Here is a 57,671-nt window from a genome sequence, read left to right on the forward strand (position 1 = left end):
TGACTCGTTAATTAAGCTTTAATTTCAAACTTTTATGTAAGAAAACTTAATTGCTTTCAGATTAATTTCAACAGGAAAGTTGATATTAACCTTTAGTAAAGTCAGTATTTTTAAAAGATAATTATTAAGGGTGAAAAACCCCGGAGATTTAATACCCGAGGTTTCAATTTATTTAATTTTTAGGAAAAGCAAAAAATACTAAAGTGTATTTACGTTGTTAAGATCTTCAAACGCTTTTTCTAAACGCGCATTAAAAGCCTCTTCTCCCTTACGGAACCAAACTCTTGGATCGTAATATTTTTTATTAGGGCTGTCTTCGCCGCTAGGATTTCCTATCTGTCCTTGAAGATAATCTGCATTTGCATCAAAATATTTGCGCACACCTTCAGTAAATGCCCATTGTAAATCTGTATCAATATTCATTTTGATTACACCGTAGCTAATACCCTCGCGTATTTCTTCTACTGTAGAACCACTACCTCCGTGAAAAACGAAGTCTATAGAATTAGGTCGTAAATTGTATTTTTCTGAAACAAACTCCTGAGAATTTTTTAGAATTTTTGGAGTAAGTTTTACGTTACCCGGCTTATAAACACCGTGTACATTACCAAAGGCAGCAGCAATTGTAAATTGATCACTTACTTTGCTTAATTCTTCATAAGCGTAAGCAACTTCTTCTGGTTGTGTGTATAATTTTGAGTCGTCAACATCTGTATTGTCAACACCATCTTCTTCACCACCTGTGATACCTAATTCTATCTCTAGAGTCATATCCATTTTACTCATACGCTCAAGATACTGCTTACAAATCTCTATATTTTCTTCTAGAGACTCTTCACTAAGATCTATCATATGAGAGCTGAAAAGCGAATGCCCGTGCTCTTTGTAGTATTCTTCAGAAGCATCAAGAAGACCATCTATCCAGGGCAATAATTTTTTTGCACAATGGTCTGTATGTAATATTACTGTTGCGCCATAACGCTTAGCCATCTCATGTACATGCTTAGCACCGGCAATAGCACCGCCTACTGCAGCTTGTTGATTTTCGTTAGAATATCCTTTTCCTGCATTAAACTGAGCTCCACCATTTGAAAATTGTAAGATAACAGGTGCATTTAATTTTGCAGCAGTTTCTAAAACACCGTTAATAGTGCTAGAACCTATAACATTAACTGCAGGTAATGCATAACCGTTTTCTTTAGCATGTTTGAAAATTGCTTGAACTTCTCTTCCGGTTGCAACTCCCGGTTTGATACTATGACTCATAAGTTTTTATTTACTTAGTTAGAAACGTAAAATTAATAAATATTTGGGGTTTACCCTTTATAAATACTAGAAAGGATAGTTAATACCCACGTTATAAACTGCATTAGTTAGATTGGTATTTTTAAACCAGCGCTCTCCCACAGGCAATGCCGGGTCATAGGTTTTTAGACCAATGTCAAATCTCAACACAAAGAAGCTAAAATCGTATCGAAATCCAAATCCTGTTCCTACCGCGATATCTTCTAAGCTTTTTAGGCCTGTAAAGGTCGATTGGGGGTCAGTAACATTATCTAAAGCATTCCATATGTTGCCTACATCGGTAAAAATAGCGCCTTTTAAATCTCCTAAAAGGGTAAAGCGCTGTTCTAAATTGAATGAAAGCTTCATGTTTGCTTCATTAAAATCATTAGGACTGTCTGTGCTACCGGGTCCTAATCTATAAGCTTGCCAGGCCCTGTTATCGTTAGATCCCCCGCCAAAAAAGCTGCGTATAAAGGGAATGCTTTTAGAATTTCCGTAGGGAATTGCAATACCGCCAAAGGCTCTAAATGCAAGAATATTATCATTTCCAAAATCCCAATGCTTTATGAAGTCTATTTCGGTTTTTACGTATTGCGAAAAGCGTACACCCAGAACCCTGTATGCATTATCTTCATTTTTTTCTAAACCTATAATATTGCCTATAGCACTTAATGTATTACCTGCAATCTCAAGTTTTGTTCTAAAGCTGGTAAACTCATCATCAAATAAGTTTTCTCTGGTGTTTTTGTAATATGTGAAGCTGGTGGCGAGTATGAGGTTGTCTTCGGTTAGACGTTGACGGCGCTCTTCAATATTAAAAATATTAGAAAACTCAGGGTCTGTTACTGCAATCTCATTTGATTGCACGGCGTTGATAAAGCCAAGTGCACCATCTGGAATGGTGAGATTATTTGTATTCTGATCGAGTAGGGGACTGTTAGCGTCAAGATAGACCTGTGCAATCTCATTCAATTGTGTGTACGAATTCTCATAAACTTTAAAATAATTTGCTACGTTCAAATTACGTACATATTGAATATCAAATAGATCAAAGCGGTAATTGAGATTATTTGAGGGCGACCATTTAAAATTTACCCCACCGGTTATATTCTGTTTGTCTAGACCTATATTTTGTTGAACACCTATACCTGTTGTGAAACTGGTAGAAGGAGACATTTCTGGAGTGATAAATCTTTGTGTTTTTAGAGGAAAAAATATGCGGGGTATGGTTAAGCTTAAATCTGTGCCTATTTCAGTAATGTCAAAAAAGCCGGTGCTGTTTTCTGTAGGGGCTTTTGAAGCACCTATGCTACCACGACCCGAAATTTGTAAGGTTTCCATACCTCCTAAAACATTACGTATTTGAAGCGAACCACCTCCTGCAATACCAAATTTCTGGATGTTTGAAGTAGAAACGTCAAAATCTACTCTAAGATTAAACTTAGGAAGCGGTATTAAATAAAAATTTGCAATTAAATCTGTGCCTTTGGGATCTTCAGGATCTTCTGTATATCTTAAATCGGGATATCTAAAAGTATTTAATTGGCTTAAACGTATTAGTGATTTATTACGGGAGTCATCACTATAAATATCTCCTGGTTTTATAAACAGCGCATCGGTTAGGTACTTAGGTTTATACCTAATTTTATCATATGCGTAGAGGTGATAATCATTTAGTGACGCACTATCTTTTAATGTATTGTTACGTATAGAATAACCGTAATCTGTAGTAACATTGACCTTACTGATTTTATGAACATTAAGCGGCACTTCATAAACAGAATCTCGTGCACGTATTTCTCTATTTTTAATATAGAGTTCTAGATTTACTTTATTGCCTGTTTTAACAGAGTCTCCTATAAAACTGATATAATCTCTGTCAAAATAAAATAACCCATTATTACGCATCAGCTCGGTGAGGCGTGCGGTTTCAGAATTGATATCGAGTAATTCATATTGAACTCCTTCTTTAATGAATGAGTTGTTTCTATATTTTTTATAAATAGAATCTGCAGCAGCAGATTTTATAAATGTGGTTACAGAATCTATGATGTAGGGTTTGCCTGTAGCTACGGTGTATTCAACTTTTCCGCGTTTATCAAGACTATCTTTTATAATTTTATAATCTGTGATCGCATTAAACCAGCCTTTGCTATTGTAATATTCTTTGAGACGTGCTGCAGAGCGTTTTGATAGATTTTCAGAAATTATGGTGGGAGCTTCACCAGTATTCTTGAGTGTTTGATTAAAATTACTTCTAAACTCAATGTATTTATCTAATTGTTTGCGAGATAATACTCCTGTCCAGAATTTACGAGCACTCTCATCTTCAATAAAACGTGCTTGCATTATCGAATCTATGTTAGGCCGTGCCCAATTATAGATATATAGACGTAATGGGGAGTTGAGCAATGGCAACCTTGCATTAGGCTGTTGATAGGGTATATTATTTATATTATAAGCGTCATTTACCTCTCCATTTACACGTATCGTGTTTTCGGTGAGAAGTAATTGCCCGTTTGCCACTCGTTTTACCGCGTTGCAAGAAGCAAGGGTAAGCAAGAGTAATATAATAAATCCTATTTTTGCCGGTAGTTGTTGCAAGTGAGCTGTTCTCAAAATAACTTCAAAAATACATAATAAGCGTGGTTAGCAAAAGCCAAATAAAATTAATAACGAGCCTTAATCAAAAAAAGTACCGCCAGCAGCATGGGTTGTTTGTTGTAGAAGGTATTAAGGGAATTGAAGAGTTTTTAAACTCTCATTTTAAACTGCATAGTCTTTTTACTACGGAAGGCTTTTTTGATGGGCAAGCAAATAAAGAGCTCATTTCAGAAAATGAACTTAAAAAAATAAGCTTTCTCAAAACGCCTCAAAAAGCACTTGCAATTTTTGAAATTCCGCAGGCTATCAAAACCGAAATAAAAGGATTACAACTTGTTGTTGATGACTTACGAGATCCCGGTAATTTAGGTACACTCATTAGGTTGTGTGACTGGTTTAATATTGAAAATCTGGTGTGCTCTAATCAAACTGTAGATTGCTACAATCCTAAGGTAGTGCAGGCAACTATGGGATCTATAACCCGTGTAAATGTGGTGTATACAAACTTAGCGGAATATCTAAAGGCAGTAAATCTTCCCGTCTATGGAGCTTTTATGAATGGCGTTTCTGTTTATGAGGCAGACTTGCCTGAAGAAGCTATTTTGATTTTGGGTAATGAAGCAAATGGTATATCTACAGAAATAGCAGACTGCGTTACCCAGAAAATAAGCATTCCACAATTTGGCACATCTACAACTGAAAGTCTTAATGTAGCAATTGCAGGAGCTATTCTAGTAAGTGAGTTTAAGCGTCGCTAAGTTTATTTTATAGCACAAATGCGTAGACGCTTATAGTCTGCATAAAAGTGACCATCTCTGTACAGTTTATCGCGCACTCTATCTTGTACCGTTCTACGTATATCAGTTACTTCATTTTCAGTAATATCTGCAAAATACTTTCCTGCAAACATTGTTAACCAGTCAATTATTCCGGTTTCAGGATCATTTAATTGTGTAGGTCTATCGTATAAATGGGCAAAAGTTACTTTAAAGCCGTTTTTTTCAAGAAAGTAAGAGTAGGTCCCCAGTTTTGGGAAATACCAGTTGACAGTTTTAGATTGTTTAACATAGCCGTTTTCTTCTAAAACATCTTGAAGTGTATCTATAATTATAGCTACGTTACCTTTACCACCCATTTCTAGCAGTAATCTTCCGCCGGGTTTTAGATTGCTATACATAGCAGATATTGCAGCTTCGGGATTTAAAATCCAGTGTAAAGTAGCATTGCTAAAAATAGCATCATATTGTACGGTGTCAATAAAGCTTTCACCTCTAGCTTGAATAAATTTAATAGCTTTAAATTGTTCTTGAGCAGCTTCAATCATTGCCGCAGAAGCATCTATACCTACGAGTTCTGCACCACTTTGCGCAATTTCTGCTGTAAGTTCGCCAGTGCCGCATCCAAAATCTAATATGCGTTCTCCTGCTTTAGGATTAAGCATACTTATTAAATCTTTGCCGTAATCAAATACAAAGCCGTGTTTTTTTCTGTATAAATTAGCCTCCCACATTATTGAAAAGTAAAGTTTAAAAATAGTCCTCTAGACTGCATCACTTCAATATTTGAAGTGTATAAACTATTAGGATTTTCATCTCTAACTAGCTCATCGCTTAATGCAAATACACCGCGTATACTGGGTGAAAATTTAAAGTACGGCAAATATAAATCGATACCAAAGCCTACTTCATAATAAAACGTATTGTTTTTCATTCTAAATTGGCCTGCACTGTTGTCGTCAGGATTAGTCTCATTGCTTGATAAATTATAGGAATAGGATAAACCACCCACGACAAAAGGCTTAAAGTTATTTAACCTTTTTGTAGAAAATTTTACAAGTAAGGGTATATGAATATAGGTAGAGTTGAGTTCACGCAAGCGATCATTCTCTTCTCCGGGAATATCAAGGTATAATAAATTACGCGCATTATAAGCCAGTCCCGGCTCGAGGCGTAAGTCTATATATTCATTTATGCGCTTGTTTGCCAGTAGTCCTACGTTAAAGCCATAGCTCTGCTCTACAAAAATATCTGGGCGATCTTCTTTATAATCAAAGTTAAAATCATATCGATTTATACCAAAGTAATATCCGAAGCTCCACGGTTTTTTGTCAAAATTCTCATCATTAAGAATACGCTCACGTGTTAAAAACTGAGCTTGAAGATTTGGCGCAAGCCAAATTAAAAGTAAAAGTGAAAATACTACTTTGCGCATAGTGCTACTTTGAAGCTGTATATATGGTTGCGACCCCAAACGTTTGTGGCAGATCGTTAACATTACTAAACCCAATTTTGCGTAGAATATTGTTGAGACGTTCTCCATAAGGGAAAACTGATGCGCTTTCACTCAAATATGCGTAAGCATCTTTATCTTTAGAGAATAGGCGACCTATAAGCGGTAATATTCGATTTGAATAAAATGTATATCCCTGCTTAAAAGGAGTTTTTGTGGGGACAGAAGTTTCTAAAATAACAAAAAGGCCTCCAGGTTTTAAAACTCTATATATTTCGGCTAAACCTTTGTCTAGCGTTTCAAAATTACGAATACCAAAGGCAACAGTTATAGCGTCAAAATGATTGTCTTCAAAAGGCAAATTTTCAGAATCTGCCTGAACCATTTCTATGGTTTGATCAAGATTACTTGCGGTTATTTTTTTCTTACCTACAGCAAGCATGCCTGCAGAAATATCTAGACCTATGATTTTTTTAGCACCGGTTTCTGCAAGATTAATTGCCAGATCTCCTGTACCTGTAGCAACGTCAAGTATGTTTTGAGGGTTAGTGGCAGCAATCATAGCGACCACTTTTTTGCGCCATTTAATATCTATACCAAAAGAGATTACGCGGTTGAGGCCGTCGTATTCATTAGAGATCGTGTCAAACATTTTCTCTACCTGTACCCGTTTTGATTGGTCAGAATTTTTGTAAGGATTTATGTTACCGCTCATAACTGTTTTTATTGGCAAATATAGTATTTGTTATTTGATGCAGGGGTTCTCTTTTAGATGGCAGTTATTTTAAATATATCTCTATTAAAACACGTACCTTTGCAAGGTTTTACCTTAAAATAAAATATGAAGATTGTTATTGCTGGTGCCGGGGAAGTTGGTTTTCATTTAGCTAAACTTCTCTCTTTTGAATCACAGGACATCACACTTATAGATATAGATAAAGAAAGTATCGCCTATGCAGATACACATCTCGACATACGTACCATTCGCGGCGATACAACTTCTATTGCCACTTTAAAAGAGGCACGCATAGAGAATACAGATCTTATAATAGCGGTTACCGCTAGTGAAACTACAAATATTACCGTTTGCGTTTTAGCAAAACAAATGGGCGCAAAACGCACCATAGCTCGTATTTCTAATACAGAATTTATAGAAAATCAGGAAGTTGCAGGTTTTAAGAAGTTTGGCATTGATGAACTTATTTCTCCAGAGAGCCTTGCAGCTTCAGAAATTGAATTACTTCTTAATCAATCTGCATTTAACGATAGCTATGAGTTTGAGAATGGGGCACTTACTATGGTAGGAACCTCATTAAGCCGTACCGCATCATTTGTAGGTAAAAGCGTTAAAGAGGCCGCTCTTATTTTTCCTGAATTGCATTTTATGCCTATTGCAATTCAGCGCGAGGGTACTCAATATACTTTGATTCCCAGAGGTGATACGATTTTTAAAGAAGGTGATCAGGTTTATTTTATGACCGTAAAAGGTGGTGTTGATGAATTATACAAGCTCACCGGTAAAGTAAAACAGCGCATAAAAAATGTGATGATATTAGGAGGAAGTAAAATAGGCTATAAGACTGCCCGTGATTTATGTTCTCACAATTTTCACGTTAAATTAGTTGAGAAAGACAATGATAAAGCTTTTGATCTTGCAGAAAAACTTCCTAAAACACTCGTAATACACGGCGATGGAAGAAATGTAGAACTGCTGGAAGAAGAGAATATTTATGATATGGACGCTTTCATTGCCGTAACCGGAAATAGCGAAACCAATATCATGTCATGTTTGGTAGCAAAATCTAAAAGTGTAAAGAAAACAATCGCACTTGTTGAGAATATGGATTATTTTCAGCTTTCTCACAGTATAGGTATAGATACACTTATAAATAAGAAGCTGTTAGCAGCTAACAATATCTTTAGATACATACGTAAAGGAGATGTTGTAGCGATGACTAAGCTTAACAATATGAATGCCGAGTTACTTGAGTTTATTGCTAAACCTAACTCACAGGTAATAGGTAAACGTATTAGAGATCTTGATTTTCCCAGGTCTGCAACTATAGGTGGTATAGTGCGTGAAGGCCGTGGAATTATAGCCCTGGGGGATCACACCATTAATGTAGGTGATCGTATTGTAGTGTGTTGCTTGTTGCGCTCTATTAATAAAGTAGAACGTATGTTTATATAACGAGATGCCAAACAGACCCAGACTTAATTACAAAATTATATTTCATTTAATGGGAGTATTGCTGCTATTTAATGGTGGCTTTATGTTGATTTCTGCGATAATAGGATATTTCTATGACGATATTTCTATCGCCTTAGGAATTATATCAGCAGGATTGCTCACATTACTAACCGGTCTCGCTCTTATGTTTTTTACAAAAGATCACGAGAAAGTTTTACAAAAGCGAGAAGGGTATATTGTAGTTACATTTGGATGGATTTTTATGTCCTTAAGTGGTTGTTTACCCTATTTATTTACAGGCTCTATCCCATCATTTACAAATGCGTTTTTTGAGACGATGAGTGGATATACTACCACGGGTGCTTCTATATTAAATGATATTGAAGCAATACCTAACGGAATTCTTTTCTGGCGTAGTACCACACACTGGATAGGGGGTATGGGTATTATTGTTCTCGCAATTGCAATTTTACCTCTTTTAGGTATAGGCGGAATGCAACTTTTTGCAGCCGAAGCTCCCGGCCCCAATGCAGATAAGTTACATCCTAGAATAACCGATACAGCAAAGCGATAATGGTTGATTTACTTTGGTTATACGGTAGCAGAAACTATTCTGTTACAGATTGCAGGTATGTCTTTTTTAGATGCGATAAACCACGCGATGAGTACGTTATCAACAGGTGGTTTTAGTACAAAAAATGCAAGTGTCGCCTATTGGAACGATAACCCTGCAGTACAATATATTATAATCCTATTTATGTTTTTAGCAGGTACAAATTTTGTACTAAGCTACTTTGCATTTAAGGGTAAGTTGCGCAATGTTTGGAAAGATGAAGAGTTTAAATTATACACGGCTTTTACGGTAGGATTTACCATTCTCGTGGTATTAATTATTATCATACGTGCAGATGTTTCGATTTCTTCAATAGATCATCCTATGGTTTGGGGTAGATATGAGAGTGCGATACGACATGGTCTTTTTCAGGTAATTTCAGTAATTACAACAACTGGCTTTGTATCTGCAGATTTCACCATGTGGGCACCATTTGCAACAATGATTTTTTTCGGGTTGATGTTTTTAGGCGGTTCGGCAGGTTCGACTTCAGGAGGTATTAAAGTGGTTCGGCATTTAATGATTATACGCAATGGGATTCTTGAATTTAAGCGTACGCTACATCCTAATGCCATTTTACCGGTAAGACATAATGGTAAATCGGTTTCTAAAGAAATTGTTTTTAATATTCTGGGCTTTTTTATTCTTTATCTTCTTGCCTGGATAATTGGGGCTTGTGGTCTTGCATCTATGGGGCTTGATTTTGCGACATCACTTGGTGGTTCTGCATCATCGCTAGGTAACGTGGGGCCTGCCTTTGGCCTTTTAAGTCCCGTAAATAACTTTGATGCGCTTCCTGCAGTAGGGAAGTGGTGGTGTGCTTTTCTAATGATGATAGGCAGGTTAGAACTCTTTACAGTGCTCATTCTCTTTACGCCGTTCTTTTGGCGTAACCGCTAGTATCGGTTAACTTTGCAGTGTGTGAAAGATTTTAGTGAGCGTAGTTATTGTACGTTATATCTTCCATAGTTCGTGTAATAGAATTAAAAGGCGATTCTTTTTAATTCGACCAAAAAAAAATGATTTGAAAAATTACGATTTAATAATAGTAGGTGCCGGACCTATAGGTCTTGCCTGCGGTATTTCTGCTGCCAAAGCAGGATTAAACTATTGTATTTTAGAAAAAGGAGTTCTGGTTAATTCGCTGTATAATTTTCCTGAGAATATGACTTTTTTCTCCACTTCTAATCTACTTGAAATAGGAGATGTTCCCTTTGTGGCGCATAATGATAAACCTACGCGTAAAGAAGCATTAGAATATTACAGAAGAGTTTACGAGAGCTGGAAGCTCAATGTAATGCTATATACTCCTGTACAGTCAATGACTAAAAAAACAGAAGGGTATGTAATAGACACACCTAAAGAACAGTTTTTAACTAAAGCTGTGATAGTTTCTACCGGTTTTTATGATACGGCACGTAAATTAAATGTACCCGGAGAAGATTTGCCTAAGGTGAAGCATTTTTACGATAGTCCGCATCCTTATGTTAATCAAAAAGTGCTCGTAATTGGTGCTGCAAATTCTGCCTGTGATGTAGCATTAGAGACTTTTTACAAAGGGGCTGAGGTAACTATGGCGATACGCGGTAATGAGATTTATCCTAAAACTAAATACTGGATTAAACCAAATATTGAAAACCGAATAAAAGAAGGTTCTATTAAAGCCTACTTTGAAACTTCAGTAAAAGAAATAAAACCACATAGTGTCATTTTAGATACTCCCGATGGAGCAATAGAAATTGAAAATGATTTTGTTTTAGCGATGATAGGCTATACACCAGATTATAGTTTATTTGAAAAGCTAGGTCTTCCTATCGATGAGGAGAACGCTAAAAAACCTATTCATAACTCTGAAACTTTGGAAACTCCACTTAAAAATGTTTTTGTAGCGGGTGTAATTAATAGTGGTATGAAAACCAGCAAACTTTTTATTGAAAACACTAGGGTTCACGCAGATATGATAATAAATCACCTTAAAAAAGATTTGACCCAATTAGCGTAGAAAGTTAATAATGTCTTAAAGAATACGTTTTTAAAAACCGAATCTTGTCTTACCATCGTAAGTGTACTGTAACTAAAAAAACTTTACATATTATGAAAAAGATTAATTCAATTACTAAGATGATTATGGTAGCCTTTATGGCTGTAGGTGCTTTAGCAACTGCTCAAGACACAAAAATGGTAGGTGGCGCTGAGATGTATCCTACAAAAAATATCGTAGAAAATGCGGTTAATTCTAAAGACCATACGACTCTTGTGGCTGCTGTAACTGCTGCTGATTTAGTTGAAACATTACAAAGTGAAGGTCCTTTTACAGTATTAGCTCCTGTAAACGATGCTTTCAATAATTTACCAGAAGGTACTGTTGAAACCTTATTAAAACCAGAAAACAAAGCTGCTTTACAAGGTGTTTTAACGTATCACGTTATTGCTGGTAAGCATTCTGCAAAAGATATTATGAATGATATCGAGAAAGGAAACGGTATGGCAGAGTGGACCACAGTAAATGGTCAAACCTTAACAGGTATGGTTGTTGATGGAAAAGTAAAGATTAAAGATCAAGCTGGTAACGTTGCTACAGTAACTATCGCTGATGTAAATCAATCAAACGGTGTGATTCACGTAATTGACACTGTACTTCTTCCAAAAATGTAAGAATTTGCATATATGAAATAAAAAAGCGACCAGAAATGGTCGCTTTTTTTTATAGGTATTATTATGTTTTCAGATTAAGAAACAGCTTTTTTAATACGAGCCATGGCTTCAATAATTTGTTCCTGACTTGCAGCATAAGATATACGTATACAATTAGGATTACCAAAAGCTTCACCGGTCACAGTAGCAACATTTGCTGCTTCTAAAAGATATAAAGCAAACTCTGAAGCATTTTCAATCTTAGATCCATTTAATGTTTTTCCGAAGTATTCAGACACATTTGGAAAAACATAGAAGGCACCTTCTGGCTCATTACATTCAAAGCCCGGGATCTCGCTTAGTAAACCTAGAATAAGTTTTCTACGTTCTTTAAACTCATCTACCATATACTGTATCTTACTTACAGGAGCTTCAAGAGCTGTGATTACCGCGCGTTGAGCAATACAGTTTGCACCACTGGTAACTTGTCCTTGTATTTTATTACAAGCTCGTGCAATGTATGTAGGAGCGCCTATGTAGCCTATTCTCCACCCGGTCATTGCAAATGCTTTAGCAACACCATTTACAGTAACGGTACGGTCAAACATATCATCAAATTGCGCCATACTTGCATGACCGCCTACATAATTTATATGCTCATAAATTTCGTCACTTACAACAACTATTTGAGGGTATTTCTGAAGTACATCTGCAAGAGCGCGCAATTCTGCCTCACTATAAATAGAGCCACTAGGATTACAAGGAGAGCTGTACCAAAGCATTTTTGTTTTTGGGGTAATAGCAGCTTCCAGTTGTTCTGGAGTCATTTTAAAATCAGTATCCATAGAAGTTTGTACTTCAACAGGAACTCCTTCTGCCAGTTGTACAATATCTGCATAACTAACCCAGTATGGGCAAGGTAAAATAACTTCATCACCAGGATTTAAACAAACTTGAGCAATATTATAAAGCGATTGTTTAGCACCGGTAGAGACTACGATTTGAGAACGATCATAAGTAAGATTATTATCGCGCTTAAATTTTGTAATTACAGCATCTTTTAATTCAACATAACCATCAACAGGTGAATAACTGTTATAGTTATCATTTATAGCCTGTATCGCGGCATCTTTAATAAAATCTGGAGTATTAAAGTCTGGTTCCCCCAGGCTTAAACCTATAATATCTTTTCCTTCGGCTTTTAATTCGCGAGCTTTTGCAGCCATTGCAAGTGTAGCAGAAGTGGCCAGGTTATTAATACGATCAGATAATTGATTGGTAATTGTTTCCATTAAATAATTTAAGATTAGGCTGATTGAAGATTAGGTTGCGTACCCATCTCCTTTAAATATTTAAAATGAGCAATAACTGCTTTACGTGTTGTTTTATACTCGTTATACGGTAAATTAAACTCCTTTGCAGTTTCTCTAACTATTTTAGAAATCTTTGTGTAGTGTATATGGCTTATATGCGGAAAAATATGATGTTCAACCTGATGGTTAAGACCTCCCGTAAACCAGTTTACAATTCTATTTTTAGTTGAAAAATTAACTGTTGTAAATAACTGATGAATGGCCCACGTATTTTTCATAGTACCAGAATTGTCTGGAAGGGGCATATCTGCCTCTTCAATAACATGCGCTAGCTGAAATACCATACTTAAAATTACGCCTGCGGTATAATGCATAATAAAGAAGCCCATTAGAACTTTCCACCAGGCCAGATCTAAAATAATAAGCGGCAGAACAATCCAGATACTTACATAAATAATCTTAGTAATCACAAGTTTAGTCCATTCCACTTTAGGATTGGGAAATTCACCGTACGATAATTTACGTTTTAGATAACGTTTCATCTGTAGAAAATCTGTAGTAATCGCCCAGTTAAAGGTTAACAACCCATAAAGTAATATTGAATAATAATGCTGAAAACGGTGATGCTTATACCACGGAGCATGTTTTGAGAATCTTAAAATTCTTCCGGCTTCAAGATCTTCATCGTGACCGTGTATGTTTGTATAGGTATGGTGTAGTACGTTGTGTTGTACTTGCCAGTTGTAAACGTTACCGGCAAGTATATAGATACTTCCGCCCATTATTTTATTAACCCATTTTTTCTTTGAGAAAGAACCGTGATTCCCATCGTGCATTACATTCATACCTACTCCAGCCATACCCACACCCATCACTATGGTAAGTAACAGTTGTGACCATCCCGGAAGGTCTAGTGTAAGCAGTAAAAAATAGGGAGCCAGAAATAATGAAAACATAACCGCGGTCTTTATAAATAACTTCCAGTTACCGGTACGTTCTACATTATTTTCTTTAAAATAGGTGTTTACACGTTTATTCAGTGTTCTAAAAAAGTTAGCTGAATCTACTCGTGAAAATTTTATTGTTTTAGAATTTTTCATAATCTATCTGCATAAAGTAAAGCAACTTAAACAAGCTCTAAACATCGCAACATCAAAAATAAGATTTATATCTTTTTAAGGCCTGTTAATACCGTAATTTAACGCTGTAAAACCTAATTTTGTTGCGATAAAAGTTGATTATGATTCTTGTAGACAAATATTTTTCAGATCTCGATGAAAATCAGATCCTTCAGTTTAAAAAATTAAATGAATTGTATCAGGACTGGAACCTCAAAATCAACGTGGTTTCTCGTAAAGATATAGATGAAATTTATCTTAGGCATGTGTTGCATTCTTTGGGTATTGCTAAGGTTCAAAAATTTAATCCCGGAGCATCAATTTTAGATGTAGGAACGGGCGGTGGTTTTCCCGGAATTCCATTAGCAATTCTTTTCCCCGAAACACAATTTCATCTCGTTGATAGTATAGGTAAAAAAATAAAAGTAGTAGAAGAAGTTAGTGCCGGACTAGGACTTACTAATGTCAAAATTACTAATGATCGTGTTGAAAATATTGACGGGCAGTATGATTTTATCGTGAGTAGAGCCGTGGCGCAGATGGAAACCTTTGTACATTGGGTAAAAGGTAAGATTGCAAAAAAGAGTGAGCACCAATTAAAAAATGGAATTCTTTATCTTAAAGGTGGTGATCTTTCTGAAGAATTGAGTCTCTATACGACTGCAAAGATTTTTGACCTTAAAGATTATTTTGAAGAAGAATTCTTTGATACTAAAAAAGTGGTGCATTTACCACTTAAATTTAAAGGTTAACAAAAAAGCGACTTATTAAAAGTCGCTTTTTTGTTTTATGTGCGTAGCATACTATAGTATGTTGTATTGCAACGGTTACCAAATCTCTTAAGTAAATCCTGAGCTTTTTCGATCAATGTTGTTTTATGATCAGATTCGATTTCGAGTAAGGTATCTTCTAATTCTCTTAGTTTTTCCTCTATGGTATCAGGGTCTTTTACTAAGTATAATTTTTCTTTTTTACGCGTTATTTTTCGCTTACTTTTTTTCTTTGATACATCAATTACAGAGTAATTTACTTTCAAAACATACATTTTCTTATCTTCAGTCGTCATAGTCCTAATATTTTGTAATACAAAGGTAGAAAAAACTATTCAATTAACCTTAAATTTATGTTTACATAACATTAAGGTAACATTGAAAAAATGGAAAATAAAAAACTGCCATCGGTTAAATGGCAGTTTTTAGTAGTTTAGGATTCATTTATTCGCCTAAAAAAGGATATCTGTAATCAACTGGTGTTACAAATGTTTCTTTAATTAAACGTGGAGATGCCCATCTTAATAAATTTAAAGCACTACCTGCCTTATCATTTGTACCCGATGCTCGTGCACCACCAAAAGGTTGTTGACCTACAACCGCCCCTGTACATTTGTCATTAATATAGAAGTTACCGGCTGCATTTTGAAGTGCCTGAGTAGCTTCTGTAATTGCATAACGATCTGTCGCTAAAACAGCTCCGGTAAGTGCATATTCGCTAGTACTGTCTACAAGTTTTAAGGTTTCTGACCAGTCTTGATCTTCATAAACATATATGGTTACAACTGGACCAAAAAGTTCAGTTTCCATAGTTGTATACTTTGGATCTTTAGTCAATATAACAGTAGGTTCTACAAAATAACCTTTAGACTTATCGTAATTACCACCTGCAATTATCTCTGCATTAGCATCAGCTTTTGCCTGGTCTATATATTTAGCTAATTTATCAAAGGAAGCTTCGTGAATTACAGCTGTTATAAAATTGCTCATATCTTCAGGAGAGCCCATTTTAAAAGATTTGATATCATTTAAAAGTGAATCTTTTACTTCAGGCCAAATTGATTTTGCTACATATACACGACTAGCAGCACTACATTTTTGACCTTGAAATTCAAAAGCACCACGAGCAATTGCTGTTGATACTTGTTGAGGATTTGCAGTATGGTGCGCAAGAATAAAATCTTTACCACCTGTCTCACCTACAATACGTGGATACGTTTTATAGTTGTGAATATTTGTGCCTATTTTGGACCAAATGTCTTTAAATACGTGTGTAGAACCTGTAAAGTGAATTCCTGCAAAGTCAGGACTTGCCAGAACGGTATCTGTAATCATAACAGGATCTCCCATTACCATATTGATAACTCCAGCAGGTACACCGGCTTCTTCAAAAACTTCCATTATAACCTGGGCAGAATATACCTGACTATCACTTGGTTTCCACACAACAACATTACCCATTAATGCTGCAGATGCCGGTAAATTCCCCGCGATGGCCGTAAAATTAAAAGGAGTTATTGCATACACAAAACCTTCTAGCGGGCGGTATTCAACACGGTTCCAGGCAGCTGATGAAGATTCTGGTTGGTCTGCGTAAATCTCACTCATATATTGTACGTTAAAACGTAAGAAATCTATGAGTTCACAAGCAGCATCAATCTCTGCCTGAAAAATATTCTTTGATTGCGCAAGCATTGTTGCTGCATTAATTTTAGCTCTATATGGCCCCTGTATTAATTCAGCGGCTTTTAGAAAAATTGCTGCGCGGTGTTCCCAGGGCATTTGAGACCATTTTTTACGTGCTTCTAAAGCTGTTGCAATTGCTGCATCTATATGAGATTTTTCAGCAAGGTGATAATCACCTAATATATGTTTATGATCGTGGGGAGGAGACATAGGCTTAGTAGTGCCGGTCTCTATTTTATTTCCATTTATATAAATAGGAACAGTTACTTTGCTATTATAGAGTTTTTTATATGTTTTTAAAACTTCTTCACGCTCTGGTGAACCCGGTGCATACGATTTAACCGGCTCATTAATTGCTACTGGTACTTCAAAAAATCCTTTAGACATGCTTAAATATTTTATTCGTATTCAATTTTTTAGGCTTGAAAGATACAAAATATTAGAGGGAAGCACTAGGTATATGTATTAAGGAATTTGAGTAATTATACAGGTTGATTCTAATTTAAAAAGCCTGCTTTAATTAAGAATGTGAATTGCGTTGAGATTAAAAGAGGGTATCTCTACTTTAAATTGTTCTGAAGTAGTAAAATTAATCATTATATAATGACCGCGCATAGAGCCAAATGGTGATTTTAACAAACAGCCGGAAGAATAGGTGTGAGACTCTCGTGGGTTTAAAATGGGTTTTTTACCAATGACGCCTTCGCCAACAACGCGCTCAGGAGTATTGAGTGCATCAAATATAAACCACGATCTGCTTAAAAGTTGAACGGTATCTTTACTCGAATTTGCAATAGTTACATGATAGCCAAATGCATAAAAGGTTTCGTTATTTTTAATAAACGATCCTTCAAAATGGGTTTCTACAGAAACGCGTATGCCATTAGTGACTTGTTCTACCATAAGTATTAATAGGTTGCAGCGGTTACGATTAAAAACAATACCCCTGCAAATGTTGAAAGTATTAAAAATACAATATTTAAAAATAAAAACTTGGTAAGTGTCCTTAGATGACCCTCTCTGTAAAATCTTTTTAAAGCGATATAAAAATATACGGGGCCTACAAATACAAGAAATAATGAAGAGAATACTTCTTGTCCTAAGAAACTATCGGGCAATAGTGCCAATAAAAGGCCTAAAAAAACGAAGGTGAACACGTGAAAAATAAAAATTACATGTTCTATATAAGTACGTTCACGATGAATATAAAATAGTTTTCTTAAAAAGGCTAGTATGTTTAAAGTTACAGGTCCTAGATAGGGAGTGCTTATAAGGTTTTTGAGTAATTTATTAGAGGTGCCTTTGATGCGTAGTTTAGCTGATGCAAATGATTCTCTTTTAAAATAGATAATAACAAAAAATAAGGCAAAAACGGGTGTAAAGAAAAAAAGATATACAGGAATTTTTTTGGTTAGATAAGATATAAATGCAAGTGGCTCTTCAAGAATCTTATTGTAGGTAGTACTGCGGTCGTAAAGCCATATATTTATTCGGCTCTTTTCATACCTTAAACTGTCTAGTGCCTGTCTCGAATTTTTAATTTCTGTAGTGGAGGCAAAATTTTTAAATAATATTAATTTCTCTTTATTACGGCTGTAAAAACTTTTGTGGTTGATCTCGCTTTCTGGAGTGTATAAAAAATTTACAGTATCTGTTGAGTCTGCTTTAGCTTTAAGCTCATTATAATTCTCGCGGTAATATTCAATAGAATCTAAAGCGATTTTAAAATCGTCATTATTGAATTGAGATGTCATTTCTTTCAAATCAAAACCTTCTGTGGTAGTATTGCTACGTTCTGGGATTATAAAATCTAAAAAACCGCTAAGTAAAAAATAGATGATACTAATACTTAGATAAAAGCGAAATGGGTTTGCATATGTTAGGCGTTTGCCATTTACGTACCGTAATGTTATTTTCCCCGGTTTAAAAAGTAAATCCTGCAGGGTGTATCTAATCCGCGAATCGTAATTGATCATACTGGATATAAACTCACCAAAATAATTACTTAGCGATAATTTTTTAGTAGAGTTTATTTGACCGCAGTATGGGCAAAATTGATGCGTTATTTTAAGTGTACGCTCGCAATTTAAGCAGATGTTACCGCGATACTGAAGCTTATTTCTTGATGAAAGGGAGAATTTTAGTTTCACGTTCTAAATATATATTGATTTTCTCAATATTTAGTTACGCCTCACATTAGAAATTGAGGTAGATAATGCATTTCCTGCACCTACAAGTTCATCAAAACGTGCGCCGGGTGCTCTATAGTAAATAAGAACCTCATATTCATTTTCGGTTTGCCAGAAATCACCGCTTATAGGGTTGTTAGGGAGCTTTTTACCATTTTTAGCAACCACGTATTGATAGTTGTAGTAACCTTGTTTCAGCAGGAGCGGGAGTTCATAGCGTTGCGATTTTTCATTAAAAATCATCTTTGTGCTCTCCTCAAGTGTATAATTATTGAAGTTTCCATAGATATAGATAGCTTCATCTTTGGGACGTTTAGGGTGTTGCAGGCTAAAATGTACCCAGGCATATTCAGCATTTACTCTGGGGTCTGCCCCCTGTAAAGTACGTATAGCAAAATTACCGTTGAGGTCTGGATTGTAGGTGTACACAGTTTCTGCTCGAGTAATATTTCCGTAAAGGTAATTATGATATAAATCTAACAGCTCTACAAACTGAATTCGGTTTGTAGCAGCACGTATGTCTTTATTATCAAAATCAAAAAATTCATTACCGGCATAAAATGAAGTTTCAGAATCATAGCGGTATTGCAATTGATTGCCTAAACTATATTGAGGCTTAATGTTAGTAATACTGGTCTTAAGATTATTATTCTGTATGAGTAATGTCTTTATATTCTCTTCAGGATTAACAAAAATAGATTCACCAAGATCTACATTAATATTTACAACCTGTTTTTCTTCAATAAACTCAAGATCACGGGTACGTAAAATTTCAACACCCACAGAAACTAGGGGATTATATATCATAAATTTTCTTGAAAAAACAATCTCGTCTTCTTCATTGTAAACTTCCAGAAGATAGTTCCCAGATTTTAAAAGAGCTGTGGTATTGCTATTGGGTATTTGTAGCTCATAATGTGTATACAGTTGTAGGGTGCTTACCGAATTGGTATAATTAAAAATACGCACATCGTCTATACCTCTAAGGTATTCGGTCTTTACAAGTACTGAAGGTGTCCAGTCATAATTATAATGCGTAATTCTATAATAGTAATTAGCTTCGTCCCCTATAATGTCATCAAAACTTAAATTTAACGTTTGACCCAGGCGCAGGAGTGGAAGTTGACTTTGCGCAGTGTTTCCGTAAAATTGTACCGACTTAATAAAAGGAGGAGCTGCTATTTCCGATACACTTTGAGCAAATGCCAAGTTGTAAATGAGTAAAGCAACTACTAACGAAAACGTTTTCATACAGGGGTGGTCAAGATATTAGTCAAATGTAACAAAATAATTTTCTTATTTGTAAACAATCTCAATAAGGAGCGAATGTGCATATTGCAAGCCTTTACTGGTAAGACATTGTTAAATACAGGCAATTTATGAATATTTTTAACCCGTAGTTTGTGTTATGAGCATGTAAAATTTGTAAATTCGCACACCTCAATTCAAGCATAAAATGGGTTGAGTTTAACAAGAACTTTAACATATACTTCCTATGTCAAAAGACATTAAGATCAAAAAGGGTCTTGATATTAAGTTAGTGGGTGAGGCTGAGCGTGTTGTCTCAGATGCACCCCGGTCAAGAACCTATGTGATCAAGCCTTCAGATTTTCATCTTGTAACTCCTAAGATGCTTTTTAAAGAAGGAGCTACCCTACAAGCAGGAGAACCGCTTTTCTACGCAAAGAAAGACCCTAGTATCAAATTTGTTTCTCCGGTGAGTGGAACAATTATAGAAATTAAACGCGGCGCTAAGCGAGTTATTACAAGTATTGTGATAGAGGCCGATGGTAGGGATACCGTGCGCGAGTTACCTGTGCTAGATGTAAATACGGCGAGTGCGGCGGCTATTAAAGAACGAATTTTAGAATCTGGTCTTTGGCCCTTCATTAAGCAACGTCCTTATGATGTAATAGCAAGTACGCAAACAGAGCCTACTGCAATTTTTATTTCTGGTCACAATAGCGCTCCTTTAGCTCCTGATTATAATTTTATTTTAAAAGGTAAAGAAGCTGCATTACAGGCAGGAATTACTGCTTTAAGTAAATTAACTTCAGGTAAAATCCATTTGGGGGTTGCTAAAGTTTCTGATTCTGTTTTTTCTAAATTGAGTGAAGTGCAGATGCATACCGTATCTGGTCCGCACCCAAGTGGAAATGTAGGTACTCTTATTAATAAGGTGTCACCGGTAAATAAAGGAGAAACGGTATGGACGATTACTCCAGAAAACCTTGCTATTATGGGTGAGCTTTTCTTAACGGGTAAGTTTAATGCAGAACGTATCATTTCTGTATCTGGATCTTCTATAAAAGCACCTAAGTATTATAAAACAAAAATAGGAGCAGAGGTTTCAACTTTTGCTTATGCTGCAGGTATTGATGGTGATAATGTGCGTATGATTTCGGGTAACGTTCTTACCGGAGATCAAGTTAATGCAGATGGGCATTTAGGGTATTATCATACTGAGTTTGTAGCGATTCCTGAAGGAAATGATTATGAATTTTTTGGATGGAATAAACCTGTTTTTAATAAAATTTCTTCATCAAGAGCGCTAACCTTCTCTTGGTTATTTCCAAATAAAAAGTACGATTTAGATACAAATACAAATGGTGAGCACAGAGCTTTTGTGGTAACCGGAAACTATGAGGAAGTTTTTCCTCTGGATATATATCCGCTTCAATTACTTAAAGCCTGTATGGTTCAGGATTTAGATGCTATGGAAGCTTTAGGTATGTATGAAGTTGCTCCTGAGGATTTTGCGCTAACCGAGTTTGTATGTGTTTCAAAACAACCACACCAAGCAATCATTCGTAAAGGACTTGACTTAATGCACGAAGAAATAGGATAATAGCAATGGGATTAAAAGAAAAATTACACGGAATTAAAGAAGATTTCAAAGGCAAAAAAATGGCACCTGCATTTAATGCATTGCATACATTTTTATATACGCCAGATGAAACTACGCACAGTGGTGGTCACGTGAGAGCGGTTGATGACTTAAAGCGTACAATGAATACGGTTATTATAGCCCTTTTGCCGGTTCTGGTTTGGGGTATTTTTAATGCGGGTTATCAGCATTATGCGGCAGTTGATGCTGCTCAGGGAGTACTAAGAGAAGCAAGTTTGTTTGGTAACTTTTTTACCTGGGATAACTTTATTATGGGTGCCTGGACGGTTCTGCCACTTGTAATTGTTTCTTACGCGGTAGGTCTGGGTGTAGAATTTGTTTTTGCAGTTATTAAAGGGCACGAGGTAGAAGAAGGTTATCTAGTAACCGGAATGTTAGTGCCACTTATTGTACCTATAGATATTCCACTATGGATGCTTGCGATCGCAGTTATCTTTGGTGTTGTAATAGGTAAGGAAGTTTTTGGAGGAACAGGAATGAATATATTGAATCCTGCACTTACCATTAGAGCTTTCTTATTCTTTGCTTATCCTACCTGGATGAGTGGAGATCAGGTATGGGTTCACGGTGCTAAAGCAGCTGCTGGAGGTCCAGATGCTATATCAGGAGAAACTATTCTAGGTGCTTATGCACAGAATTCTTCAGTTATTTATGATTTCTCAGATAAGTTCTTTGGTTTTATACCGGGATCTGTAGGTGAGACTTCAACTTTTCTAATTATTATAGGAGGCCTTTTCCTTATGTTTTCTAAGATTGCAAGCTGGAGAATTATCCTAAGTGCTGTAGTAGGTGCTGCGGTTATGGGATTAATATTCAATGGTGTTGTTGATCAGGGATGGATTACTGAAGGAAGCAACTTCTACGGTTTAATGAGTACGCCGTTCTGGGAGCACCTAATAATAGGAGGTATTGCTTTTGGTATTGTATATATGGCTACAGATCCTGTATCGGGTTCACAGACAAATACCGGTAAATACTGGTATGGTTTCTTAATCGGGTTTTTCTCAATTATGATTCGTGTATTTAACCCGGCTTATCCTGAAGGAGTATTTTTAGCAATCTTGTTAATGAATGTTTTTGCTCCTACTATAGATCATTACGTAGTACAGGCAAACGTGAAAAAACGTATGAAACGTTTAAAACTTAAAACTGCTTAATAATGGCAAATACAGATAAAAATAGTTACACACTCATCTTCGCAGTAGTGATGGTGCTTGTAGTAGGTTCACTTCTTGCTTTTACGGCATCAAGCCTGAAGCCTGCAATTACTGAAAATGAGCGTTTTGAAAAACAACAGAATATTCTTTATGCAATGGGCATAAATGAGAATGTTGAAGGTTCGGTAAACTTTGTGCCTACTGCAAAGGTAGAAGCAGAGTTTAGTAAATATATTAAGGAGCAATTAGTTATTCAAAACGGTAAAATCTCAAAAGATTCTGCAGCCTATTTAATTGATCTTAAAGGTGAATTAGCTAAGGACAGTGAGGAGCGTAAGCTTCCCTTATTTGTAGGTGAGAAAGACGGTAAAGATTACTATATAATTCCATTATATGGTAAAGGTCTTTGGGATGCTATCTGGGGTTTTGTTGCTCTTGATGAAAATTATGTAGTTCAAGGTGTGTATTTTGATCACAAAGGTGAAACTCCAGGACTTGGTGCTAATATAAAAGAGCGCTATTTTATGGATGACTTTACCGGTGAAGAGATTATGGCTGGGACACAATTTGAAGGGATTACTGTCGCAAAAGGTAATAACGACCCGCTTAATGATCGTAAAGATGATGGTAAAGTAGATGCTCTTGCTGGTGCAACAATCACCGGAAACGGAGTTACTGCGATGATCAACAGCACAGTTAAATTATACATCCCTTATCTAAAAGACTTAAAAATATAATTATGGCATTATTATCTAAAAAAGATAGAGGATTACTTTTAGACCCTCTTGCAGATAACAACCCTATTACAATTCAGGTATTGGGTATATGTTCAGCATTAGCAATTACTGCACAATTGAAAGCTTCTATCGTAATGGGACTTTCAGTAATGTTTGTATTAGCAATGGGTAACGTTGTTATTTCTCTTATGCGAAATATCATTCCTTCAAAAATTAGAATTATTGTACAGCTTGTAGTTGTAGCTGCCTTAGTTATTATAGTTGATCAGGTTCTTAAAGCTTTTGCATATGAACTTAGTAAAACACTTTCTGTGTTTGTAGGTCTTATTATCACTAACTGTATCATTATGGGTCGTTTTGAAGCTTTCGCTTTAGGAAATAAACCCTGGAGATCTTTTCTTGATGGTATAGGTAACGCAGCAGGTTATGCTCTAATTCTTGTGATTGTAGGATTTTTTAGAGAGTTATTAGGTTCTGGTACTTTATTAGGATTTAAAGTTCTTGGAGATCCTATTGCTAAAACCGGTCTTTACGCTATAGGTTATGAGAATAATGGGTTTATGTTACTTTCTCCAATGGCGCTAATTGTTGTAGGGATAATCATCTGGATTCAGCGTTCTAGAAACAGTGCATTAATCGAAGAAAATTAAAGATTGTGATTTGAGATTCTATCTCAATTCTAACTTCTTATATAAAAAAAATGGAACACGTAGAGTTATTTTTTAAGTCGATTTTCATTGACAACATGGTATTTGCAACGTTCTTAGGAATGTGTTCTTATCTAGCTGTATCTAAAAAAGTTACTACAGCTGTAGGTCTTGGAGCTGCTGTAATTTTTGTACTTGCAGTTACTGTACCTATGAACTGGTTATTAGATCAGTATGTATTGCGTCCCGGAGCCTTAAAATGGTTAGGAGAAGAATATGCAGCGTACGATTTAAGTTTCCTTTCCTTTATCCTATTTATTGCAACCATTGCAACAATGGTTCAGTTGGTAGAAATAGTAGTTGAGAAATTCGCCCCTGCACTATATACCTCTTTAGGGATTTTCTTACCGCTTATTGCTGTAAACTGTGCAATTTTAGGAGGGTCATTATTTATGCAGTCTAGAGATATTCAAACTTTAGGTCTTGCCTTTAACTATGGTTTATCTTCCGGTATTGGTTGGTTCCTTGCAATTCTTGCAATTGCAGCTATACGTGAGAAAATACGTTACTCTAATGTACCTGCTCCCTTAAGAGGTTTAGGTATAACTTTTATAATTACTGGTCTTATGGCTATTGGTTTTATGAGTTTTGGAGGAATGCTTACCGGTGGAGATGAGAAAACAGAAACTACTGATGAAGTAGCAAAAGTTGAAGTTCAAAACACAGAAGCAGATGCTGAAGTACCTTTAGCTGAAGTTTCTCAAGAAATAAACAACAAATAATATGTTTTTAGCAGCAAGTACAGGAGGAGTAATAGCGGCAACGGTAGTAGCCTTTTTAGTTTTGACTATTGTGTTAGTAGGTTTGCTACTTTTTGCAAAAGAAAAATTATCTCCATCAGGACCCGTAACCATTACTATTAATGGTGAAAAGAAAGTTGAAGTAGATTCTGGTAGCTCACTGCTATCTACTTTAGGTGGTAAAAAAATATTCTTACCATCTGCATGTGGTGGTGGTGGTACATGCATTCAATGTGAATGCCACGTACTTGAAGGTGGTGGTGAAGCATTACCTACAGAAACCCCTCACTTTACACGTAAAGAATTAGCCTCTGGAGCACGTCTTGCGTGCCAGGTTAAAGTGAAGCAAGATATGAATATCACAATACCAGAAGAGGTTTTTGGTATTAAAAAATGGGAAGCGACTGTTGTACGTAATTACAACGTAGCATCATTTATTAAGGAGTTTGTAGTTGAAATCCCTGAGGATATGGACTATAAAGCTGGTGGATACATTCAGATTGAAATACCTGAAACTACAGTCAAGTTTTCCGATATGGACATCACTGCGCATCCAGAAGAGCATAGCGATCCTGATAAATTTAAAGAAGAGTGGGAGAAGTTTAAACTTTGGCCACTTGTAATGAAAAATACTGAAGTAGTAGAGCGTGCCTACTCAATGGCTTCATATCCTGCAGAAGGACGTGAAATTATGTTGAACGTGCGTATTGCAACACCACCTTTTGATCGTGCTAAAGGCGGTTGGATGGATGTTAATCCAGGTATTGCTTCTTCTTATATCTTTAGTAGAAAGAAAGGAGATAAGGTAACGATCTCTGGTCCTTATGGTGAGTTCTTTATCAACGAGTCTGAAGCAGAAATGCTTTATGTAGGTGGTGGAGCAGGTATGGCACCTATGCGTTCGCATTTGTATCACCTTTTCAAAACCTTAAAAACAGGTCGTAAAGTAACTTATTGGTACGGTGGTCGTTCTAAGCGTGAGCTTTTCTACCTGAAACATTTCCGTGATTTAGAGGCTGAGTTTGAAAACTTCAAGTTTTACCTGGTATTATCTGAACCTTTAGAAGAAGACAATTGGAATGTGAAGGCAGATATTGATAGCCCTGGAGATGGTTTTACCGGCTTTGTACATAATGCTGTTATAGAACAATACTTAAGTAAACACGAAGACCCTGAAGAAATCGAATTATATTTCTGCGGACCTCCACTGATGAACAAAGCAGTTCAGAAAATGGGTGAAGATTTTGGTATCCCTGATGAAAACATTCGTTTTGATGATTTTGGAGGATAATTTTCAATTTCTATTATAAAGTAAAGCCGTTACGAAAGTAGCGGCTTTTTTTATGCCTTATATTGGAAATCTACTTTAACGCTCAAAACATTCATTAATAGTTTGATTAAGTTTTTAGAATTACCGTTCCTGTATTCAAACAGTCGGTTAATCAATTGGGTCTGGTTTTTAGTTAGTTAGCGGTGCATCTTTGACCTGTATAATTAACAAAACAACTTATGAAAACTTCACTTAAACAATTGCTTTTCATTGCTATACTGGCAATAACTACTATCAGTCAGGCGCAGATTCACAATAACCAGTGGTTATTTAATGCGCGGGTTGGATATGATTTTCCAACTTATGAAAACAACACACCTTACATAGATTACAAAGGTGGTTTAGACCTGGGTCTTTCCGTAGACTATTATTGGAATTGGTTTGGTATAGGTGCAGATGCAGACTATATCTGGAATAAACCGGAGAGCACCTATCCTACAGATAATTTATTCAGTTTGGGAAACATAGCCTTAACAGATTTTTCTCTTTCAGAACAAAAAATAAACCGACTCTTTTATGGTATAGGACCCAGTTTTAGATATGTAAACCAAAATGGTCGCTTTAGCGCTGAGTTGAACTTGAGAGGAGGGCTCGCTAATATTAAGGGAGGACGCACAGAATTACGTGAGAATACCATAATTAATGATGTTCTAAACTTTCATTCCGGTTATGATGATAAAAATGTATTAAGCGCTAAAGGGCAAATTAGAGCGATTTACTTTGTCAATAGCTGGTTGGGTTTACATGCAGGAGCGTATTATTTGCGTCATTTTAATGTAGAAGAGCAATTAGATCCTATTTATAACAGAACAGCCGGGTATTATCCTGTAATAGAAAACCAAGGAACCAATACTGTTGATCAAAACGCACTAAACATTCGAGACGAATCCTGTGACTGCGATATTTATTCGGTTGGAGTTTTTGCGGGTATAACTGTAGCTTTCGGAAATAAAAAGGCAGCAGACGTATGTCCCGTATGTGGTGAAGATCACACACCGCATTGTTGCGCAACTTGTGGATGTACTGTTACTATAACTGCGAGAGATAAGTATACGCAGCAATTACTTACAAATACAGATGTGGTTCTTGAGGATGCTAACGGTACTATTACTCAGACTGGTACTACAAATTCCTATGGTGTTGTTGTTTTTCAGGAAGTAGCTACTTCAGATTATGTGGTTAAAGGAAAACTGTATGAAGTAAATCTCGAGGAAACTACAATTGCTAAAGCCGAATTTGATATGTGTAAAAAGGAAGGTAAAGGTATTCAGAAGGAAATTATCTATACAGATGAGAATTTTATTTTAAGAGGAAACGTTGTAGAGTGTAATAAAAATGAAGGGATTCCGGGAGTAGATATTAGCTTAAAAGATACTAAAAGCCCATCACAAAAAAATACACTTTCTGATACAGATGGCAACTTTATATTCTATTTAAAGCAAGCTTCTGTGTATTCGGTTCAAGGAGCTAAAGATGGTTACTTCTCAAATAAAGCAGAAGTTAATACTATAAACACAGATAGAAATACAGATCTATTTATAGATTTTGAAATGTGTGTTGATCCCTGCGGAAAAGCAATACGTCTTGACAATATTATTTTCAATTTAGATAAATGGGACATACTTCCTGCAGCTCGACCAGATCTTGATTATGTCGCTCAATTGATGCAAGATAATCCTACAATCAAGGTTGAAATGTCATCGCATACAGACTCCCGCGGAAGCAATGCTTATAACCAGGAGCTTTCTCAAAAACGCGCTCAATCTACAGTAGATTATTTACTGGCAAAAGGAATTTCTAGAGATCGTTTAATTGCTCGTGGAGCAGGAGAGACACAACTTCTCAATAGCTGCGCAGATGGCGTACAATGCACAGAAGCCGAGCATACCATAAACCGAAGAACAGAATTTAAAGTTATTTGCTTCTAATTAGCCCAATTAATAACCCAATTAATAACCTTAATCAAAGCCGTCTTTCGGCGGCTTTGATTTATTAAAAATATACGATTATGAAAACTATAAAAAACTTCGTTTCACTATTTGTTTTACTCATTATGATCAGTAGTGCATTAAACAGCTGCAAAGACGATGAGGAGTGTGCCTATATAATTTGTGAAGACAGCTTAGAACGTATTACAGATTTTGAGAATGATAGCTTAGGAAATACTCCAGATTGGCAGGGAATCGCCTCTAGAGGAATATCTATAGTATCAAAAAATGGTAGTAATGTACTACAGGCCTTAGATGGTAGTGGTGCTTCTTATGTATATACTGAAACCATATTTCCATCAAATTTAATCGCAGCGGGTTGTGAACTTCAATATGAGGTAGAATATTTTGGAGGCAGCAGTAACCCTGTAGGTACTACAAATTCATTAATTATTTATCAAGGAACCAGTATAAATACAGCTACAGTTTTAGCTTCATTTGTTTTAAACACGGCGTCCTTAGTGATTTCTAATGATCCACCTACACAAATAAATGTACCTATGGAGTTGGCAACGCTTACTGCATTACCTTCAAATAGTTTTGGACAATGGGTTTTATCTGGTGCAAATACTACCACTCCAGCGGCAGATGCAGTATTGTTTAATAATTTAATACAGAATACTTCAGGACTGGGTTTCTATTTAGATTCTGGCGGAAATCCTGCAGAACAGTGGTGGTACGATAATTTTACGTTTAAAAAATGCTGCTCTTTTGATACTAGTAAGTGATTGAAATTTAAAGGAGTTTATCACGAGGTTGCTATGATATATCTTATTAAAAGTGAGTATATTATGTGCTATTAACCAACTAATTCTAATTATTATGAAAATTATTAAAGCTTCCGCAGTTATTTTTTTTACCGCAGTATTATTTACCTCGTGTATAAGCATCAAAAACACAGAGGTAGCAAAGCCAGAGAATCTTATCACTAAAGAACGGGCAGATCAATTGCACGAGGCTTATCTCAACAATCAATATGCCTTTATAAATAAAGAATTGGGTTCTGATAACCGTGATAACGTAGGTGCACTAGTTACAAATGTTGAAGATTTACAACTCTTTTTAGAGTCTATCATTGCATTAAAAAAGCAAGACAGTGTCGCAGCTGTAGGTATGTTTGTATATTTTGGCGCAGAAGAGTCAGGTAATGGTGTTTCTAAAAGCACTGTCTTTTTTGAAGCAGCCTATTCGCCAAAGACTAAAACTTCAAGAAGAGCCTCTGGAGGTGGAGCATCTTTTACGCCAGTTAATTTTATTACACTACCTCAAGATGATTCATTTTTACCGGCAGGTGGCGATGGGGGGTACTACGATAAATTACACCCTGTGGGAACACGTAAAAAAGGATCAGGTAATTAATTATTCAAGGCTATGTTAATTCTAGAATTTAGTGCTAAATTATTAATGGGTATTGCGTTAGTAATTGCTATTTGGAGACATAGCGAATTGAAAAAAAGTACTCAAAATCATTTTATTTATTTTTTAAGTATAATGATTGTTATTGAGTTTGGAGCAGAACTGTGTATAACTCTTTATGGCAATAATGTATTAATCTATAATTTTTATGATCTCTTCACCGGTATCTTCTTTTGCTACTGGTTTTATAGAATACTTTATAAAAAAATATGGGTTTATATAATAGTTACTTTACTTACAATATGTTTAGTTACAAGTATTTTAGTAGAAAACTGGTTGCTTGATTACAATGTAATTTTCCTTTTTTCTGTTACGATAGCATTGCTGGTATTGGTGTTTAGATTTTATATAGAATTTCTGAATAATGATGATCTTATAGAGTTTAAGCAAAATCCTAAATTCTGGATTACCACAGGAATATTGATTTTCAATCTCGGGTATTTACCTATACAGGTCTACATTTCAAAAATAAATGGAAGTTTAGCGCCTAGTTTATACATTGTGATAGCATTCTTAAATATTCCACTTTACGGGTGTATTATAACAGCTTTATTATGCCCACAGAAGAATTAAATTATCAACTCATCGTCACGATGACGCTAGCTTCAGTAGTTGTAGTTGTGGCGGTGATTTTATTATTTACCGTATTTGTTTCTAAAAAGAATGAGTTAATTAAAGCAAAGCTAGAAGTCGAGTTTCAAAAAGAACGGGAACGACATAAACTTGAGTTACAAGCTTTACGATCGCAGATGAATCCGCATTTTGTGCACAATTCACTTAATGCTATTCAATATTATATACAGCGTAATGAAGTTGAGCTTTCTGAAGAATATTTAACTCGATTTTCAAAATTAATCCGTTCGTTTTTTGAGCTTTCGCGCCAGCAGACCGTTACTATTGTTGAAGAAATAAATCTTCTTAATAACTATCTCGCACTTGAGAAAATGCGTTTTGAAGATAAGCTAGAGTATAAAATAATTGTAGATAAAAATTTAGATACAGACACCTGCATACCGGCAATGTTACTACAACCTATTGTTGAAAATGCGGTTAATCACGGTATTTTTCATAAAAATGATAAAGGTCTGGTAAGTGTAATTTTTAAAATGCTTGAAGAACATAGTTTTGAAGTAATTATTGAAGATGACGGCATAGGTCTTACCAGGTCAAAAGAACTATTCAAAAAGAGTGGAAAAACCTTAGAAAACAGATCTTCTGCAGTATTAAAAGATCGCTTAAAATTGCTGGAATACAGTACGCAGTTTAAGGTTGATTACCGCATTAAAGAGCGTAAAGATTTAAGCGGTACGCGGGTACGTTTAATATTTAAAACACGATTTGAGTCATGAGCATCCGGGTATATTTAATAGACGATGAGCCTAAGGCACTTTCAATTTTGCAGAATAAACTCGAAAGATTTTGTCCGCAGTTAACCATTATAGGGAAAAGTCAAAAGCCTGAAGAGGCAATAACATTCATTAAATCTGAAAAGCCCGAGCTTATTTTCTTAGACATTGCAATGCCTACGATGACAGGTTTTGAATTATTGAGAGAGTTTGACGAGCCTAGTTTTGAAATCATATTTGTAACTGCGTTTGATCATTATGCAGTTGATGCTATAAAACATTGCGCTATAGGTTATATCGTAAAACCCGTTGCTAAAGAAGATCTAATACTCAGTGTACATCGTGCAATAGAGAGTATAGAGTATAAGCATGCATTATCTAAAAATAAACAGCTAATTGCAAATTTAGGGGTGCGTACTTTTCAGCAGAAAAAGATTGTAGTGCCTACACAAAACGGGTTGCAATTTTTAAAAATTGCAGATATTTTACGTTGCGAAGGTACAGATGGCTATACAAAAATATATTTGGCAGATCAGACATCTATTTTAAGTTCACACAGCATTGGTCATTTTGCAGATTTACTAGGAGATTCTGTTTTTTTTAAAACTCATAAATCGCATTTAATAAATCTAGACTATTTAAAATCTTATCTTAATGAAGGCTATGTTATTTTAGAAGGTAAACATCAAGTACCCGTGTCACGCAACAAACGCAGTGATTTTCTAAATTTTTTGCGCAATAATGCCCATTAAAATTGAAGAATAAAATTCATTCTTTTTTCACGTCTAATTTGAGAGATAGTATCTTTGTAAAATGGCAGATTTATTAGATAAACAAGAACTTCACAACCTTGCAATGAATATTGTTGGGAAGGATCTTGAAGAACAGGGTTTTGAGTTTTTAGGGGTGAATTCTCAGCTTAAACGTAATCCTCAATTTGTGGCTTTACGTGATAAAAAACTTCATTTTGTTATAGTAAAGGCTGTGAGTTTTCCTGACGATGCTAATGATTACGATCCATTTTTTATGAAGGAGATTAAAGAGCACGCAGATAAATTTAATGCAAAAACATTTTACGCTGGCGTAGGTTTAGGTAGTGCAAGTGATTATGGGAAACCTGTAGAAAAAGGAACTTCGTACACAGTAATTTATAACGGACTTCAAGAAATTAAATAATGAGATTATTTTTTATTGCTCTTTTACTCATTCAGTTTTTAAGCTGTAAGCAAGAACCCCAGTTAGTAACATTAACCGGTGAAGCTTTAGGAACAGGTTATAGTGTTCAGTTTTACAGTAGCGAACGTTTTGATGTGGTTAAGAAATTTGACTCTACCATTGCAGCTATTAACAAGTCTATGAGTACCTATCAGCCAGATTCTGATATTTCCAAAATTAATGCCGGCGATACTGCAATTGTTGTTGATACTATGTTTAAAGAAGTTTTAGCGCTATCGCGGAAGGTTTATAATGCAACTGGTGGCTATTACGATCCTACAGTAGGCATTTTAGTAAATGCATATGGTTTTGGTCCCGGAAAACCTTTAAACGTTTTAGATAGTGCTGCTTTAGATTCTTTGCGCAATTATGTAGGTCTTGATAAAATTAGTCTTTCTGCGAACGGAAGAATTCAAAAAGAAAACAGCGCAGTGTATCTTGACTTTAATAGTATTGCTAAGGGATATTGTATAGACCGTATAGGTAAGATGCTTGAGCAAAATGGTGTAAAAAATTACCTTGTTGAATTAGGAGGAGAATTACTTGCTTCGGGAATTAACTTAGATAAAAATCAACCGTGGCGCGTAGGTATTGAAAATATAGATGCGCCAATAAACGATAGGGGGTACACGGCTGCTGTAGAATTAGACAATAAAGGAATGGCAGGATCGGGTAATTACCGAAAATTTAGAGTAGATTCCTTAACTGGTCAGCGCTTTGTACATACCGTAAATCCTATAAACGGGCTTGCTGAAAAAAGCGATATTTTAAGCTCAACCGTCATTGCTTCAACCTGTGCAGAAGCAGATGCTTTTGCTACCGCTTTTATGGCTTTAGGTCTTGATAAATCTAAAAAAGTATTAGAAAAGCATCAGGATATAGAGGCTTATTTTATTTATGCAACTATAGATAGTAGCGCGGTTTATATGTCAAAAGGATTTAAGAATTTTCTAGTAAACTAGTTTTCCTATTTATAACAAACCGGCAAAATTTCGCCTACAGCCAGTCGGTATTTATCTACTTCTGTAGCCGGTATGGTAGCTGTATAATCAATTTCTGATACCTTAAAGCCTACAGATCTTAATTTATCAAAATAGTCACGGCCATACACGCGTACGTGGTCGTACTGTCCAAAAATTTCTGCGCGTTTTTTAGGATCTGTAATGCTGTTGTCTTCAAACGTTACGGCTCTCTTTAAATCCTGTGGAATTTGAAGTATTGCCATTCCACCGGGCTTTAATACACGGTAAAGTTCGTGCATCGCCTTGAGGTCGTCTGGGATGTGTTCTAAAACGTGATTGCAGAAAATAATATCGTACGTATCGTCTTCAAAAGGAAGATTACAAATATCAGCTTTCACATCAGCAAGAGGCGAATTTAAATCTGTAGTGGTATAGTCCAGATTTTCCATCTTTCTAAAACGCTTATAAAATGCCTGTTCAGGGGCAAAATGTAAAACTTTCGCTTTAGCGGTAAAAAAGTTAGTTTGTTTAGATAAATACAACCACAACAAGCGATGTCTTTCTAGAGATAGGGTAGAAGGCGAGAGCACATTTTCTCTTTGCTTACCATAACCATAGGGTAAAAATTTTCTAAACATTTTACCGTCTATGGGATCTTCATAGCGGTCTCCTTTAAGTCCTATCGCAAGAACAGGTCTTGCGATATAACTTAATCTAATGAGAATGGGCCGCGGAACCGCATTGAGTATGCGCTTAAAAATTTGTGCAATCATACTTTAAGATCACCCCAGTTTTCTCCTGTTTTAATTCGATGTAATTGCATTTCTGAAACTCCAAACTGCTTAGCCAGTACCTTAAGTCGCGTACGACGGTTAGGATCTAGTAATTTCTTTTTAAGTATTGTCGCTTCGGCAAAAGTCAATTTTGTATAATGTCGCTCTCCCGAAGTACGTCTTTTAATATCTAACGGACTCGTTTTCTGATGCGCATAGCGTTCTTTGTGCGTAGCCCATTTTAAATTTTCAATCCGGTTATCTTTCTTATCGTGATTAAGATGTAAAACTGCTTTCTCATCATCTGCAGCTTTTAAAAAAGCTTTAGCAAGGAGTTTGTGCAGGTAGTAATTTTTTCTCTTACCATTTGCCAGTTTTGCACTTACAGTTACGTAGCCATGAATATGGCCACCTTTGATTATAGTGCCTTCTGGCCCTTTATTGTAACTGCGTATTCTACCATAATTAGAAAGACCTATAGTATAATTTTCTTCCCAATTATCTTCACGGTACTTGATCCATGTTTCTAATTGCATTGTATGTAGGGGGTGTTGATGTTTTGCTAATTTGTAATAGCCTGCGCTCTAAAAGCATCTTCTTCATTGCTTGTAATGCCTAAGGCATCATAAATATACTTAAAAGTTGAAAGAAGTTCTGGTTTACCGTCAATTAAAGCCACATCATGCTCAAAATGAGCACTTGGCTCATTGTCACGTGTTGTAATCGTCCAACCGTCATTATGTTGTTTTATGCGGTGAGTACCTTTGTTAACCATAGGTTCTATGGCGACAACCATACCTTCAATAAATTTTTTACCACGACCTCTTTTTCCGTAGTTAGGCATCTCAGGATCTTCATGCATTTTAGCGCCAAGACCGTGACCTACAAGCTCTCGTACAATACCGTAGCCGTGATCTTCGCAGTATTTTTGAATGGCATAACCCACATCACCTACGCGGTTGCCAAATTTAAATTCTGCAATACCTCTGTATAAAGACTCTTTAGAAACTTCAAGAAGCTTTTTTGTGCTGGGGTCAACCTCGCCTACTTCAAAAGTATAGGCGTGATCACCATAAAATCCGTTTTTTAAAGCACCACAGTCTATTGATATAATATCACCTTCTTCTAAAGGTTTTGAATTAGGAATACCGTGAACGACCTGCTCATTTGGGCTCATACACAACGTGTTTGGAAAATCGTATAATCCCAAAAATCCTGGTATTGCCCCGTGGTCTCTAATACAGGTTTCAGCTATTTTATCTAAATACAAGGTGGTAACACCCGGTTTAACTTCAGATGCTAGTGCACCCAGAGTCTTAGAAACAATTAAAGCGCTTTCTCGCATTAATTCTATCTCTTCTCTGGTTTTTGCTATAATCATGTGTGTCTATTTTACCCTGCAAAGGTACAAAGAATACCTAATTTAGGGTATTACAAATTTTAGTATTAAAACAGAGGTTTATGTAGGCGATAAGTCTCTTAAATAGAATCAGGGTTGGTCGCAATCGTCTTAAAGAGGTTGGCTTTTGCTTTATAGAATTTATTTGTGATTTCTATTTGTTTCAACTGGGCATCTATAAGTTTTACTTCTCTAGAGTTTATGAGAAAAATAGAACTCTCACCTACCTGATATTTACGTTCTTCAGCATACAGCATGGTCTCATAATTACGTACGAGTTCTGCTGCCAATTTATTTTGTTCTTCCAGTACCTCTAGCTCTGTAGTAACTGCGCGTAATTTATTCTGAAGTTCTAATTTTGAATTAGTTAATTCAAACTGCGAGTTTTGAACCTTTAACTTAGCCAATTTTAAATCTCCTCGCTCTTTTCTTAAAAACAGTGGCATTTTAAAGCGTAAGCCCGCCTTATAATTTTGAGTATAAAATGTGCTGAGGTCATCACCTTCAGATGAGATGAAGTTGTAATTCACGTCAATAACCGGAAGCAAATTATTAGCTTTTAATTGCCGCTCGAGTTCTAAAGCTTCCACTTTAAAATTTAATGAGCGTAATTTAGGATGCTGTTCAAGCTGAAAATTTGCAAGATCAAATCCTGTGATATCTAAAATCTCATCTATAGAAAACCCCAATTCTTCCTGCGGAAAAATACCATCCTGAAGTTCTACAGGAATATTATTACCCAGCCATAAAAAGTTAGCCAGTTCAAGTTTCTTCTTGGTATACTCTAATTGAACTTCTCTTAGGTTAAGTGCTCTGCTTTGTACGCTTATAGTAGCTTCGGTAGTATCTATAAGTGGTTTGTCTCCTGCTAGAGCGCTGCTTTTTATTCCCCTAAAACGCAATTGTGAATTTTCTAAAAACCGGTCGAAGAGTTTTACCTTTTTATAAGCCTGTAACCATTCAAAATAAGCAACCGAAGCTTCATAGAGCACAACGTTAACTGCAATGTCAAGATCTGCTCGTGCCTGCTCACGATAAATTTTTGCTTGTTTAAGCGTGGTCATACGGTCATTAATCCACAATCCCTGTCCCAATGATGCAGAAATTCCTGCAGTATACAATCCGTTTTCAGGGACCGTATTTTGTGGATTGAGGTAGTAGCCCTCATTCTGTTCAAACTGTGCTTTTAGATCTATACCATACCAGGTGGGGATTTTAAAAGTTGCATTTAATAAATCATAGTATTCGGTTTCTTTAAACACTTTTTGATCAAAATCAACTTCAATTTTAGGATCAAAACCTCCTCTGGCTTTTAATAGCTTAGCATCCCCGGTTTCTCCAATTAAATTAGCTTGTTTAACTATAGGGTGGTTCTGCTTTACCAGACTTAAATATTCTTTAAATCCTAAATTTTCTAAACTATCTACCTGAGCACAAAGAGAAGAGCTCAAAGCAAAAAACAGTAGTAAAAAGAATGCCTTTATCATTTTTTTGTAGTTTCAGATTTTGTTGCAGGAGTATAGTAGTCAGGAGGGAAGCCGTTAAGTTTTCGCCAAAGTTCATACCAGATAGGAACATCTTCAAGTAAAGCCATTGTGTTTGCTCCAGAGCCTACACGTAAAGCTTCAGGCCAGGATTGTTCTTCAGGGTCTGGGGCCAGTAGTATTCTGTATTTTCCGTTAGGACTAATATAATTCTCAATGGCAACAACCTTAGCTCCAAAAGTTCCTAAAGAATTATTGGGCCAGCCGCTAAATACGATAGAAGGCCACCCATCAAATTGCACACGCACTTTTTCGTCTAAATGAATAAGAGGTAAGTCTATAGGCTTTACAAATGTTTCTACCGCTATGTCATAATCAGAAGGGGTTATCCCAACCAGTTGCTGCCCTTCTTTAAAAGTCTCACCTATACCACCTATAATAGCTTTATTAATATAACCAGACTGGGGAGCACGTATGTAGTACATATCATTACGTATCTCATAATTGGTACGGCTATTTTCTAACTTACTAACTTCAGCTTCAGAATCATATTGACTAGATTGTGCTGTAGCCCTGTCGCTTTGCGCTTTTGATATTTTATCAATATACGTTGCTTCTAATCTATTAAGCTCTATTTGTGCATTTAAAAGCTCATTGCGGGTTGCCAGTAATTTATTTTCCTGAGAGATTAGTTTAGCTTCAGTTTCCTGAAGTTTTAATCGCTTTTCTTCAACATCAGTTACTGCTTTTAAGCCTTCTTGTTGTAAACTAAGTGTACGCTCATACTGCCGCTGTGCAATGCTTAAATTTGTTTTTGCCGCTTCATAATCTATACTGTCACTTTTAATTTTTAAGCCGGCCTGTATACGTTTGTTTTCAGCTTGCTTAAGTTTTAAAATACGCTCATTATTTAATGCAGCGATTTGATTACTCAGTGCGGTTACTTTTTGAGTATAAGATTCAACAGAATTTGTTTTTGCACGCACCTGTAAATCTGTGCGTTCTACAAGATTAGGATCAAAATATTCATTTTTAATTTCAGAAATAAAGAGAATTGTATCTCCTTTTGCTACAAAATCTCCTTCGCGTACATACCATTTTTCAACTCTGCCCGGGATGGGAGATTGTATGGTTTGTGGGCGTTGTTCTGGTGTTAGTGTGGTGACAAACCCTGCCGAGGATATGGTTTGCGTCCACGGTAAAAACAAGATTATAACCAAAATAATCGCAAATACAGCTAAAAATCTGTTGAAGTATGCGTAATGCTCTTTTTCAAGCACCTTAATAGCAGATTTATACTTAGAAAGATCAACCGCTTTATTTAATTTATTGTGAGATATATTAAGCATAGCTATTTAATTTGAAGTTGATATTTTACCGCCATCGAGCCATAATACTCGTTCGCAATAATTTTTCCACATCGCATCTTTGCTGGCAATTATGATTGACCAGGTGTTGGATTTATCAAATAAGAAATTAATTATTCGCTCTTTTTCTTCGGTTGAAAATTTATTGAGAGGTTCTTTAAGTATAAGTATTTTAGGTTTTCGTACGATACTACGGGACAGAACGATCTTATTTGAAATTGTCTCTGAGATGAACTTCCCTTCGGGCTTTAATGGGGTATGTAAGCCTAAAGGTTGATTTTTAACAAACTCTGATAAGCCCATTTTCTCTACAGCCCAGTCAATGTCTTTTTGAGGAATTGATTGATCTCCAAAAGTTAGATTTTCTAATAAGGTACCTTCAAAAGGAGTTTCTTCAGGGAATGATTGTCCTAGTAATGCACGGTAATGATTTAAGCTAATGCCCTGTATAGATTTATTATTTATAAAGAAATCTCCAGATGTAGGTTCAATAAGTCCTGCTATTATTTTAAGTAACGTAGATTTCCCAGAACCATTAGGACCATTTATAAGCAGGTGTTCACCGGGATTAATATCTAGAGTAATTGCATTTAAAATACTTTTATTATCGCGATCATCTACGTAACCTATATTTTTAAGTTCTAGCGTTAAGGAGTCAGCGTCTGTAAATGGCGTAGATAAATTTTGAGATTCTAATTCTTTATCTGATACAGCTCCTACTTTTTCTAAAGCCGTTAATAAATCATAGAAATTCTCAAGTCCCAGAATTAATTTTTCTACTGAATTTATAATGAGCAGGATTATAATTTCTGCTGCTACAAATTGACCTATATTCATTTGCTGGTTAAGTACCAGGATACCGCCTATTAATAAAAGACCCGCTGTAACTAGTACTTTAAAGCCAACCATTTGTATAAACTGAATACGTAAAATTCTAAAGTGACTTTCTCTTGAGTCGATATACTCGCTCACTAATTGGTCATTTTTATTTAAAGCCAAACTAGATTTACCAGAAAGTTTAAAACTTATAAGGGTACGTGCGATTTCCTGTATCCAGTGTACAATTTTGTATTTATACTTAGACTCTGTAAGGCTCGTTTGTAAGCCCGTGCTTCCTGTAAATTTGAAAACCAAATAAATAAGAATTACCAGTAACAACCCGTAAAATATAAAGAAGGGGTGGTAAAACGATAATAGTATTAAACCGAAAATAATTTGCACCATCGCCGCCGGAAAATCAAGAACTAGCTTGTAAAGACCTTTTTGTATGGTAAGTACATCAAAGAAACGGTTTGCAAGTTCTGGTGGGTAATAATCCCGAAGCTCACTCATTTTAATTTTTGGGAATCTGTAGGTAAACTCAAACGAAGCCCTCGTAAATATTTTTTGCTGAATATTTTCTACTATGCGTATTTGCATAAGTTGTAGTGCTCCTACAAAGGCTACTCCCAGCGTTACCAGAACTACCAGCACAATCCATGAGGTGCTAATTTGTGCACCTTGAATTAGGTTTACAATTGCTTGAATTCCTAACGGAAGCGAAAGACTTACAATACCTGCAAAAATCGCATAATACAATATTTGTAAAAAGTCTTTGCGCTCTAGCTTCAATAGCCCTACAAAACGTTGCCAGGGCGTGTATGATTTTTTATCCATAGTTAATAGGGAGTTATGAATTTAATAGTGTTGAGGTAAGATGTATAAAATACTGAGATGGCGATGTGCTGGCATTACAATCTGTTAAAGAAGTAAAATGGTCTATTAAAAAATGCTGATGTAGAGATCCTGCCATTATAGTGCTCGCTAAACTTGCAGGATATGGGTAGTTTGAGTTTACATCACTTATCATCGTTTTTAAACGGCTAGATAAGCGTTTGTAGATTACAAAATAACCTTCTTTATTTTCATTATCAACCTCCTTTGTTAAGTAAGATTTTGAGTACTCGTTTATAACAATTTTGCTTAGAGCAACCTCATTAATATGCGAGAATAATTGATCTTGTTCAACCCTTCGGGTAAGAATCTCTATGGCCTTTGTTAGTTTTTCATTGGCATTTGTGATGTTTACCGTTGCAAATACCAACTGATATTCTTTCCATCCCCAATACCATGAGGTGAGATAAACCAGAAACTTGTGTTTATTTTCAAAATATCTATAAATAGAGCTTTCATTAGATTGAATGCGATCACCTAGTTTTTTAAAGGTAAAATTATCAAAACCTAATTCATCAATAAGTAGAATGCCGTCCTCAATGATGCGTTTACCTAATTTTGAGGACTCTGGGTCCTTTAAATAGATCCCTTCATTAATGGTGATCCTAATATTTTTGAGTAACTCATTCATAAAAAATTATTTTGGTTGCAAATATAATAGTATTACTATCATTTATGAATGTTTCACACTTTTTTAACTCGTTTTTATTTCTGCGAGTTTAAATCTTAGGTGTTTAATTATTTATTTAAACGTTTTAAAGTCTAATACGTGGTGGTCATATCTGCATCAATTACGATAATAAAATCGGCTTGATTGATGTAACTATCTTCTAATGTTTCTAGTTTTTCCTGAGAAACGCTTGTGATTGTCACATATTTATGATCAGGAGCTTCCTGTTTTAGGTACCACAATATGCCTTCGTGATAATCACTATGAAAAGAGCCATTGTAATGTATAAATACGTGATCATTTTCTAGATTTTTTAAGATGAAATGAGCCATTGTAGCATCTTTTATCGCCTGAGCCATCACTAATTGTGGACTACCGTGCTCTCCCATCATTTTTAAAATTTCTTTGTAACGGGGTAAATTAGGCTCAAATAAGATAGGTAAGGGAGCTATAAATTGTTTTTCAGTAGGAGGTAAACTGTCTAAAATTTCAAATCCCTGTTTATATACCCTACTTGCATAGATACGTGGGATATTTGTTGCAATAAATTTTAAATTTTTGGCTTTAGCAAAATCAATAAGCGGCTGGTAATCCGTTTTATGATTAACCCAGAGGCGGGCAGAACTGGTAAACTCTTTAATACTAAGACTATCTTTTAAATAGGCATTGACTGCAGTTTGATTATCTGTTTCAATCATTTCTGCGCCTAATGTGAGGTTTTTTGTTTCGGCTAAATCTTTTGTTACTTCTAATTCTAACCAATGCACGATAGGGTTGTCGTGCATTTCACCAAATAAAATAATGTCTTTTTGATTTTTTAAAGAATCAAGCATCGCTCGATAGGTTACTTTTTTACCTTCAGCATTAAATAATTGATAAGCAGGCTTGTTTTGAGATTGCGCTGTTTTGCAGTTAAGAAGTATTAAAAAGCTATAAATTAGAAGTAAACGCATAGTTGAGTTTTTAGATTTTAAAAATACAAGAATAAAATAGGTGCTAAATATTCTAATCTTAATTTCTTATTACTGTTTTAGTACCTGTGTTGACTATCTTTGCGCTTCAAAATTTTACCATGGCAGACAATTTTAAAGAGCTTGGCCTAAGTGCCGGCTTGATTAAGGGACTTACAGAACTTGGGATAATAAATCCTACACCTATTCAACAAGAAGTCATTCCTATTCTATTACAGGAAAAGACCCATCTTGTGGGACAGGCGCAAACGGGAACCGGTAAAACCGCTGCTTATGGCTTACCTATTTTAGAGCGCATAAATGCTAAGAAAAAAAACATACAGGCTCTAATATTATGCCCTACACGGGAGCTGTGTCAACAAGTGGCAAAGCAATTGTTTAGGTATACAAAATATACAGATAAGATATTCACTGAAGCTATTTACGGAGGTGAAAAAATAGATATTCAAATCAAAAATTTGTTGCGTCCCACACATATCGTAGTAGCTACGCCGGGAAGACTTATAGATTTGCTAAACCGAAAAATAATTGATCTTTCTTACGTGAATACTGTTGTACTTGACGAAGCAGATGAGATGTTGAGTATGGGATTTAAGCAGCAATTAGATGAGATTTTAAATGCTGTAAAAAATGTAGATAATAAATGGTTATTTTCTGCAACGATGCCGCACGGAATTAAGCAGATTGTAAACGAGCACATGTCTGCTGAAGCGCATCGTATTCAAATAAGTAAAGATGTGGTGAATAAGAATATAGACCATAAATTTTTGCAATGCGAAGAAACAGATAAGTTGCCTATACTGCTAGATTTTTTAAAAACAAGAGGCGATGAGCGCGGTATTATTTTTTGTAAAACTAAAGCGGCAGCGACGAAGTTAGCAAAGCAACTCATAGCAAAAAATATAGCTGCAGAAGCCTTGCAGGGTGATATGCTGCAAAAAGAGCGCGATAAAGTAATGCGTGCTTTTAAGAATGAAAGTTTACGTCTTCTGGTTGCTACAGATATAGCAGCACGAGGTCTTGATGTACAGGATTTGACTTTTGTAATTCATTACCAAATGCCAGATCAGGAAGAATACTATACCCATAGAAGTGGTAGAACGGCCAGAGCCGGTAAAGAGGGTCTTTCTCTTGCTTTAGTGACTACTAAAGAGCTGCGTATCTTGCGTAGTTATGAAAAGTCTTTGCAAATAGGCTTTGGAGAAGTTAAAAGTAGATAGTTCTAAACGGGACTGTACCAGAATAAACTCCATATAAATAGGAAGGTCCATAGTACAGTCCTAATCCAATTTAATCTAACCAGACGTTGAGGGGTTTCTTTCGCTGCAGTTTTTGTGGCTATACTGTTATGTAGTGGTACAAATTGAATGAAGGTAGACAGCCACAATGCCATAACCACAAATCCACTGACCAGTGTATAAACTGTAACTGCATTTATAAGTTGTACTGCGGTAACTAATAGTTGGCCTATCATCAATGGCATTACAATATATGATAGTTGGGTAGTGTATTTTTTATGCCAAACAACCAGATCTGTATCAGAATAGTAGCAAAAACCGGGATAAATTACTAATTGCACTAGCCAGATAAGGACAAGCATTCCGGTATCAAGCAATACTCTTATCAAATCTAAAGACATAAACCTGGTTCGTTGTAAGCTCTAAATTTAATAAAAGAGTTGTTGCTAATATGGATTTAGGAATGGTTTTCTATGACCTGTTTTAGATCTGCTCTGGTAAGCACTCCACTTTGTCGCCAAAGTTGTTTACCATTTTTAAAAAGCATTAGGGTGGGAACACCACGCACTTGAAATTTTTGAGCGAGTGCCTGATTTTTATCTACATCAACCTTAATGATTTTTACTTTTTCGCCTAAATCTTTTTTTACATCTTCAAGTATAGGAGCAAGGGTCTGGCAGGGGCCACACCAAGTCGCATAAAAATCAATCAACACCGGTGTTGATGATTCGGTTAAATTGCCAAAGGTTGTTTTCATACCTGCAAAGCTAGGAGTTTCTATTCAATCTCAAAATGCTTTAACTACTTCTTAATACTATCCTAATACCAGCGTTAAAGGGCGTTAAGAAAAATTATGATGCTTAATCTATTAACTAAGTTTGCGGTAAATATTAATATAATTTAAGTCGGTTTTTGACTTTAAAAAAATATAAACTATGAATACGAGTAAAGAGAATATTTTAGTTGCAGGAGCAAACGGTACAACCGGAAAGCAAATTATAAGTTATTTAAAAGAATCTCAATACTACAACCCGGTTGCCATGGTACGTAAAGAAGAGCAACAGGAGCAATTTAAAATACAAAATGTTGATACGGTGCTGGGTGATTTAGAAAAAGATCTTTCACACGTTGTAGAAGGTATTGATAAAGTAATTTTTGCGGCAGGTTCTGGAGGAAGTACAGGTCCCGAAAAAACAACTGCTGTTGATCAGGAAGGAGCAAAAAGTTTAATAGATGTTTCTAAAAAGGCTGGTATTAAAAAGTTTGTAATGTTGAGTTCAATAAATGCAGATAAACCTGAAACAGGAGGAGATTTAGAACATTATCTTGAAGCCAAACAAAATGCAGATAACCACTTAAAAAATAGCGGTTTATTATACAGTATCGTGCGCCCGGGAACTTTAAAAAATGATAAGGGCACTCGAAAAATTACGGCTGCAGAAAAAGTTGACATGGGCAAAATTACTCGTGATGATGTTGCATATACACTAGTCCATGTTTTAAATGACGATATTGCGCAAAATGCAGTTTTTGAAATGATTGAGGGTGATGAGCGTATTGAAGATGCTTTAAAAGCTTTTTAATGAATTCTAAAGAAATGAGTAGATTATTTATAAACTGTGCGTCTACATATTAAAAAAATGATTTCGACAGTAAAATAGTCTATTAAAATTAAAAGCCCCTGTAAATATTATGTTTACAGGGGCTTTTTTGTACCCGGAATGGGACTTGAACCCACACGTACAGAGTACACACGGCCCTCAACCGTGCCTGTCTACCAATTCCAGCATCCGGGTGTTTAAATCAAAATTAGTTTAAAAAATAAAACCAGACCTTAAGATCTGGTTTTATTCTCGTGACTTGGCTGGGGCTCGAACCCAGGACCCTCTCCTTAAAAGGGAGATGCTCTGCCAACTGAGCTACCAAGTCTATTACAACTCAGATTTATTTTAAAATCTTACCGATTTTAAAAAGTAAAACCAGACGTTGAGATCTGGTTTAAAATATGGTGACTTGGCTGGGGCTCGAACCCAGGACCCTCTCCTTAAAAGGGAGATGCTCTGCCAACTGAGCTACCAAGTCTTTCCTTAAATGCGGCTGCAAATATACATCCATTTTTTTAATCTTACCAAGCCTTTTTGTAATAAATTTGAATAAAATAGTAAGTCAGGGCTTAGGCTTCTGAAAATCAGTAATTTTAAGAATGAAAATATATTTAATAGGCTATATGGGTTCCGGTAAATCTACTTTAGGGAAGATTTTAGCTGCCGAAAAAAAGATGAATTTTATAGATTTTGACGACTATGTAGCGCAAAAAGAAGGGAGATCTATTAAGCAAATCTTTGAGGAAAAAGGAGAAATCTATTTTAGAAAGCGAGAATCTCAATATTTAAATGAGCTGCTTATAGGTTTTGACAATACTATAATTAGTCTAGGTGGTGGGACACCGTGTTATGGGGACGCTATAGATCGTATTAAGGCCGCAGAAGGCACTTCGGTTTATATTAATGTAAGTGTAGGGGAATTGACCCAAAGGTTGTGGACGCAGCGGGATCACAGACCTGTTCTTAAACACCAGGAAACTCAAGAAAAGTTAGAAGAGTTTATACGTAAACATTTATTTGAACGTAGTTTTTATTACAATCAAGCCACTATAAAGCTTCTTGTAAATAATCGTTCTATACCTGAGTTGATAGAAGAATTAAAAATGCGTCTATTCTAATATAGCAGAATCTTTGCCAGGTTTAAATCTAACCTTAACTCGCTCTTGTAGTGATGTGCTTAGTGAAATGCCTTTATAATCTGCCTTTACAGGATATTTTTTATGATTTCGGTTTACGAGCACTGCCGTTTTAAATTGCTTGAGCGGGACATCGAGAAAATGTTTAACCCCATAGATTAAAGTTGTACCCGAGTTTAAGACATCGTCAATAAGTACTAAAGATTTATTTTGATATTCGCTTTCTGTAAGTGAGGTTGTAACCGTTCCTTGAGGTGCAGTTTTATTCATAGTAACCTTACAGAGCGTACAGTTGAGGTCAGAAATATCTTCTAAAATAACTTTTAAACGTTCTGCAATTACATAACCGTTTTGCGCAACTCCTGCTAAAATGAGTTCTTTCTCATTTACATTGCTTTCGTAAATCTGATAGGCAATTCTGCGTATTTTATTTTGAATATCTTCATGATTAAGAATTGTTTGTACGGCAGTTTTCATAAGATTTAATTAGCGGGTTGCTGTTTGCTTTCAAATATAAAAAAGAGTTCGTTGCCTTGACGAGGTTTTATAGAATTATAACAAGGCTCTAATTTTTTTATAGTAAACACTTCGGAAAATAACTTTTGATATTCAGACAGACTTCCTCCAAAGGGTGGGCCTTTTTCTGTAAGCGGAAAATTGAAAAGTAATCCCACAATTTTTCCGGAAGGTTTTAATAATTGAGACATATGTCGTGCGTAATCTGATCGTAAATCTGGGTCTAGTGCACAAAAAAAAGTTTGCTCAATAACAAGATCATGGGTTTCAGAATGCTCAAAGAAATCACCTTCTATAAACTGCGAATCTGGTACATCAGGTAAATGAGTCTTTAGGTTTTGTAATGCTGAAGCAGAAAAATCTAACACAGTCACATTGGTAAAGCCTTGTTTATATAAATATATTGCCTCGTGACCAAAGCCAGCTCCCGGAATTAAAATTTTGAGATCTTTTTGTGTTAATTGGTCAAAATATGCAGCTAACGGATCTGAGGCGTACCCTATATCCCAACCGGTATTTTGCTCGACATACCTGCTTTCCCAATAGTTTTTATTCAACATCTTCAAAAAAATCATCTGTATCCTGAAAATCATCGAGATCCCTACGATCTTTCTTAGTAGGTCGCCCTGTTCCGCGTTTGCGGTAATAATCTTTAGAATATTTAAGGAGGTCTAGTTTTTCCAGATTTTCTGCAGGTGTTTTATCTATAACATATAGACCTACAAGTTTAGCGCCCACACGGCTGGGCGGGTGCTCTATGACTTCAAGAACATAGTCAACCTGATTTTTTCTAACCTGTATAGTGTCTGACGGAAAAACCTCTCGTGAAGGTTTAACTGCAACATCATTAATTTTAACCTGTCCTTTTTTGCAGGCATTCGTAGCTATAGAACGTGATTTAAAGTACCGTATACACCACAAATATTTGTCAACTCGCATAATCTATCGCTTTAAAGCTCGTTTTTAATAACACAAAAATAGCGCAAAATTGTATCTTGCGCGACCTAAAAGGAATATGATGAATATGATTAGAAATGTGATTGTGGCTGTTTTAGGCCTTTTTATTTTAGCCTCGTGTAGTAAAGATGATGATTCTGTAGAAATTACTCCACCACGCGATCGGGGGGAAGTAGAGGTAGAAAGTCAGGCAAATTTAAAAGCCTATTTAAATACCCATTTTTATAATTATGAGGAATTTGAAGCTAAAGAAGATGGCTTTAATTATAAAATTGTTTTTGATACGATAAGTGGTGTTAATTCAGACAAAACGCCCTTAATGTCTCAGGTTATTACAGAAAAGTTCACGTATCTGGATACTGAGTATACCCTTTACACTTTAATAGCAAGAGAGGGTGCAGGTATACAGCCTACGTTTGCAGATTCTACCTTTGTCAATTATCAAGGTAATGTCGTGGGTGGAGATAAATTTGATAGCTCAGTAACACCGCTTTGGTTTGATTTAACGCAAGTAGTATTTGGATTTTCTAACGGTTTGAAAAATCTTAAAGCAGGTACTCAGTTTAGCCAAAATGCAGATGGCTCTGTAAGTTTTGGTAATGATTATGGTATAGGTGCTGTTTTTATTCCTAGTGGGTTAGCATATTTCAATGGTTCGGGTACTGGTTATAGCGCATACTCAGATCTTGTTTTTACATTTGACCTTTATCGAGCTGTAGAAGACACAGATGATGATAATGATGGCGTTCCCAATTGGAAAGAAGATATTAATGGAAATAATTTCTTAAACGAGATTGAAGATGATAGTGATGGTGATAATATTCCAGACTATTTAGATACAGATGATGATGGTGATCGTACACTTACGCGTGATGAAATTGTAATTAATGCAGATGGTACAATAACCTATACAGATTCTAATAATGATGGTATTCCAGACTATTTAGATCCTGATGTAAACTAATTTTTTTACTTAACTAGATGCAATAAAAAATCCCCGCCAGACTAGATCTTGCGGGGATTTTTTTATCACTATAATCTTTCGGTTTTACTAACCTTATAGGTTTAGCGATAAACTTAAGATCAATTGGTCTGGTCGTGTATCTATGCGAGATCCATTAGTAATTATTCCGTTAGTGTCTAAAAACTCTGCTTCGTTATCTCCAAAGCCTCGTTCATAACGTAAATCAATTCCTAGTTTACCCAGAGAAACTCCGGCTCCAACATTAAGCCCTACTGTAAAATCATTTTTTACATCTCCTAAAGTAAGGCCATCATAGTCTGTGTCTAGTATATATTGCAATGAAGGTCCTGCAAATACATTAAGTGGACCAAAAACTTCGTAACCTATTAATAAAGGTGCGTCTAATTTTTGCATACTAAAATCTGAATCTTCATAAGTAGAATTAAGCTTAGTATAAACAAGTTCTGGTCTAAAGTAGAGTTTGTCTCCGGTACGTCCAAAAACTCCTACGTGATAGCCTATATCACTACTTGGATTCTCGTATGCATTCTTTGCAGAGTCACTTATGTCCCCCGTTCCGCCATAGTTAAGACCTGCTTTTATACCAAAGCCCGGGTCTGATTGAGCGTGTGCTGCACCGGCAGCTAAAAATAAAATTCCTAAAAATAAATTCTTCATATCGGTTGTATTGTGCTCTTCTTATTTTTCTAGAGCCGTTAAAATTAAGTTTGGTTTATTTAAAAACCTTCTGAATTTTTGGTTGATAGATGTAAACACTTTTAGGAATTATCCTTAAAATGTTTACTTTCTTGTCAGCACCTTATTAACGGCTTCAATAATAGATTTAGTATTTAAACCATATTTTTCCATAAGTTCAGCAGGAGTACCGCTTTCGCCAAAAGTATCGTGAGTTGCCACAAATTCCTGAGGAGCAGGGTCATTAGTAGCAAGTACGCGCGCAACGCTTTCGCCTAAACCACCCAAAAAATTATGCTCTTCACAGGTTACAATACATCTGGTTTTCTTCACAGAATTTAAGATTGCTTCTTCGTCTAGCGGCTTAATGGTGTGAATGTTTATAACTTCAGCGCTAATTCCTTTTTCATTTAATTCTTCAGCAGCTTTAATGGCTTCCCAGACTAAGTGACCGGTAGCAATAATAGTTACATCAGAACCGTCAAGTAAATGCAACGCTTTTCCTATTTCAAATTTCCCATCTTTTTCTGTGAAATTTGCTACGCTAGGACGACCAAAACGTAAATAAACAGGTCCATCGTGATCTGCGATCGCGATAGTGGCTGCTTTGGTTTGATTGTAATCACAAGTATTGATTACGGTCATACCTGGTAACATTTTCATTAATCCTAAATCTTCAAGAATTTGATGCGTAGCACCATCTTCACCTAAGGTAAGACCAGCGTGAGAGGCACATATTTTTACGTTTTTACCAGAGTATGCCACACTTTGACGTATCTGATCGTAAACACGACCTGTAGCAAAGTTTGCAAAAGTAGTAGCATAAGGTATTTTACCACCTATAGTCATACCCGCAGCCATACCTATCATATTAGCTTCAGCGATACCCGTCTGAAAAAAACGTTCGGGGTGATTTTTTTCAAAGTCATTCAGTTTTAAAGAACCGGTAAGGTCTGCACAAAGAGCAACCACATTTTCGTGAGTCTTTCCGAGTTCATCCATACCCGCACCAAAACCTGAACGTGTATCTATATTTCCTGAGTTTATATATTTTTTCATGAATGTATTTTTAAATTGTTAGAAACGTTTGGTGTGTTTTGTAAATTAATAATCACCTAATGTTTCCGAGTTTTGACTTAATGCATTTTCAAGTTGCTCATCACTTGGTGCTTTACCGTGCCATGCGTGAGTACCCATCATAAAATCAACACCATTACCCATTATAGTATGTAATAAAATACAAACAGGTTTTCCTTTTCCTGTTAATGATTTTGCTTTGTTTAAGCCTTCTACTACAGCAGTTATATCGTTTCCTTTTTCAACATCAAGAACTTCCCAGCCAAATGCTTCAAACTTAGCGCGAATACTTCCCATATTTAACACGTGATCTGTACTTCCGTCTATTTGTTGTCCGTTTAAATCTATTGTAGAAATAAGGTTGTCAACTTTATTTGCAGAAGCATACATTATTGCTTCCCAGTTTTGACCTTCTTGCAGTTCACCATCACCGTGTAAAGAATATACTAAGTTAGGATCTCCGTTTAATTTTTTAGTTTGAGCAGCACCTAAGGCTACACTCATTCCCTGACCCAGTGAGCCTGAGGCAATACGAATTCCCGGTAAACCTTCGTGAGTTGTAGGGTGACCCTGAACGCGTGAATTTATTTTTCTGAATGTATTTAATTCTTCTACAGGAAAGTAACCAGATCTAGCCAAAACGCTATAGAAAACTGGTGAGATATGACCGTTAGACAAGAAGAATAAATCCTCATCTTTTCCGTCCATATCAAAACCTTCTTTACGCTTCATTACTTCTTGATATAAGGCGACAAAAAATTCTGCACAACCTAAAGATCCTCCCGGGTGACCAGAGTTCACTCCATGTACTTGCCTTACGATGTCTCTTCTTACCTGAGAAACAAAATCCTCTAATTGTTTTGTGTTTGGCATTTTTATTAAGTTAAAATTGAACTTCAAAAATACCGTTTTTGAATAGGGATTACAATCAATAACCTATATATTACTAAGCTTTTAAGGAAAATTAAGAAGTTTTCATTTTCTACTGCGTAATTAGCATTATGACCCGTTGTCTTTCCCATCTATCTGTTAAATAGTTTTATCTTTGCCCTCTCTAAATTAAGCTATGCAATTTAATCTTCTTAATACTGACGCAGGCAGTCAAGCACGCGCAGGTACCCTTACAACAGATCACGGCACTATTGAAACTCCTATTTTTATGCCGGTAGGCACAGTAGGTACGGTTAAAGGTGTACATCAACGAGAGCTTAGAGAAGATATCAACCCTGATATCATTCTGGGTAACACCTATCATTTATACCTGCGTCCTCAAATAGAGGTTCTCGAGAAGGCCGGTGGTTTACATAAGTTTATGAACTGGGATCGTAATATCTTGACAGATAGTGGCGGTTACCAGGTATATTCTCTTTCTGCAAATCGCAAGATTAAAGAAGAAGGTGTGAAGTTTAAATCACATATAGACGGGTCTATGCACCTGTTTACACCAGAGCGCGTGATGGAAATTCAGCGCAGTATAGGTGCAGATATTATTATGGCATTTGATGAATGTACTCCCTATCCTTGTGATTATAATTATGCAAAACGATCTATGCATATGACGCACCGCTGGTTAGATCGTTGTATTAATCATCTTGATAAGACGCCGGTTAAATACGGTTATGATCAGGCGTTTTTTCCTATTGTACAGGGGAGTACTTATAAAGATTTAAGAAAACAATCTGCGGAATATATAGCAAATGCAGGAGCGGTAGGGAATGCGATAGGCGGACTCTCAGTAGGGGAGCCTGCTGAAGAAATGTATGCAATGACCGAAATTGTTACTGCAATTCTTCCGAAGGAAAAACCGCGATACCTTATGGGTGTAGGTACACCTATAAATATTTTAGAAAATATTGCGTTAGGTATAGATATGTTTGACTGTGTGATGCCAACCCGTAATGGTAGAAATGGTACTTTATTTACGCAACACGGTACCATTAATATTAAGAACAAGAAGTGGGAAGCAGATTTCTCACCATTAGATCCAGATGGGACGACCTGGGTAGATCAAGAATATTCTAAAGCTTATGTACGTCATCTTTTTAGTGTAAATGAGATTCTGGGAAGACAAATAGGAACGATACATAACTTAGGCTTTTATATGTGGCTGGTACGTGAGGCACGTAAACATATTATCGCGGGAGATTTTTATTCCTGGAAAGAAAAAATGGTGAAACAAATGGACAAAAGGTTGTAAATGAAAATCCTAGACTGGTACATTCTTAAGCGTTATCTGGGTACATTTATCATGATGCTTGTTTTGTTTATCCCCATAGGGATAACTGTAAATCTTGCCGAAAAGATAGATAAGATGCTTGCCAATGAAGTGCCTTTTCTGGAAGTGGCATTATATTACCTAAATTTTACAGTGTACTTCGCAAACCTGCTGTTTCCGTTGTTTTTATTTTTATCTGTTATCTGGTTTACTTCAAAGTTAGCAAACAACACCGAAGTAATTGCTTTTTTAAGTTCTGGTGTTTCTTTTTACAGATTCCTTCGTCCGTACCTAATTGGGGCAACTATTGTTTGTGTAGGAGCTTATATTTTAGGTACATATTTAGCACCGGCAGCGAGCAGGGGATTTAATGAGTTTTCATATGAATACTTAAAAAATAACAAAGCAGATCGCGAAACCCGAAATGTATATCGCCAGATAAATGACAATGACTTTATCTACGTGAGCCGTTTTACTCCTTCAAGTAAAATGGGACAGAATTTTACATTAGAACATTTTGAAGACAATACCTTAAAATACAAAATTCAAGCCCGTAGTATTGTTTACAGACCTGAAGATACCTTATATCGCCTTAACGGATACAAAAAACGAATCATAGGTAAAGAAGGTGATATTTTAATAAGCGAGACAAAACTAGATACCCTTTTTGCTTTTGACCTCGAAGATTTGACTCCGTTAGAATATATCGCAGAAACTCTGACAACGCCAAAACTGCGCGAGTTTATAGCTAAAGAAAAAGCAAGAGGATCTTCTGCTATAAACCGGTATGAAGTGACTCTATATAAACGTTTCAGTTTGCCGGTAAGTGCCTATATACTTACGATAATAGCGGTAGCGGTTTCTTCTATGAAACGTAGAGGAGGTATGGGCATCAACCTTGCTTTAGGAATCTCGCTGGCATTTATATTTATATTCTTTGATAAAGTTTTTGGTACGATTTCAGAGCAATCTGATTTTTCTCCTATGGTAGCTGTTTGGTTGCCTAATGTTCTCTTCGGTATTTTAGCCATTTATCTGCTCAATAATGCAAAACGATAGTTTAAAAAGCTACCTCCACTTTCATTTTATTGTATTTATTTGGGGGTTTACAGCAGTTTTAGGTGCGCTTATTACCGTAGATACAGTAGCGCTGGTTTGGTATAGAATGCTTATTGCTTCATTTTTTATTTACCTATACATACGCTACAAAAAAATACCGCTTAAAACAACACGGTCAAATCAGTTAAAGCTTACCGCTGCCGGGATTATCATTGCATTACACTGGCTAACCTTTTTTGGTGCTATAAAGCTTGCCAATGTTTCTATAACCCTAGCAATGATGAGTACAGGTGCTTTTTTTACAAGCATTCTCGAACCTATATTTTATAAGCGGAAAGTGATCTGGTATGAGATAATTTTTGGTCTATTTGTAATTGCGGGTTTGTATCTCATATTTGAAGTAGAAACCCGATATACTGAAGGTATTATTGTAGCTTTAGTTTCGGCTTTACTATCTGCAATTTTCACCTTGATCAATGGCAAATTTGTTCAAAAACACAATCCTGTTGTCATTTCCTTTTATGAGCTTCTAACCGGTACTTTATTTATAACTGTTTTTCTGTTGTTTACCGCACGCTTTGATGCTGAGTTTTTTCAGTTAAAGCAATCAGACTGGTTTTATATTTTAATATTGGCTACCATTTGTACCTCATATGCATTTATAGCAGCCATTAAAGTGATGAAGCATTTAACGCCCTACACGGTAATGCTCACTACAAATATGGAGCCTGTATATGGGATAATATTGGCATTTTTAATTCTGGGAGACGCAGAAGAGATGAATACAGGGTTCTATTATGGTGCACTTTTAATCTTATTAACCGTAATAGGTAATGGTATTTTAAAAATGCAACGTAAACGGCGCAACGCCCGACTTTTAAAAAAACAAGTAGAATAATTAAGATAGCTACACGATTAAAATGGGTTAAGACTTTGGTAAAAGGTTTCTAAAACTGTTATCTTTGTGAGCTAACTAAAATTTTCCCCTAATGGAATATTTAGATTTTGAACAACCTATTAAAGAGCTGGAAGAACAGCTTCAAAAATGTTCTTTAATTGGTGAAGAAAGTGACGTAGATGTCACCAATACCTGCAAACAGATCGAAAAGAAACTTGCAGAGACCAAGAAAGATATTTACAAAAATCTTACAGCATGGCAGCGTGTGCAATTATCACGTCATCCTAACAGGCCCTATACATTAGATTACATTAAAGCACTTTGCGGTGATACTTTTTTAGAGTTGCACGGTGATCGTAATGTAAAAGATGATAAGGCAATGATAGGTGGTCTGGGTAAAATAGGTGATCAGAGCTTTATGCTTATAGGTCAACAAAAAGGTTACAATACCAAGACCAGGCAGTACCGTAATTTTGGTATGGCAAACCCAGAAGGATATCGTAAAGCACTGCGTTTAATGAAGAGTGCAGAGAAATTTGGATTGCCTGTAGTATCATTTATAGATACTCCGGGAGCTTATCCGGGTCTTGAAGCAGAAGAGCGTGGTCAGGGTGAGGCAATCGCACGAAATATTTTGGAGATGATGCGTCTCAAAGTACCCGTTATTGTTATCGTTATTGGTGAAGGAGCTAGTGGTGGTGCATTAGGTATAGGCGTAGGAGACAAAGTAATGATGTTAGAGAACTCCTGGTATTCTGTAATATCGCCAGAAAACTGTTCTTCTATACTCTGGAGAAGCTGGGAGTATAAAGAGATTGCAGCAGAAGCACTAAAACTAACTGCTAACGATGCCAAGCGTCTTAAGGTTATAGATTCTATTATTAAAGAACCTCTAGGTGGTGCACATACACAACGTGAAGAAACATTCGCTACTGTAAAAGATACCATTTTGAGCACCTTTAAGGAATTAAAAAACTTATCAGCATCAGAATTGGTTGAAAAACGAATGGACAAATATTCAAATATGGGTGTGTTTAAAGGTTAACCTTTTAAACATCACTTGCGCGTAATTTCCGGAACCTAAGGTTCCGGATTTTTTTATGCTTATCAACAAAATATTAAAGTTATTCACATGTTATTTGTTAACTTCTAGTGGATAACCGAGGAGTAGAAAATTAAGCTGCCCTTAACACATTCTTTACATTTGCTCTAATGGAACAAGTAAAAACAAAACCCAACTACATCAATCCATCAAAAGAAGTTATTTCGTTGGAGCGAGGTAAAATACCACCACAAGCAATTGATCTAGAGCAAGTTGTGCTTGGGGCTATGATGATTGATAAAAAGGGTGTTGATGAAATAATTGATATATTAACCCCTGAAGTATTTTATAAAGAAGCACATCATCACATTTATGATGCAATACGTGCTCTGTTTGAAAATGGTGAGCCTATAGACTTATTAACCGTTTCTGAGCAGTTAAAAAAAATGGCTAAGCTTGATCAGGCAGGTGGTGATTATTATTTGATTCAATTAACCCAAAAAGTATCCTCTTCAGCCCATATTGAATATCATGCGCGTATTATTTTACAGAAATACATACAGCGAAGTCTTATTAAGATTTCTAACGAAATTATAGAAGAGGCGTATGATGAGACGACAGACGTATTTGATCTTTTAGATACTGCAGAGAGTAAGTTGTATGAGGTAACTCAGGGAAACATTAAGCGTAGTTCAGAAACTGCTCAAAGTTTAGTTATTCAGGCTAAAAAGAAGATTGAAGAAATCTCTAACAAAGAAGGTCTCTCAGGGGTTCCATCTGGTTTTGATCGTTTAGATAAATTAACATCGGGATGGCAGCCTAGTGATTTAATTATTGTTGCTGCTCGTCCGGGTATGGGTAAAACAGCATTAACCTTATCGATGGCGCGTAATATTGCCGTAGGGCAAGGTATTCCTGTAGCATTCTTCTCTCTGGAGATGGCTTCGGTGCAGTTAATTACGCGTTTGATTTCGTCAGAAACAGGGCTTTCGTCAGAAAAACTACGTACGGGTAAATTAGAGAAACACGAGTGGGAGCAACTTAATGTGAAGGTTAAAAGTCTTGAGAAAGCACCTTTGTTTATAGATGATACCCCGTCACTTTCCATTTTCGATTTACGTGCAAAAGCACGTCGTCTTGCTTCACAGCACGGTATTAAAATGATTATTATAGATTATTTGCAGTTAATGACTGCGGGTGGTAGTCAAAAGAACGGAAACAGAGAACAGGAAATCTCGATGATCTCCCGTAACCTAAAAGCACTTGCTAAAGAATTAATGGTTCCTGTTATTGCACTTTCGCAGCTTTCACGTGCAGTAGAAACACGTGGTGGTAGTAAAAGACCTTTGCTTTCCGACCTTAGGGAATCTGGAGCAATTGAGCAGGATGCAGATATTGTTTCGTTTATCTACCGTCCCGAATACTATAAAATTGACGAGTGGGATGATGAAGAGCGTAGCCCAACAGATGGTCAGGCAGAATTTATTATCGCAAAACACCGTAATGGTGGCTTAGAAAATATACGTCTTAAATTTATAGGGCATCTAGGTAAGTTTGATAACCTTGATGATTTTAATACGCCCTATCAATTTGAATCTGCAATGAATCAAAATGCAGCAGCTAATGATGATACTTTTAGACCAGAGTCATTTCCTACGCCTACGCCAGATCAGGCTTTTGGTAGCTCTATGAATGATGGTGGTTTTGATCGGGATGGGGAAGATGAAGTTCCTTTTTAATTAAAATGAACTTATATTATAGTAAAAAAGGAAGCTTAAAGGGCTTCCTTTTTTTTGCTTATAATTGACGCAACTATTTCTTGGGTTTATCATCTATAATACAAAGTAGTGTTATGAAAAAAGGGTTTTTAACTGCACTACTATTTAGCTTTATAGTGGGTTGTTTACAGGCACAATTCATTGAAAAAAATGCATTTTATTTTGAAGCTGGTGCCTCCTTAGGCACTCACTTGGGAGCTTCGGTTAGTTTTAACTATACTTATAACCAAAAATATTCTTTTGCTGCAGGGTGTTCTCAATTGATAAGAGCATCTAAGAATAAGCCAGATGATTATTCTTCAGGTTTATTAGGGATTTTGCTGCTTAATCTGGTTAAGCCCTTAGAAGAAACCACCTTATATGATTTTCAAGCCGGTCAAATTTTAGTTTTAAATAAATCAGGTAACATACGCCTAAATTTTATGGGAGGAATAGGTTTTACCCATATTAAAGATGCTTTTAATTTTGAAGCGGTAGATGATTCTTTTCTCGTTGAGAATTACACCTATAGTAATGAGTCTTCAAACGTTATCAGTTTGTTATTAACCCCACGAATTGAGTTTACTACGCGTTTTTACGGACTTAGTATTTCTCCTCAATTTATCTACAATAAGGAAAACGTTTATTTTGGTTTAGCAATTAATCATATGGTCGGAATTTTACGACCAAAATCAAACTAATTATACTAGGCATATTCTTTGCTACGTTGTATTTTCAGCATTGCTTATGAATATACTTAATTTCAAATTATTTTTTAGATTGAAACCCAATAGCTTCAAATCTTTACTTTTGATTATAATGGCGATTTTGCTGTCTGGTCAGGCTTTTGCTTCTTACATTCTCATCCCAATGGATGCAGAAAGTCAAAAAGAGCATTTAAAAGCTTATGGAATTACCTATTGGTCGCTGGCTCAGCAACAAAATGTAAAATGGCTTCTTAATTATAGAGGTGGGTCGTTTTTGCTTCAGGATTC

General features: G+C 35.9%; 58 protein-coding genes, 3 tRNA genes and 1 pseudogene (1 of these 62 cut by a window edge). 31 read left to right on the top strand and 31 right to left on the bottom strand.

Annotation, left to right across the window (positions count from 1 at the left end; translation table 11 throughout):
• Positions 1 to 198: 198 nt before the first annotated feature.
• Both fbaA and P164_RS00720 read right to left on the bottom strand, forming a co-directional pair.
• A complete protein-coding gene (gene fbaA / locus P164_RS00715; protein ID WP_028374570.1) occupies positions 199 to 1,266 on the bottom strand; it encodes a class II fructose-bisphosphate aldolase in 1,068 nt (355 codons plus the stop codon).
• A 66-nt stretch (positions 1,267 to 1,332) separates the two neighbouring features.
• A complete protein-coding gene (locus P164_RS00720; RefSeq protein WP_028374571.1) occupies positions 1,333 to 3,891 on the bottom strand; it encodes a BamA/TamA family outer membrane protein in 2,559 nt (852 codons plus the stop codon).
• Between the two features lie 41 nt (positions 3,892 to 3,932).
• Here P164_RS00720 and P164_RS00725 point away from each other — a divergent pair, with 41 nt between their 5' ends.
• Positions 3,933 to 4,649: a TrmH family RNA methyltransferase gene (locus tag P164_RS00725; protein WP_028374572.1), complete on the top strand. Its 717-nt coding sequence runs from the start codon at positions 3,933 to 3,935 to the stop codon at positions 4,647 to 4,649.
• Between the two features lie 2 nt (positions 4,650 to 4,651).
• Here the strand turns inward: P164_RS00725 and P164_RS00730 are convergent, their stop codons facing one another.
• From P164_RS00730 to ubiE, 3 genes are read right to left on the bottom strand one after another with little or no spacing between them, the layout of a single operon-like run.
• Positions 4,652 to 5,401 (bottom strand): class I SAM-dependent methyltransferase, encoded by a 750-nt coding sequence (locus tag P164_RS00730; protein WP_035899270.1) that lies wholly within the window; start codon positions 5,399 to 5,401, stop codon positions 4,652 to 4,654.
• Positions 5,401 to 6,102: a porin family protein gene (locus tag P164_RS00735; RefSeq protein WP_028374574.1), complete on the bottom strand. Its 702-nt coding sequence runs from the start codon at positions 6,100 to 6,102 to the stop codon at positions 5,401 to 5,403. The genes P164_RS00730 and P164_RS00735 overlap by 1 nt, the downstream gene beginning before the upstream one ends.
• Positions 6,103 to 6,106: 4 nt before the next feature.
• Complete coding sequence (gene ubiE / locus P164_RS00740; protein WP_028374575.1) at positions 6,107 to 6,835, bottom strand: bifunctional demethylmenaquinone methyltransferase/2-methoxy-6-polyprenyl-1,4-benzoquinol methylase UbiE; 729 nt, start codon at positions 6,833 to 6,835, stop codon at positions 6,107 to 6,109.
• Positions 6,836 to 6,961: 126 nt separating this feature from the next.
• Between ubiE and trkA the strand changes: the two genes are divergently transcribed.
• The 4 genes and pseudogenes from trkA to P164_RS00760 all read left to right on the top strand — a co-directional run bounded on the left by trkA (position 6,962) and on the right by P164_RS00760 (position 11,579).
• Positions 6,962 to 8,311 (top strand): Trk system potassium transporter TrkA, encoded by a 1,350-nt coding sequence (gene trkA, locus P164_RS00745; protein WP_028374576.1) that lies wholly within the window; start codon positions 6,962 to 6,964, stop codon positions 8,309 to 8,311.
• Positions 8,312 to 8,360: 49 nt separating this feature from the next.
• Positions 8,361 to 9,824: pseudogene (locus P164_RS00750) on the top strand (TrkH family potassium uptake protein).
• 124 nt (positions 9,825 to 9,948) lie between these two features.
• Positions 9,949 to 10,926 carry a YpdA family putative bacillithiol disulfide reductase gene (locus P164_RS00755; protein WP_028374577.1) on the top strand — a complete coding sequence of 326 codons (978 nt, stop codon included), beginning with the start codon at positions 9,949 to 9,951 and terminating at the stop codon, positions 10,924 to 10,926.
• Between the two features lie 119 nt (positions 10,927 to 11,045).
• Complete coding sequence (locus P164_RS00760) at positions 11,046 to 11,579, top strand: fasciclin domain-containing protein (RefSeq protein WP_234405835.1); 534 nt, start codon at positions 11,046 to 11,048, stop codon at positions 11,577 to 11,579.
• Between the two features lie 74 nt (positions 11,580 to 11,653).
• Here the strand turns inward: P164_RS00760 and P164_RS00765 are convergent, their stop codons facing one another.
• Positions 11,654 to 12,850, bottom strand: coding sequence for a pyridoxal phosphate-dependent aminotransferase (locus P164_RS00765; protein WP_410503380.1), 1,197 nt, complete (start codon positions 12,848 to 12,850; stop codon positions 11,654 to 11,656).
• Positions 12,851 to 12,864: 14 nt separating this feature from the next.
• Positions 12,865 to 13,971 (bottom strand): fatty acid desaturase family protein, encoded by a 1,107-nt coding sequence (locus P164_RS00770; RefSeq protein WP_028374580.1) that lies wholly within the window; start codon positions 13,969 to 13,971, stop codon positions 12,865 to 12,867.
• Positions 13,972 to 14,111: 140 nt separating this feature from the next.
• On the opposite strand from P164_RS00770, the gene rsmG reads away from it, so the two are divergent.
• Positions 14,112 to 14,741, top strand: a complete 630-nt coding sequence (gene rsmG, locus P164_RS00775) for a 16S rRNA (guanine(527)-N(7))-methyltransferase RsmG (RefSeq protein WP_028374581.1) — start codon at positions 14,112 to 14,114, stop codon at positions 14,739 to 14,741.
• 35 nt (positions 14,742 to 14,776) lie between these two features.
• Here the strand turns inward: rsmG and P164_RS00780 are convergent, their stop codons facing one another.
• From P164_RS00780 to P164_RS00800, 5 genes are all read right to left on the bottom strand, one after another.
• Complete coding sequence (locus P164_RS00780; protein ID WP_028374582.1) at positions 14,777 to 15,055, bottom strand: hypothetical protein; 279 nt, start codon at positions 15,053 to 15,055, stop codon at positions 14,777 to 14,779.
• Between the two features lie 148 nt (positions 15,056 to 15,203).
• Positions 15,204 to 16,832, bottom strand: a complete 1,629-nt coding sequence (gene pruA / locus P164_RS00785; protein WP_028374583.1) for an L-glutamate gamma-semialdehyde dehydrogenase — start codon at positions 16,830 to 16,832, stop codon at positions 15,204 to 15,206.
• Positions 16,833 to 16,961: 129 nt separating this feature from the next.
• A complete protein-coding gene (gene apaG, locus P164_RS00790) occupies positions 16,962 to 17,348 on the bottom strand; it encodes a Co2+/Mg2+ efflux protein ApaG (protein WP_028374584.1) in 387 nt (128 codons plus the stop codon).
• 5 nt (positions 17,349 to 17,353) lie between these two features.
• Complete coding sequence (locus P164_RS00795) at positions 17,354 to 18,595, bottom strand: DUF3667 domain-containing protein (RefSeq protein ID WP_125411730.1); 1,242 nt, start codon at positions 18,593 to 18,595, stop codon at positions 17,354 to 17,356.
• A gap of 30 nt (positions 18,596 to 18,625) precedes the next feature.
• Positions 18,626 to 19,885 carry a DUF5103 domain-containing protein gene (locus tag P164_RS00800; protein ID WP_028374586.1) on the bottom strand — a complete coding sequence of 420 codons (1,260 nt, stop codon included), beginning with the start codon at positions 19,883 to 19,885 and terminating at the stop codon, positions 18,626 to 18,628.
• Positions 19,886 to 20,129: 244 nt separating this feature from the next.
• Between P164_RS00800 and P164_RS00805 the strand changes: the two genes are divergently transcribed.
• The 14 genes from P164_RS00805 to P164_RS00870 all read left to right on the top strand — a co-directional run bounded on the left by P164_RS00805 (position 20,130) and on the right by P164_RS00870 (position 33,140).
• Positions 20,130 to 21,482 (top strand): Na(+)-translocating NADH-quinone reductase subunit A, encoded by a 1,353-nt coding sequence (locus P164_RS00805; RefSeq protein ID WP_028374587.1) that lies wholly within the window; start codon positions 20,130 to 20,132, stop codon positions 21,480 to 21,482.
• A gap of 5 nt (positions 21,483 to 21,487) precedes the next feature.
• Positions 21,488 to 22,699 (top strand): NADH:ubiquinone reductase (Na(+)-transporting) subunit B, encoded by a 1,212-nt coding sequence (locus P164_RS00810; RefSeq protein WP_028374588.1) that lies wholly within the window; start codon positions 21,488 to 21,490, stop codon positions 22,697 to 22,699.
• A gap of 2 nt (positions 22,700 to 22,701) precedes the next feature.
• A complete protein-coding gene (locus tag P164_RS00815) occupies positions 22,702 to 23,436 on the top strand; it encodes a Na(+)-translocating NADH-quinone reductase subunit C (RefSeq protein ID WP_028374589.1) in 735 nt (244 codons plus the stop codon).
• 2 nt (positions 23,437 to 23,438) lie between these two features.
• Entirely contained in the window at positions 23,439 to 24,086 is a 648-nt protein-coding gene (locus P164_RS00820) for an NADH:ubiquinone reductase (Na(+)-transporting) subunit D (protein WP_028374590.1), read from the top strand.
• A gap of 50 nt (positions 24,087 to 24,136) precedes the next feature.
• Entirely contained in the window at positions 24,137 to 24,865 is a 729-nt protein-coding gene (gene nqrE, locus P164_RS00825) for an NADH:ubiquinone reductase (Na(+)-transporting) subunit E (protein ID WP_028374591.1), read from the top strand.
• A 1-nt stretch (position 24,866) separates the two neighbouring features.
• The gene (nqrF, locus tag P164_RS00830; protein WP_028374592.1) at positions 24,867 to 26,174 is read left to right on the top strand and encodes an NADH:ubiquinone reductase (Na(+)-transporting) subunit F; all 1,308 of its coding nucleotides are present in this window, start codon (positions 24,867 to 24,869) and stop codon (positions 26,172 to 26,174) included.
• A gap of 218 nt (positions 26,175 to 26,392) precedes the next feature.
• Positions 26,393 to 28,141 (top strand): OmpA family protein, encoded by a 1,749-nt coding sequence (locus P164_RS00835; RefSeq protein WP_028374593.1) that lies wholly within the window; start codon positions 26,393 to 26,395, stop codon positions 28,139 to 28,141.
• Positions 28,142 to 28,221: 80 nt separating this feature from the next.
• A complete protein-coding gene (locus P164_RS00840) occupies positions 28,222 to 28,929 on the top strand; it encodes a hypothetical protein (RefSeq protein ID WP_028374594.1) in 708 nt (235 codons plus the stop codon).
• A gap of 94 nt (positions 28,930 to 29,023) precedes the next feature.
• Entirely contained in the window at positions 29,024 to 29,560 is a 537-nt protein-coding gene (locus P164_RS00845; RefSeq protein ID WP_028374595.1) for a hypothetical protein, read from the top strand.
• A gap of 12 nt (positions 29,561 to 29,572) precedes the next feature.
• The gene (locus P164_RS00850) at positions 29,573 to 30,190 is read left to right on the top strand and encodes a hypothetical protein (RefSeq protein WP_028374596.1); all 618 of its coding nucleotides are present in this window, start codon (positions 29,573 to 29,575) and stop codon (positions 30,188 to 30,190) included.
• Complete coding sequence (locus P164_RS00855) at positions 30,172 to 30,966, top strand: sensor histidine kinase (protein ID WP_028374597.1); 795 nt, start codon at positions 30,172 to 30,174, stop codon at positions 30,964 to 30,966. The genes P164_RS00850 and P164_RS00855 overlap by 19 nt, the downstream gene beginning before the upstream one ends.
• Positions 30,963 to 31,715 carry a LytR/AlgR family response regulator transcription factor gene (locus P164_RS00860; protein WP_028374598.1) on the top strand — a complete coding sequence of 251 codons (753 nt, stop codon included), beginning with the start codon at positions 30,963 to 30,965 and terminating at the stop codon, positions 31,713 to 31,715. Before P164_RS00855 ends, P164_RS00860 begins: the two co-directional genes overlap by 4 nt.
• Positions 31,716 to 31,776: 61 nt before the next feature.
• Complete coding sequence (locus P164_RS00865; RefSeq protein ID WP_028374599.1) at positions 31,777 to 32,139, top strand: hypothetical protein; 363 nt, start codon at positions 31,777 to 31,779, stop codon at positions 32,137 to 32,139.
• The gene (locus tag P164_RS00870) at positions 32,139 to 33,140 is read left to right on the top strand and encodes an FAD:protein FMN transferase (protein WP_035899272.1); all 1,002 of its coding nucleotides are present in this window, start codon (positions 32,139 to 32,141) and stop codon (positions 33,138 to 33,140) included. The genes P164_RS00865 and P164_RS00870 overlap by 1 nt, the downstream gene beginning before the upstream one ends.
• A 5-nt stretch (positions 33,141 to 33,145) precedes the next feature.
• Here P164_RS00870 and P164_RS00875 read toward each other — a convergent pair whose 3' ends face one another.
• The 8 genes from P164_RS00875 to P164_RS00910 form a co-directional block, all read right to left on the bottom strand.
• Positions 33,146 to 33,913, bottom strand: a complete 768-nt coding sequence (locus P164_RS00875) for a class I SAM-dependent methyltransferase (RefSeq protein ID WP_410503381.1) — start codon at positions 33,911 to 33,913, stop codon at positions 33,146 to 33,148.
• The gene (locus tag P164_RS00880) at positions 33,910 to 34,449 is read right to left on the bottom strand and encodes an HNH endonuclease (protein ID WP_028374602.1); all 540 of its coding nucleotides are present in this window, start codon (positions 34,447 to 34,449) and stop codon (positions 33,910 to 33,912) included. Before P164_RS00880 ends, P164_RS00875 begins: the two co-directional genes overlap by 4 nt.
• A 26-nt stretch (positions 34,450 to 34,475) precedes the next feature.
• Positions 34,476 to 35,294: a type I methionyl aminopeptidase gene (gene map, locus P164_RS00885; protein WP_028374603.1), complete on the bottom strand. Its 819-nt coding sequence runs from the start codon at positions 35,292 to 35,294 to the stop codon at positions 34,476 to 34,478.
• A gap of 98 nt (positions 35,295 to 35,392) precedes the next feature.
• Entirely contained in the window at positions 35,393 to 36,799 is a 1,407-nt protein-coding gene (locus tag P164_RS00890; protein ID WP_028374604.1) for a TolC family protein, read from the bottom strand.
• Positions 36,796 to 38,145 (bottom strand): HlyD family secretion protein, encoded by a 1,350-nt coding sequence (locus P164_RS00895; RefSeq protein ID WP_028374605.1) that lies wholly within the window; start codon positions 38,143 to 38,145, stop codon positions 36,796 to 36,798. The genes P164_RS00890 and P164_RS00895 overlap by 4 nt, the downstream gene beginning before the upstream one ends.
• Positions 38,146 to 38,151: 6 nt before the next feature.
• A complete protein-coding gene (locus tag P164_RS00900) occupies positions 38,152 to 39,819 on the bottom strand; it encodes a peptidase domain-containing ABC transporter (protein ID WP_028374606.1) in 1,668 nt (555 codons plus the stop codon).
• Positions 39,820 to 39,832: 13 nt separating this feature from the next.
• Positions 39,833 to 40,507 (bottom strand): TetR/AcrR family transcriptional regulator, encoded by a 675-nt coding sequence (locus P164_RS00905; RefSeq protein WP_028374607.1) that lies wholly within the window; start codon positions 40,505 to 40,507, stop codon positions 39,833 to 39,835.
• Between the two features lie 131 nt (positions 40,508 to 40,638).
• The gene (locus P164_RS00910; protein ID WP_028374608.1) at positions 40,639 to 41,499 is read right to left on the bottom strand and encodes a ChaN family lipoprotein; all 861 of its coding nucleotides are present in this window, start codon (positions 41,497 to 41,499) and stop codon (positions 40,639 to 40,641) included.
• A gap of 119 nt (positions 41,500 to 41,618) precedes the next feature.
• On the opposite strand from P164_RS00910, the gene P164_RS00915 reads away from it, so the two are divergent.
• A complete protein-coding gene (locus tag P164_RS00915; RefSeq protein WP_028374609.1) occupies positions 41,619 to 42,737 on the top strand; it encodes a DEAD/DEAH box helicase in 1,119 nt (372 codons plus the stop codon).
• A 2-nt stretch (positions 42,738 to 42,739) separates the two neighbouring features.
• Here the strand turns inward: P164_RS00915 and P164_RS00920 are convergent, their stop codons facing one another.
• Together P164_RS00920 and trxA are read right to left on the bottom strand one after the other, a co-directional pair.
• On the bottom strand, positions 42,740 to 43,156 hold the full coding sequence (locus P164_RS00920) for a hypothetical protein (RefSeq protein ID WP_028374610.1): 417 nt from the start codon (positions 43,154 to 43,156) through the stop codon (positions 42,740 to 42,742).
• 56 nt (positions 43,157 to 43,212) lie between these two features.
• The gene (gene trxA / locus P164_RS00925; protein ID WP_028374611.1) at positions 43,213 to 43,512 is read right to left on the bottom strand and encodes a thioredoxin; all 300 of its coding nucleotides are present in this window, start codon (positions 43,510 to 43,512) and stop codon (positions 43,213 to 43,215) included.
• A 178-nt stretch (positions 43,513 to 43,690) separates the two neighbouring features.
• Between trxA and P164_RS00930 the strand changes: the two genes are divergently transcribed.
• A complete protein-coding gene (locus P164_RS00930; RefSeq protein ID WP_028374612.1) occupies positions 43,691 to 44,338 on the top strand; it encodes an SDR family oxidoreductase in 648 nt (215 codons plus the stop codon).
• 130 nt (positions 44,339 to 44,468) lie between these two features.
• Here the strand turns inward: P164_RS00930 and P164_RS00935 are convergent.
• The 3 genes from P164_RS00935 to P164_RS00945 form a co-directional block, all read right to left on the bottom strand.
• Positions 44,469 to 44,551: transfer RNA gene (locus P164_RS00935), tRNA-Leu, on the bottom strand.
• A gap of 60 nt (positions 44,552 to 44,611) precedes the next feature.
• Positions 44,612 to 44,684 (bottom strand) — tRNA-Lys (locus P164_RS00940).
• A 77-nt stretch (positions 44,685 to 44,761) separates the two neighbouring features.
• A tRNA-Lys gene (locus P164_RS00945) sits at positions 44,762 to 44,837 on the bottom strand.
• A gap of 121 nt (positions 44,838 to 44,958) precedes the next feature.
• Between P164_RS00945 and P164_RS00950 the strand changes: the two genes are divergently transcribed.
• Positions 44,959 to 45,477: a shikimate kinase gene (locus tag P164_RS00950; RefSeq protein ID WP_028374613.1), complete on the top strand. Its 519-nt coding sequence runs from the start codon at positions 44,959 to 44,961 to the stop codon at positions 45,475 to 45,477.
• Here P164_RS00950 and P164_RS00955 read toward each other — a convergent pair.
• The 3 genes from P164_RS00955 to P164_RS00965 are packed head-to-tail and all read right to left on the bottom strand — an operon-like array spanning position 45,469 to position 46,950.
• A complete protein-coding gene (locus P164_RS00955; protein WP_028374614.1) occupies positions 45,469 to 45,972 on the bottom strand; it encodes a phosphoribosyltransferase family protein in 504 nt (167 codons plus the stop codon). The genes P164_RS00950 and P164_RS00955 overlap by 9 nt on opposite strands.
• A gap of 5 nt (positions 45,973 to 45,977) precedes the next feature.
• A complete protein-coding gene (locus P164_RS00960; RefSeq protein WP_234405801.1) occupies positions 45,978 to 46,571 on the bottom strand; it encodes a methyltransferase domain-containing protein in 594 nt (197 codons plus the stop codon).
• Positions 46,561 to 46,950 carry an RNA-binding S4 domain-containing protein gene (locus tag P164_RS00965; RefSeq protein ID WP_028374616.1) on the bottom strand — a complete coding sequence of 130 codons (390 nt, stop codon included), beginning with the start codon at positions 46,948 to 46,950 and terminating at the stop codon, positions 46,561 to 46,563. Before P164_RS00965 ends, P164_RS00960 begins: the two co-directional genes overlap by 11 nt.
• Positions 46,951 to 47,026: 76 nt before the next feature.
• On the opposite strand from P164_RS00965, the gene P164_RS00970 reads away from it, so the two are divergent.
• The gene (locus P164_RS00970; protein WP_234405802.1) at positions 47,027 to 47,932 is read left to right on the top strand and encodes an FKBP-type peptidyl-prolyl cis-trans isomerase; all 906 of its coding nucleotides are present in this window, start codon (positions 47,027 to 47,029) and stop codon (positions 47,930 to 47,932) included.
• Between the two features lie 93 nt (positions 47,933 to 48,025).
• On the opposite strand, the gene P164_RS00975 is transcribed toward P164_RS00970, so the two are convergent.
• The 3 genes from P164_RS00975 to P164_RS00985 form a co-directional block, all read right to left on the bottom strand.
• Positions 48,026 to 48,610 (bottom strand): outer membrane beta-barrel protein, encoded by a 585-nt coding sequence (locus tag P164_RS00975; protein ID WP_028374618.1) that lies wholly within the window; start codon positions 48,608 to 48,610, stop codon positions 48,026 to 48,028.
• A 123-nt stretch (positions 48,611 to 48,733) separates the two neighbouring features.
• On the bottom strand, positions 48,734 to 49,687 hold the full coding sequence (locus P164_RS00980) for a transketolase family protein (RefSeq protein ID WP_028374619.1): 954 nt from the start codon (positions 49,685 to 49,687) through the stop codon (positions 48,734 to 48,736).
• A gap of 45 nt (positions 49,688 to 49,732) precedes the next feature.
• A complete protein-coding gene (locus P164_RS00985) occupies positions 49,733 to 50,578 on the bottom strand; it encodes a transketolase (RefSeq protein ID WP_028374620.1) in 846 nt (281 codons plus the stop codon).
• A gap of 193 nt (positions 50,579 to 50,771) precedes the next feature.
• Between P164_RS00985 and tgt the strand changes: the two genes are divergently transcribed.
• The 7 genes from tgt to P164_RS01020 form a co-directional block, all read left to right on the top strand.
• The gene (gene tgt / locus P164_RS00990; RefSeq protein ID WP_028374621.1) at positions 50,772 to 51,902 is read left to right on the top strand and encodes a tRNA guanosine(34) transglycosylase Tgt; all 1,131 of its coding nucleotides are present in this window, start codon (positions 50,772 to 50,774) and stop codon (positions 51,900 to 51,902) included.
• Positions 51,903 to 52,979 (top strand): LptF/LptG family permease, encoded by a 1,077-nt coding sequence (locus tag P164_RS00995; protein ID WP_028374622.1) that lies wholly within the window; start codon positions 51,903 to 51,905, stop codon positions 52,977 to 52,979.
• Positions 52,966 to 53,877 (top strand): DMT family transporter, encoded by a 912-nt coding sequence (locus P164_RS01000; protein WP_028374623.1) that lies wholly within the window; start codon positions 52,966 to 52,968, stop codon positions 53,875 to 53,877. Before P164_RS00995 ends, P164_RS01000 begins: the two co-directional genes overlap by 14 nt.
• Before the next feature lie 91 nt (positions 53,878 to 53,968).
• Positions 53,969 to 54,922, top strand: a complete 954-nt coding sequence (locus tag P164_RS01005; protein WP_028374624.1) for an acetyl-CoA carboxylase carboxyltransferase subunit alpha — start codon at positions 53,969 to 53,971, stop codon at positions 54,920 to 54,922.
• A 167-nt stretch (positions 54,923 to 55,089) separates the two neighbouring features.
• Complete coding sequence (gene dnaB / locus P164_RS01010; RefSeq protein ID WP_028374625.1) at positions 55,090 to 56,658, top strand: replicative DNA helicase; 1,569 nt, start codon at positions 55,090 to 55,092, stop codon at positions 56,656 to 56,658.
• Positions 56,659 to 56,771: 113 nt separating this feature from the next.
• On the top strand, positions 56,772 to 57,377 hold the full coding sequence (locus tag P164_RS01015) for a hypothetical protein (protein WP_051621108.1): 606 nt from the start codon (positions 56,772 to 56,774) through the stop codon (positions 57,375 to 57,377).
• A gap of 118 nt (positions 57,378 to 57,495) precedes the next feature.
• A protein-coding gene (locus P164_RS01020) for a hypothetical protein (protein WP_035899274.1) crosses the window boundary here: on the top strand, positions 57,496 to 57,671 show its beginning. 1,060 nt of this gene lie beyond the right edge of the window; 176 of the gene's 1,236 nt are visible here — the first part of the coding sequence; it begins with the start codon at positions 57,496 to 57,498; its stop codon lies beyond the right edge, outside the window.

This window comes from Leeuwenhoekiella sp. MAR_2009_132 (assembly GCF_000687915.1).
Lineage (GTDB): Bacteria > Bacteroidota > Bacteroidia > Flavobacteriales > Flavobacteriaceae > Leeuwenhoekiella.

Bases quoted from the DNA above. Each gene is read 5' to 3' on its own strand.
- fbaA (WP_028374570.1), bottom strand. From the start codon at position 1,266: ATGAGTCATAGTATCAAACCGGGAGTTGCAACCGGAAGAGAAGTTCAA.
- P164_RS00730 (WP_035899270.1), bottom strand. From the start codon at position 5,401: ATGTGGGAGGCTAATTTATACAGAAAAAAACACGGCTTTGTATTTGAT.
- P164_RS00735 (WP_028374574.1), bottom strand. From the start codon at position 6,102: ATGCGCAAAGTAGTATTTTCACTTTTACTTTTAATTTGGCTTGCGCCA.
- ubiE (WP_028374575.1), bottom strand. From the start codon at position 6,835: ATGAGCGGTAACATAAATCCTTACAAAAATTCTGACCAATCAAAACGG.
- trkA (WP_028374576.1), top strand. From the start codon at position 6,962: ATGAAGATTGTTATTGCTGGTGCCGGGGAAGTTGGTTTTCATTTAGCT.
- P164_RS00760 (WP_234405835.1), top strand. From the start codon at position 11,046: ATGATTATGGTAGCCTTTATGGCTGTAGGTGCTTTAGCAACTGCTCAA.
- P164_RS00765 (WP_410503380.1), bottom strand. From the start codon at position 12,850: ATGGAAACAATTACCAATCAATTATCTGATCGTATTAATAACCTGGCC.
- P164_RS00770 (WP_028374580.1), bottom strand. From the start codon at position 13,971: ATGAAAAATTCTAAAACAATAAAATTTTCACGAGTAGATTCAGCTAAC.
- rsmG (WP_028374581.1), top strand. From the start codon at position 14,112: ATGATTCTTGTAGACAAATATTTTTCAGATCTCGATGAAAATCAGATC.
- P164_RS00780 (WP_028374582.1), bottom strand. From the start codon at position 15,055: ATGACGACTGAAGATAAGAAAATGTATGTTTTGAAAGTAAATTACTCT.
- pruA (WP_028374583.1), bottom strand. From the start codon at position 16,832: ATGTCTAAAGGATTTTTTGAAGTACCAGTAGCAATTAATGAGCCGGTT.
- apaG (WP_028374584.1), bottom strand. From the start codon at position 17,348: ATGGTAGAACAAGTCACTAATGGCATACGCGTTTCTGTAGAAACCCAT.
- P164_RS00800 (WP_028374586.1), bottom strand. From the start codon at position 19,885: ATGAAAACGTTTTCGTTAGTAGTTGCTTTACTCATTTACAACTTGGCA.
- P164_RS00805 (WP_028374587.1), top strand. From the start codon at position 20,130: ATGTCAAAAGACATTAAGATCAAAAAGGGTCTTGATATTAAGTTAGTG.
- P164_RS00810 (WP_028374588.1), top strand. From the start codon at position 21,488: ATGGGATTAAAAGAAAAATTACACGGAATTAAAGAAGATTTCAAAGGC.
- P164_RS00815 (WP_028374589.1), top strand. From the start codon at position 22,702: ATGGCAAATACAGATAAAAATAGTTACACACTCATCTTCGCAGTAGTG.
- P164_RS00820 (WP_028374590.1), top strand. From the start codon at position 23,439: ATGGCATTATTATCTAAAAAAGATAGAGGATTACTTTTAGACCCTCTT.
- nqrE (WP_028374591.1), top strand. From the start codon at position 24,137: ATGGAACACGTAGAGTTATTTTTTAAGTCGATTTTCATTGACAACATG.
- nqrF (WP_028374592.1), top strand. From the start codon at position 24,867: ATGTTTTTAGCAGCAAGTACAGGAGGAGTAATAGCGGCAACGGTAGTA.
- P164_RS00835 (WP_028374593.1), top strand. From the start codon at position 26,393: ATGAAAACTTCACTTAAACAATTGCTTTTCATTGCTATACTGGCAATA.
- P164_RS00840 (WP_028374594.1), top strand. From the start codon at position 28,222: ATGAAAACTATAAAAAACTTCGTTTCACTATTTGTTTTACTCATTATG.
- P164_RS00845 (WP_028374595.1), top strand. From the start codon at position 29,024: ATGAAAATTATTAAAGCTTCCGCAGTTATTTTTTTTACCGCAGTATTA.
- P164_RS00850 (WP_028374596.1), top strand. From the start codon at position 29,573: ATGTTAATTCTAGAATTTAGTGCTAAATTATTAATGGGTATTGCGTTA.
- P164_RS00855 (WP_028374597.1), top strand. From the start codon at position 30,172: ATGCCCACAGAAGAATTAAATTATCAACTCATCGTCACGATGACGCTA.
- P164_RS00860 (WP_028374598.1), top strand. From the start codon at position 30,963: ATGAGCATCCGGGTATATTTAATAGACGATGAGCCTAAGGCACTTTCA.
- P164_RS00865 (WP_028374599.1), top strand. From the start codon at position 31,777: ATGGCAGATTTATTAGATAAACAAGAACTTCACAACCTTGCAATGAAT.
- P164_RS00870 (WP_035899272.1), top strand. From the start codon at position 32,139: ATGAGATTATTTTTTATTGCTCTTTTACTCATTCAGTTTTTAAGCTGT.
- P164_RS00875 (WP_410503381.1), bottom strand. From the start codon at position 33,913: ATGATTGCACAAATTTTTAAGCGCATACTCAATGCGGTTCCGCGGCCC.
- P164_RS00880 (WP_028374602.1), bottom strand. From the start codon at position 34,449: ATGCAATTAGAAACATGGATCAAGTACCGTGAAGATAATTGGGAAGAA.
- map (WP_028374603.1), bottom strand. From the start codon at position 35,294: ATGATTATAGCAAAAACCAGAGAAGAGATAGAATTAATGCGAGAAAGC.
- P164_RS00890 (WP_028374604.1), bottom strand. From the start codon at position 36,799: ATGATAAAGGCATTCTTTTTACTACTGTTTTTTGCTTTGAGCTCTTCT.
- P164_RS00895 (WP_028374605.1), bottom strand. From the start codon at position 38,145: ATGCTTAATATATCTCACAATAAATTAAATAAAGCGGTTGATCTTTCT.
- P164_RS00900 (WP_028374606.1), bottom strand. From the start codon at position 39,819: ATGGATAAAAAATCATACACGCCCTGGCAACGTTTTGTAGGGCTATTG.
- P164_RS00905 (WP_028374607.1), bottom strand. From the start codon at position 40,507: ATGAATGAGTTACTCAAAAATATTAGGATCACCATTAATGAAGGGATC.
- P164_RS00910 (WP_028374608.1), bottom strand. From the start codon at position 41,499: ATGCGTTTACTTCTAATTTATAGCTTTTTAATACTTCTTAACTGCAAA.
- P164_RS00915 (WP_028374609.1), top strand. From the start codon at position 41,619: ATGGCAGACAATTTTAAAGAGCTTGGCCTAAGTGCCGGCTTGATTAAG.
- P164_RS00920 (WP_028374610.1), bottom strand. From the start codon at position 43,156: ATGTCTTTAGATTTGATAAGAGTATTGCTTGATACCGGAATGCTTGTC.
- trxA (WP_028374611.1), bottom strand. From the start codon at position 43,512: ATGAAAACAACCTTTGGCAATTTAACCGAATCATCAACACCGGTGTTG.
- P164_RS00930 (WP_028374612.1), top strand. From the start codon at position 43,691: ATGAATACGAGTAAAGAGAATATTTTAGTTGCAGGAGCAAACGGTACA.
- P164_RS00950 (WP_028374613.1), top strand. From the start codon at position 44,959: ATGAAAATATATTTAATAGGCTATATGGGTTCCGGTAAATCTACTTTA.
- P164_RS00955 (WP_028374614.1), bottom strand. From the start codon at position 45,972: ATGAAAACTGCCGTACAAACAATTCTTAATCATGAAGATATTCAAAAT.
- P164_RS00960 (WP_234405801.1), bottom strand. From the start codon at position 46,571: ATGTTGAATAAAAACTATTGGGAAAGCAGGTATGTCGAGCAAAATACC.
- P164_RS00965 (WP_028374616.1), bottom strand. From the start codon at position 46,950: ATGCGAGTTGACAAATATTTGTGGTGTATACGGTACTTTAAATCACGT.
- P164_RS00970 (WP_234405802.1), top strand. From the start codon at position 47,027: ATGATGAATATGATTAGAAATGTGATTGTGGCTGTTTTAGGCCTTTTT.
- P164_RS00975 (WP_028374618.1), bottom strand. From the start codon at position 48,610: ATGAAGAATTTATTTTTAGGAATTTTATTTTTAGCTGCCGGTGCAGCA.
- P164_RS00980 (WP_028374619.1), bottom strand. From the start codon at position 49,687: ATGAAAAAATATATAAACTCAGGAAATATAGATACACGTTCAGGTTTT.
- P164_RS00985 (WP_028374620.1), bottom strand. From the start codon at position 50,578: ATGCCAAACACAAAACAATTAGAGGATTTTGTTTCTCAGGTAAGAAGA.
- tgt (WP_028374621.1), top strand. From the start codon at position 50,772: ATGCAATTTAATCTTCTTAATACTGACGCAGGCAGTCAAGCACGCGCA.
- P164_RS00995 (WP_028374622.1), top strand. From the start codon at position 51,903: ATGAAAATCCTAGACTGGTACATTCTTAAGCGTTATCTGGGTACATTT.
- P164_RS01000 (WP_028374623.1), top strand. From the start codon at position 52,966: ATGCAAAACGATAGTTTAAAAAGCTACCTCCACTTTCATTTTATTGTA.
- P164_RS01005 (WP_028374624.1), top strand. From the start codon at position 53,969: ATGGAATATTTAGATTTTGAACAACCTATTAAAGAGCTGGAAGAACAG.
- dnaB (WP_028374625.1), top strand. From the start codon at position 55,090: ATGGAACAAGTAAAAACAAAACCCAACTACATCAATCCATCAAAAGAA.
- P164_RS01015 (WP_051621108.1), top strand. From the start codon at position 56,772: ATGAAAAAAGGGTTTTTAACTGCACTACTATTTAGCTTTATAGTGGGT.